Below are 57,100 nucleotides of genomic sequence, written 5' to 3'. Positions count from 1 at the left end.
TGGCTTCGCTGTCCTTCGCGAGAGCAGCACGCACGAAGGCATAGGGGGTGCTGGGGTGCAGATCGCCAGGGCCGAAGCCGGGCATTGGCATGTCTTCCGTCATCGAGTGTTCTCCTCGTTCTTGGTCCAGCCGATGAACTGCTGCCAGGCGTCGGGAGCGAACGGGACGCGGGCGCGCGCCCGGTCCTTCGTGTCCCGGACGAGGACGCCGGCCACGGGCCGTGCCCACTCCACACAGCTCCCGGAATCGGTGTAGGTCGACGTCCGCCAGATCAGGCCGTCTTCGTTCTGCGGCACAGAGTCCCCCTCGCTTCCTCGATCAGCTCCACCGACTCCCGCGGCGGCAGCGCCAGGCCGAGCAGCCGGTCCCATGCGGAAGCGTAGGCGGCCACGTCCACGGGCCGGGCGCTGATCTGTGAAGCCGTCAGGGATTCCGTGAACACGCCCCACCGGCCGGCCACCCGATAGAGGGTGAACGCGCCCAGCAGTCCGGGGTGGTCGTCCATGCCGCGGGGCAGTACGCGCACGGTCAGGGTGGGCTGTAGCGCGTCCAGAGCGAGGATGCGGTCCAACTGGTCGGCGAGGGTGTCTACGCCGCCCACAGGCCGGTACAGGGCAGACTGGTCGATGACAGCGGTGATGCGGCGCGCGCCCGGTCTGCCGACACGGTCGATGCGGGTGGTGCGGGCGGCGGCCCGCTCGTCGACGACCGGCAGCGGCAGGGCTGGCGCACCCGCGTGGATGGCCGCCGCGGCATAGCTGTACGACTGCAGCAAGCCCGGGACGAGCATGGGCTGCCACGCCTGCACCGTGTCCGCTGCGGCCTCGACGGCGGCAAGCCGGTCCACGTGCTCACCCAGCGTCTCGGCGGGCAGGTCGAAGATGGCGGTCACAAGGTCCTCTCAGGAGCGGGGGAGGGAGGCGTGGGAGGGCTCGGCAAGCGGGCCGTATCCGGGTACCGGGGCCACTTGCCGGACTGCCTCCCTTGCCTCCCTACGGGGGTGAATATGCAGGTCAAGCCGAGGGATGCACGCCGGGGAGGCGGTGAGGGAGAACTCCCTCATATGTCGTCGTCTCCCTCGTCATCGCTGTCTTCCGCAAGGCGTTCGAGGATGGCGTCCTGGACGCGGTCGCGGGCGACCACGGACTTGCCGCCGGACTTGTACTGCTCGGCGCCGTAGGGCTCCAGTGCGCGCTTCAGGTCGGCCGGTCCCCACTCCCGGTAGTGGTCCGGGTTGTGCTGGGCGAGCCGGTGCAGCACTTCCTGGGTGAGGACGCGCGGCTCGTCGCCGAGGACGGCGGCGACGTCGGCGAGCGGGTCGGCCGGCTGGAACGTCGGCTCGGCCGCGTGCTCGACACCGTCGCGCAGGCCCATCGCCCGCTCGACGACCGGGGTCACCTCGTCGATGCCCTTCTCCGGTTCCCGGGCCACGTAGTAAGCGCGGATCACCTCGAACGGCTTGTTGGTGAAGCCGACGGTCACGGCCGTGCCGACGTCCTGCCCAGGGATCAGCTCCGTCGCACGGATGCCGGCCTTGTAGCGGCCGGAGCCGAGTAGCCCGTCGTTGGCGACCTGGTCGCCGACCGCGAACGCCACACGGTGCGACGTGTTGCGGGTGACGTCCCGTGGAATGCTGTCCGCGGTCGGCGACACGGTGACCCAGACCAGGGTGATGCCGACCTTGCGGGCCTTCTTCATCACGCGGATGGCCAGCTCAGCGGCCTCTTTGCCGTACTCCTTGTGCATGAACAGTTCGTGGCACTCGTCGAAGACGACGACCCGGGGCCGCATCCGCGGGTCCTTCAGCGCGAGTTCACGCGTCAGCTTGGGCGACTCGCCGCCGAGTTCTTCGAGCAGCTTCCCGCGCTCGGTCACCTCGTTGGTCAGGCTGCGCAGACGATCCAGGGCGGCCTGCAGCTGCTCGTCGTCGTCGCCCTTGACCAGGGTCCGCAGTCGCGGCTTGAGCGGGTCGTAGTCGACGTTCGTCGCCATCACGTACACCTCTGCCTCGACGAGCGGGTCGAGGATCGCACCCAGCAGCAGCGCGACGACGATGGACGTCTTGCCCGAGCCCATGATGCCGCCGACGATCCAGTTCGAGGCCATCAGCTTCCCGATGATGGGTTCGCCGCGCTGCGACACGGCGACCGGGACGCCCCTGAAGTAGTCGGTGACGCCCTCGGTCAGCAGCGGCCACGGGTCGACCTTCCCGGACAGAGAACCCTGGTCGGCGACCCACAGGTCGAGGACGCCCGGCTCGGTGGGCGGTTCGGTCGGCCACACCTCGACGGGTTTGCGCAGCAGGTTGTGGGCCAGCACCTTCTTCTTCCCGTTGACCATCTCCACGGTGACGCCCTGCGGCAGCTGCAGCTTGGCGTGCCAGCCGTTCCCGGACCGCGTCGACGGCTGCACCCACCGCGGCTGCCAGCCTTCCTTGAACGCCTTGTTCAGCGGGGCCAGGCCCAGGTTCTGCAGGGCCTTCAAGATGGCGTTCTCGTCGGGCAGCGCGCCGGACGCCTCCGCGGTGTCGGCGGGCAGTGCCCAGGCGGGGGCGGTGTGCTGGTGTCGGCCGACCGCCCACAGCCCGGTCAGGGCCAGCCAGGGCAGTGCGGCAAGCAGCGGGTCCCAGACGACTCCGGCGATGAACGCGGCCCAGCTGACGAGCTTCAGCACCGCGTCCAGCGGGGCGAGGGCCTGGTGCACGTCGTGGTTGGCCCAGGCGAGCAGGATGCCCAGCATCAGCAGCAGTCCGGTACCGGCGACGGTGGCCGTGAACAGGGCTTTCGGGGCGTGCAGGGCCAGTTGCAGTAGCTCCATGCGCCGCTTCTGCCGGGCCTCGCGGAAGGCGCGGGCGCGCTGCTCCCACTCGCGGACGAGTTCTTCGTTCCCGCCGGCCTCCGCGATCCGCATCATGCGTTCGTGGCGGGCCGCGGTGCGCCCGTCCCACGCCCGGCGGGCGACGATGCGGGTACCGCCCCACATGTAGGAGCCGTGCCGGACGGCGAGCCGGTACGCGGGGTTGGTGCGGGTCTCGACGACGACACGGCGCAGGTGGTCGATGCGGATACGGCGCCGCGGGGCGGCCTGCTTCTCAGGTGATCCCCTGAAAAGGGTGGGAGCTGACTCCGCCCCTTTCTCGGTGGTCGCCTCGGGGGCGAACTTCAGCAGGGACACCTGCGGGTTGACGTGCCCGTTTACCCGCTCGGGGGCTGTCTCGGTCATGCTGGGGATTCCTTCTCTCTGCGGAGGGACAGGTGGCCCGGGGCGGCCGGCGCTTTGGTCGGTGGACGGCCGCCCCGGGGCGTAGCTACTGGCCCTGCTTGCGGCGGCGGGCGCCGTCCTCGATGCGTTCGACGCGCCGCTTCAGGTCGCTGATGTCGACGGTGGGTCCGGCCATGCCGCGCTTGGCCATGCGGGCGACGAGCAGGCCGATGCGGGCCTTCTCTCCGGCGGTGAAGTCGCTGCTGGTGAGGTCGTTGGCGGCCATGGGTCAGGCCTCCGTGGTGTCGTCGGCGTCCTCCGCGTCGCGGGCGAGGCTGGCGGCCCTCTGCAAGGCGGCGTCGGCCATGGTCAGACGCTGGTCACGGTTCATGGTTCCTCCTCGGTAGGGCCGGGCTGTCCGGCCCTACCGCCCGACTGAGTGACGGCAGGTCACTCAGTGGGACGGAAGGGCAGGTCAGCGGTGGAGACCGAGGCGGCAGAGGACGGTGCGGACCTCGGCGGGGCTGGTCTTCATGCCGGCGTTGACGGCGACCCAGACGACGTCTGCCGGGCGGACGCGGCCGTGGTCGCGGAGCATCTGCCGGGCGATGCGGCCGATGCGGGTACGGCGCTCACAGATGGCATGGGAACGAACGCTCATGACGGGACTCCTTGCAGGTCAGGGGGTTACTTGCCGTTGCGGTAGTCGCGCCACATGGCGCGCAGGACGAGCAGGCATGCGGTCGAGCAGGTCGCTCCGATAGCGACGGCGATCGAGGCGATGGCAAAGGCGAAGGCCAGGGCGCAGGCGACGCAGCCGCCGATGATCGCGAGGCCGCCGATGGTCCACCACTTCTTTGCGTCGAACGTTGAGTGGTTGTGGTCGCAGCCGGCGGACTGCTGGGTCTGCGCTTGGGCGGACTTTGCGAGGTCTAGGGCGGCCATGGCCACGGCCAGGACGTCGGTGTTGCTGGAGGCCTCGCGGACCGCAGCCTCCGCCTTGTCGAGTGCGTCGCTCATCGGGTCCGCCTCCCGATCACGGGCAGGTGCGGGCGGGCTACGGCACCGAGGGCGAACGCGAGCAGTGCGGGCCGGCCGACAATCCAGGCGGCGACGGTGCCGGTCAGGTCGAGTGCCTGCGGCACGGCGAGCAGCAGGCCGAGCAGGGCACCGAGGATGACCCACCTCATGACCGCTCACCTCCGACGACTTCACGGCGCAGGTCGGTCGCTTCTCGACGCGACAGGCCGAGGGCATCCTGAAGCGTCTTGATGGTCACCGGCCGGTTCGATGACCTGACCGCCTCCCGGTTCAGCCTGCGGGCCTCACGGCGCAGTTCGGACGGGGTACGGATGATCGTCTCGGTGACCATCTGCCGTGTCGCCTCGGCGGGTACCGCCGTGGTCATCTTGAGGCTTAGGTCGGAGGCTTTCGTCGCACTCCAAAACGTCCCCGACTCCAGTGCGGGCACCGGCGGGATGACCGCCTGGCTGACCGTCCAGCGCGGCGGGTGCGGGTACTTCGGGGCGTCCTTCCACATGGACGTGAGAGGTCCGGCGGCGTGGTCGAGCCGGAAGCGTTCGGCGGGCTCGGGACGGGAAACGATCGGCAGCAGCCGGATGCCGGGCGGGGCGACGAGGGGGAAGGGGTAGTCGTGCCGGACGGGTACGGACGCGGGCGCGTCCTCCGACGCCTGCGGGGTGTCCTGCCACGGCGAGTCGAGGTCGATGGTGGCCAGCGATGCGGCGTGCCGGCGGGCGGCAAGCAGGTCGAGCAGCTTGGTCCGCTGCTCCTCGCTCGCACCGGCCTGCGCCTTGCCGACCGCGACGGACAGCCGGCGGGAGACCCGGGCACGGCCGCGGGCGCCAGGTTCCATGTCGGCGAGCTTGGCGGCCAAGCCCACGGCCTTCACGGTCCACCGGTCGCGGGTGATCTGCTCGGCGGTGCGGTCGCGGGTGGCGAGGCCGAGGTAGGACAGCAGGCGCTCGCGCAGCTCCCGGGCGAGTAGGGCCGGGAGGCTGCTGGAGTCGGCGCCGGGCTTGGCGTGCCGCAGCTCGATGCCCATCGCCAGGTGCCACAGCAGGGCGGCGAGGACAGGGCCGACGACGGCACGGACGGTGCCGCCGACGACGCCGGACTCGGAGTAGGCGGGGATGACCTGCACGCCGGTGATTCCCCAGACCAGCAGGCCCGGGGTGCCGGGCGCTCCCTGGGAGCGCAGGTTCTGCCGGGCCATCAGGGCGCAGGCGAACAGGGCCAGCTCGGCGGCACCGAACATCGCGGCGCGCTCGCCGGCCGATGCCATGCCGAGGTAGTCGGCGGCGAACCGCCAGGACGTGTCGGCGCTGTACGCGGTGCACGCCATCGCGGCGAGCGAGGCGACGACGACGGCGGCCGGGGCGCGACCGGCGGCCTTGCGGCCAGCTCGGGCCAGCAGGACCGCGGCGGCGAGCAGCAGGGCGCAGCCGAGTGCGGTCGGTACGGGGTGGGTCTGGGCCCACTCGGTTGGGGTGTTCACCGCTGTGCTTCCTCTCGGAATCCGGCGTACTGGCCGGGCGGGTGGACGTAGTTGGTCAGGGCACCCTCGGCGGCCACTGCGGCGACGCCGAGGACGGAGATGACGGCGGCCGTCGTGCTGTGGCCCTGCTGCGAGGCGGCACGGGCGAGCATCGAGGCGGTCTGGGTGGCGCGGCGCGCGGAGGCGGGCGAGCCGTCGGCCGTGTTCATGGCGCTGTACAGGGCGTCCCGGGCACGGTCGCGGAGGCTCATTCCCCCACCACCTGGGCGGCCCGCACCACGCGGTGCGAGGCGAGGCACATGCCCTCCCGGTCGCGGCGGTCGACGGCTTCGACCAGAGCGGCCATCAAGGCGGGCACGGAGGGAAGGGGCGGGGTCGACCGGCACGCCGCGCGCAGGGCGGCGTGCTCGGTCGGCCGGGGGATCGGCCAACGGGCGGTCACTGCTCGCCGCCTTCCAGCAGCCGCAGCTGCTCGGCCAGGTCGTGCAGCGGACCCGCCACGAACGCGGTGAGCGCGGCACCGAACTCGGCGAGCTGCGCCGCATCGAACTCGTGCCACTCGTCCAGGGCGACCACCGCGACCGGCGCTGTGCTGGACTGCTCGGCGAACGGCCGCTGGTACAGGAACACGTCCAGCACCTCGACCTCGCCGTGGCAGGCCGTGTCCGCCTTCAGACGGATCGGCTGCCCGCGGTGCTCGATGTCCGCCCGGTAGCCCTCCGTGGGGTGGACGCCCAGGCACCAGGCCGGCTCGTACACCGTCACGTCGCCGTGGTCGATGGTCGTCACGGTCACCGTGCGGGCGGCCAGCAGCCGGGCCACCTCGGGGAAGTGACGGTCCACGAACCGGCGGGCCTTCTCGTCCTCGCTCACGCGGCACCGCCACGGGCGGTGTGCCAGTCGATCAGGGCACGGCGGGTCTGCGACTCCCGCAGCACCTGCGGCACGTCCGGCAGGACCCGCAGCTCCATCGCGCCCGGCTCCCCGTACAGGGCGAGGACCGCCTTACGGCCGATGTCCTCCGTCTCCACCACCGTGATCCCGAACACGCGGATCAGGTACGGCAGGGGCAGCGACGCCAGGTCGGTGCGGGTCAACGACGCCCACGGCGTCAGGTCCCCGCGGTGGTCGGCGGCGTGGTCGGCGGCCTGCGCCTCGGCCAGCTTGTCGGACAGGTCCATCAGCAGCCGCAGGTGGGCCTGAACCTTGCGGATCTCGTTGTCGACTTCGACCGCGCTGGTCAGCGCGATCCCCAGGCCCGTGCTGCCCTCGGGGACCAGCTCGACGTAGGGGCGGGAGTCGTCCGTGGCGAACGGCCACTGCACCAGGCGGGCCTGCAGAACGCTGTGGTCGCGACCCTCCTGCTGGTACTCCAGGGCGACCACGTCGCCGTCGTGTGACAGGTCGCCGGGCTCGACGAGACCGGTCGCCACGTCGCTGGTGTGGTCGGCGGTGCACCAGCCGGGGCAGGTCACCGTGATCGTCCCGCCCGTCTTCAGCGGGTAGGTGATCGTGCGCGGCTCGGCCGCCGGCTGCTTGGGCTCGGTGAACGTGGCGGGGATGGTCGTCTTGGTCATGGCACGGTCTCCGATCAGGCGGCGAGGGCGAAGGCGGCGATGCGGTCGGCGGCGGCCACGAACGCGGCCTTGCGCGGGCGGTACGCGGCGAGCAGCTGGGAGACCTGGGCGAGCGTCCAGTGGTGGACGGTGCGGGTCTGGCGGGCGCGTCCGCCGTTCACGGTGCGGCGGGTCCGGGCCGTGGCCGCGGGGGCGACACCGAGGCGCTTCGCGACGGAGCGGAGGCCGGAGGCGATACCGGCGGCGGTGTCGCGGTCGACGCCGGCCGCGATCGCGACCGTGGCGAAGGAGCGGGGCCGGCGCTTCACCGAGGCGACCAGGCGGGTCGCGGCGGCACGGCGGCGGAGGATCGAGCGGAGCGTGCGGCGCTGAGCGCGGCGCTCCCTGGGCATGGCAGACTTCTGCACAGCGGTTCTCCCTGTTGCTGCAGGTGATCCGTCAGGCCCTCGGTCGGTGTTGCTGCACCTTCCGGGGGCTGCTTTCGTGGCTACAAAGCTAGCCGCTCTTGTTGCTACAAAGCAACCCGCTCGGCGAAGAATCTTGTAGCAACAAGCCGTCGTCCATGTTCTTGCTGGTTGTGGCCACAAGCCAGTACCCTCCGGGCATGACGCCCGAGCCCAGCCACGACGACAAGTACGACGTACCCCGCAGATTCCGAGCCCCTGATGACGAGTGGTTCCCCTTCGGTGACGCCACTCGCGCCGCTCACTCAGAAGCCGGCCGGAGCCCTCGCGCTCAGGTGCTCCGGGAGTTCATGCGCTGGTACATGCGCCGACCGGGCGCCAAGCTGCCCGAGCGACCGCCGGCCGGGCCCTGGTCGCAGCCGACGAAGGACGCTGCGCCGACCGATTGAAGACGCGACGCCCCCCAGCTACTCGGCTGGGGGGCTTTCTGTGCTCTGAACAGCGGGATTCCTTAGGTCGGCTCCTACACGTCGGCGACCGCCGCTTCGCCGACCTCCGGCCACTGGTCAGGCCATGAACGTCCGTCCGGCCACCACAGAACCCCTCGCCCCGCCCCACCCCCGCGCGCAGGTGCACGCCGTCTCCGGAAACCGGCTCGGCGCGGCCCACCCCCGGCAGAAAGGACCGACCGACTTACGGCTCGTCCCCCCGGCGCTCGCGGCATGGGCGACGGCGGCCCTGGCGCTGGGCGCCCCCGCCGGATGGGTGACGGGCTTCACGGCCGTGTGCCTGACCGCTGCCGCCGCGCTCCTGCTCGCCGGCCGGAGGCGGAGACGAGGAAGCCGCACGAGCGCCTGGGCGCGTACGACCGCGGCCGCCGTGCTGCTCGGCGCGTCGGCGGCCGCCGCGTCCGCCGGATTGCACGGGGCGGACGTACGGCGCGGCCCGGTGCCCGCGCTGGCACGGCAGTTCGCCACCGTGACCGCCGAGGTGGAGCTGACCGCGGACCCCCGGCTCACCCGCCCCCGGGTCAGCGGCGACCACATGGCACCCGTCTCGGTGCTGATCCAGGCCGAGGTGCAGCGCGTCGAGGGCCCGGGCACGACGGGCGCCGCGGCGACCCGCACGCCGGTGCTGATCCTGGTCAACACGAACGCGCGCACGGGAGGGAAGGCCGACGCGGAGCGCGGCTCACCCTGGCTGGCCCTGCTGCCGACCACCCGGCTGAGGGTCACGGCACGGCTGTCACCGCCTCTGACGGGCGGTGACGAGATCGCGGCGGTACTGCGGGTCCGGGACCGGGCGGCGCCCGAGGTGATCGGGGAACCGTCCGCGGTCCAGCGACTGGCCGGGCGGCTGAGAACCGGACTGCGCACAGCGACCGACAGGCTTCCGGCGGACGCGCGGGCGCTGCTGCCGGGGCTGGTGGTCGGAGACACCTCGCGGATCACGCCCGAACTGGACGAGGCCTTCGAGGACACGGATCTCGCGCACACCCTGGCGGTCTCCGGGAGCAACCTCACGATCCTGCTGGCCCTGCTCGTCGGCCCGCCCGGCCTGGCCCAGCGGGTCGAGCGCCGCGGCCTGGCCCCGAGACTCGGCATGACGCTGCGGACCACCGCGATGGCGGGCGGCGTGCTCACGTTGGGGTTCGTCGTGGTGTGCCGGCCCGACCCGAGTGTGCTGCGGGCCGCGGCCTGCGGAGCCGTCGCCCTGCTGGCCCTGGCGACCGGCCGCCGCAGATCGCTGCTCCCGGCCCTGGCGACGGCGGTCCTGCTGCTGGTGCTCTACGACCCGTGGCTGGCCCGCAGTTACGGCTTCCTGCTGTCGGTGCTGGCGACCGGAGCGCTGCTCACGCTCGCGCCCCGCTGGAGTGAGGCGCTGCGACGACGCCGGGTGCCCGCCCGCCTGGCCGAGGCACTGGCCGCGGCCGCCGCGGCGCAGGCGGTGTGCGCTCCGGTCATCGTCCTGCTGTCGGCCCGGGTGAGCCTGGTCGCGGTGCCGTGCAACCTGCTGGCGGAGATCGCGGTCGCCCCCGCCACGGTGCTGGGTTTCGCGGCCCTGGTGACGGCGCCGTTCGCCATGCCGGCGGCCAAGGCGCTGGCCTGGTGCGCGGGTTGGCCCACGGGGTGGCTGGCAAAGGTGGCCCGGACCGGGGCGTCGCTGCCCGGCGGGGCGGTGGGCTGGCCGGGCGGCTGGACGGGCGCACTGCTGCTGGCCGTGCTCACGGCGCTCCTCGTCCTGCTGGGCGGACGACTGCTGAGACACCCCTGGCTCTGCGGCGTCTGTGGGGCGCTGCTCCTGCTGGTGGTGCTGCAACCGCCGCCCCTGACCCGGGTGGTGACGGGCTGGCCGCCGCCGGGCTGGCGGTTCGCGATGTGCGACGTGGGCCAGGGTGACGCGACGGTGCTCGCGGCGGGCCGGGGCGCCGGTGTGGTGGTCGACGCGGGCCCCGACCCGGAGCCGGTGGACCGCTGCCTGCGCACCCTGGGCATCACCAGGATCCCGCTCCTGGTGCTGACCCACTTCCACGCGGACCATGTGGCCGGCCTGCCGGGGGTGCTGCGGGGGCGTTCGGTGGGCGCGATCGAGACGACCGGGTTCGAGGAGCCCGCGGACCAGGCGGAGTTCGTCCACAGGGAGGCGACGAGGCACGGCATCCCGCTCGTCACGGCCGTGGCGGGGGAGGAGAGACGGCTCGGCGACCTGACCTGGCGGGTCCTGTGGCCCCCACCGGCCCCGCCCTCACCTCCGGACGGCCCGAACGACGCCAGCGTCGCCCTGCTGGTGCGGTCGGGCGCTCTGCGCCTGCTGCTCCTGGGCGACCTCGAACCCCCGTCCCAGCAGGCCCTGCTGCACTCGCCGGCCGCGGCGAGCCTGACCCACGTGGACGTCCTGAAGGTCGCCCACCACGGCTCGGCGTACCAGGAACCGGACCTGCTCCACCTGACGGCCCCCCGCCTGGCCCTCATCTCCTGCGGACCGGACAACCCCTACGGTCACCCCGCGCCCCGCACGGTCACGGCCCTGCGCGCCCAGGGCGCGGCAGTGCTCCGCACGGACCAGGACGGCCCGATCGCGGTGACGGGAGAGGGGAGGGAACTGCGGGCGGTGGCACCGGGTTGAGCAACGGCCCTCGCGTGGTGGCCCGCTCCACGCTGACCATGCTCGAACACCCGGCCCGCTGGACGAACCCCGCCCCACGGCCCGTGCGTGAGACTGGCCTCATGGAATCCGCTGAGATCGACGCCTATCTTCGCCGTATCGGGGCCGAGCGGCCCGACTCGCCCACCGGTTCCGCGTTGCGGGAGCTGCATGTGCGGCATCTTCGGGCCGTGCCCTTCGAGAACCTGTCGATCCACCTCGGTGAGGAGATCGTGCTGGCGGAGGGGCCGCTGGTGGAGAAGGTGGTGGGGGCGCGGCGGGGCGGGTTCTGCTACGAACTCAACGGCGCCTTCGGCGCGTTGCTCACCGCGCTCGGGTTCGAGGTGACCGTGCTGGCCGCGCGGGTGCACGGGGAGGCGGGGCGGCTCGGGATCCCGTACGACCACATGGCGCTGCGGGTGCGTACGGCCGACGGTGGCGACTGGCTGGCCGACGTGGGGTTCGGGGCGCACAGCCACTTCCCGCTGGCCTTCGGGGAGCGGGGGGAACAGGACGATCCCGGGGGGACGTTCGCCATCGACGAGGTCCAGGGCGTGGGGCGCGCGGACGGGGCCTCCGTCGAGGACCTCGATGTCCTCCGCGACGGTACGCCGCAGTACCGGCTGGAGACGCGGCCCCGGGTGCTGCGGGACTTCGTCGCCGGGGCCTGGTGGCACCGCACCTCTCCCGACTCGCACTTCACGCAGTCCCTGGTGTGTTCCCGGCTCACCGAGGACGGCGGGCGGATCACGCTCAGCGGGCGCACCCTGACCACGACCGGGGCCGACGGGGTCCGCGACGTGCGGCAACTGGCTGCGGACGACGACGTGCTCCCGGTCTACCGGGAGAGCTTCGGCATTCGCCTCGATCGGGTGCCGGCGGTGCGCGAGCGGGATGTCAGCGGGTGATTCGTGGCACACGCCTCCAGCCGTGCCCGTCCCGCGCAGTCCCAGCAGATGCGCTGGATTCCCTCGATGGGACCTGATGCACCCTGTGTTTCCCCGAAAACCTCATAGATGATCGAATGCGTCATTGACGACAGTTGTCCTCACGTGGTGCAGAAGGTGCGTAGATGAGCGGCTGCTTGTGCGGGAGCCGAGCGAAGCGCGTGCGACGGACGGGTCCTCTGGAGGAGGTGCCCACGCCGTCGGACGCCGGGGCGCTGAGCCGCCGGGTGCTCGATCCGGTCGGCCGGCCCGTGCCGCAGGCGGAGTTCACCGTCACCGACACCGCCGGTCGCCAGGTGGTCGGCGGCTGGACGGACCGCCTACGGGTCCTGCGTCGCGACCGTGCCCGAGGGGAGTACCGGCTCGCCGTGTCCGCCGGGGGATGCGCGCCCCACCGGGCCGCCGCCACCGTCGCACGCTCACCGCGCTCGGCGACATGACGCTCCGGTAGGGGCGCCTGCGCCCGTACCGGACAATGACTCGCGTGAGTGATGTGAGACATGTGCTGGTGCTGCCCGACCGCGACGCCGCGGAGGAGGTGGCCGAGGCGCTGGGGGAGCGGTTCGGCATCGACGAGGAGCCCCGGCTCGTACGCGACGCGCTGGCCGGGGAGGACGACGCAGAGGACGCCCAGTGGCTCGTCGTCCTCAGCGACGAGGAGGAACGGCTCGATCCCGGCGAGCTGGACGAGTTCGCGGCCCGGTGGGACGGCTGGTGGGAGGAGCCTTAGCCCACCGCGCGGCCGGGAGCCCGTCGGGCCGGGAGCCCGCACGGCTCGACGTCCCGTAGCCCGTACGGCACCGCCCGCCGCCCGTGCGGCCCGCGGCCCCGTGGCGACCGCGGCCCCCGTTGTCAGTGGCCCGTGGGATGCTGGACGCGATGGCCAGGAAGACTGCGAACGACGACCCTCTCGCCCCGGTGACGCTTGCCGTGGGCCAGGAGGACCTGCTGCTCGACCGTGCCGTGCAGGAGGTGGTGGCCGCCGCCCGCGCCGCCGACGCCGACACGGACGTACGCGACCTCACCTCCGACCAGTTGCAGCCCGGCACCCTCGCCGAGCTGACCAGCCCGTCGCTCTTCGCCGAGCGCAAGGTCGTCGTCGTGCGCAACGCGCAGGACCTCTCGGCCGACACGGTCAAGGACGTCAAGGCGTATCTCGGCGCGCCCGCCGAGGAGATCACCCTCGTGCTGCTGCACGCGGGCGGCGCCAAGGGCAAGGGGCTGCTGGACGCCGCGCGCAAGGCGGGGGCGCGGGAGGTGGCCTGCCCGAAGATGACGAAGCCGGCCGACCGGCTCGCCTTCGTGCGCGGCGAGTTCCGCGCGCTGGGGCGTTCGGCGACGCCCGAGGCCTGCCAGGCGCTGGTCGACGCGATCGGCAGCGATCTGCGCGAGCTGGCGTCGGCGGTGTCGCAGCTGGTCGCCGACGTGGAGGGCACGATCGACGAGGCCGTCGTCGGCCGGTACTACACCGGCCGCGCCGAGGCCTCCAGCTTCACCGTCGCCGACCGGGCCGTCGAGGGACGGGCCGCTGAGGCCCTGGAGGCGCTGCGCTGGTCGCTCGCCACGGGCGTCGCGCCGGTGCTGATCACCAGCGCGCTGGCGCAGGGCGTACGGGCCATCGGGAAGCTCTCCTCCGCGCGCGGCGGCCGGCCCGCCGATCTCGCCCGTGAGCTGGGCATGCCGCCCTGGAAGATCGACCGGGTCCGCCAGCAGATGCGCGGCTGGACGCCGGACGGGGTCGCCGTGGCGCTGCGCGCGGTCGCCGAGGCGGACGCGGGCGTGAAGGGCGGCGGCGACGACCCGGAGTACGCCCTGGAGAAGGCCGTGGTGACCATCGCCCGCGCGGCGCGGTCGCGGGGGCGCGGCTAGCCGGCGCCGGGGTACGCCGTTGCGTGCGGCCCCCGCACCGACCGGGGACGGGCGCCGGCCGACGCCGGGGCGCGCCGCTCCCGCGCACGCCTCCGCACCGCCCGGAGCCCGTCCCCGCACCGCCCGGAGCCCGTCCCCGCACGCCTCCGCAGCGCCCGGAGCCCGGTGGTGCCGGGCGGCGTTCACAGCGGCCGGAGCGGGCGTCAGCCGTCGGCCGGCCGGTGCCGCGGCCGGGACACGGCGTGCGTACAGGCCGAAGGCCCCGGCGGTCTCCCTGGGGAAGGGACGGCTGCCGGGGCCTTCGGTTCACGCTGCTTGGACCCGTGCCCGCGTGGCGAACGCAGGCCGCGCACAGGTCCGGGGTGCCGGTCGGGGGCGGATGAGAGAGGGCCCGCCCGGGTCCGCCCGGCTCAAGTCGGGAAACTCAGCCCTTGAGGGACGAGACCTTCGAAGCAAGCGCCGACTTCTTGTTGGCGGCCTGGTTCTTGTGGATGACGCCCTTCGAGACGGCCTTGTCGAGCTGGCGCGCGGCGGCGCGCTGGTACTCGGTGGCCTTCTCGACGTCACCCGCGGCAGCGGCCTCGCGGGCCTTGCGGATCGCGGTCTTCAGGGAGGACTTGACGGCCTTGTTGCGCAGCCGGGCCTTCTCGTTGGTCTTGATCCGCTTGATCTGGGACTTGATGTTCGCCACGAATGAGCCTTCTCAGGTTCTGGCACGGGGCCGCGACGGTCCCGTAACCGGTGATTTCTTGAGGTGTGCCTCCTGCGGAGAGGGCATGAGACACAGCGCCCCACACTACCAGCGGCCCGTTCCCCGCCCAAAACCGCCCGCCTGCCGCCCGCCGGCGGGCCCCGGGCCGCGCCCAGCCGCCCCTCGGTCACCCGCCGGGACCACGGCCCCCGGCGGCAGCCGCCCCCACCCGAACCGCGCTCCCCGCCGGACATGGGACCATGGAGACTACGTATAGATCCGACCCGAGACCGCAGACGGACAAGCACACGTGTGCGGACGCCTCAAGAATCAGGACCCTGCGTGCCCGCGACCCCTAGCCATGTGCCCGAGCCGAGCCGTACCGACCCGGCGCTGATCCGCAACTTCTGCATCATCGCGCACATCGACCACGGCAAGTCCACGCTCGCCGACCGGATGCTCCAGCTGACCGGGGTGGTCGAGCAGCGGCAGATGCGCGCTCAGTACCTCGACCGCATGGACATCGAGCGCGAGCGCGGCATCACGATCAAGTCCCAGGCGGTGCGACTGCCGTGGGCTCCCACCCACGACAAGAGCAACACGCACATCCTCAACATGATCGACACCCCGGGGCACGTCGACTTCACCTACGAGGTCTCCCGGTCGCTGGCCGCCTGCGAGGGCACCGTCCTCCTGGTCGACGCGGCCCAGGGCATCGAGGCGCAGACCCTCGCCAACCTCTACCTGGCGATGGAGAACGACCTCACGATCATCCCGGTCCTGAACAAGATCGACCTGCCGGCCGCCCAGCCGGAGAAGTTCGCCGAGGAGCTGGCCAACCTCATCGGCTGCGACCCCGCCGAGGTGCTGAAGGTCTCCGCCAAGACCGGCCTCGGCGTCGAGGCGCTGCTCGACCGGGTGGTCGAGAAGATCCCCGCACCGGTCGGCGTCGCCGACGCCCCCGCCCGGGCGATGATCTTCGACTCGGTCTACGACTCCTACCGGGGCGTCGTGACGTACGTCCGGGTGGTCGACGGCCAGCTCAACAAGCGCGAGCGCATCAAGATGATGTCCACCGGCGCCACCCACGAGCTGCTGGAGATCGGCACCAACTCGCCCGAGATGCTGCCGGCCGAGGGCCTCGGCGTCGGCGAGGTGGGCTACCTCATCACCGGCGTGAAGGACGTCCGCCAGTCCAAGGTCGGCGACACCGTCACCAGCCAGGCCAAGGGCGCCACGGAGGCCCTCGGCGGCTACAAGGACCCGAAGCCCATGGTCTTCTCGGGCCTGTACCCGCTGGACGGCTCGGACTACCCGGAGCTGCGCGAGGCGCTGGACAAGCTCCAGCTCAACGACGCCGCGCTGGTCTACGAGCCGGAGACCTCCGCCGCCCTCGGCTTCGGCTTCCGCGTGGGCTTCCTCGGCCTGCTGCACCTGGACGTGATCCGGGAGCGGCTGGAGCGCGAGTTCGGCCTCGACCTGATCGCCACCGCGCCCAACGTGGTCTACCGCGTGATCATGGAGGACGGCGCCGAGATCACGGTCACCAACCCGAGCGAGTTCCCCGAGGGCAAGATCGCCGAGGTGTACGAGCCGGTCGTGCGTGCCACGATCCTCGCGCCCACCGAGTTCATCGGCGCGATCATGGAGCTGTGCCAGACCCGGCGCGGCACCCTGCTCGGCATGGACTACCTCTCCGAGGACCGGGTCGAGATCCGCTACACGCTGCCGCTGGCGGAGATCGTCTTCGACTTCTTCGACCAGCTGAAGTCCAAGACCCGCGGCTACGCCTCCCTGGACTACGAGCCCACCGGCGAGCAGTCCAGCTCCCTGGTCAAGGTCGACATCCTGCTGCACGGCGACAAGGTGGACGCCTTCTCGGCGATCACCCACAAGGACCAGGCGTACGCGTACGGCGTGCGGCTCGTCGCCAAGCTCAAGGAGCTGATCCCGCGGCAGAACTTCGAGGTGCCCGTCCAGGCCGCCATCGGGTCGCGCGTGATCGCCCGCGAGACCATCCGCGCCATCCGCAAGGACGTCCTCGCCAAGTGCTACGGCGGCGACATCTCCCGTAAGCGCAAGCTGCTGGAGAAGCAGAAGGAGGGCAAGAAGCGCATGAAGATGGTGGGTTCCGTGGAAGTTCCGCAGGAGGCCTTCATCGCGGTGCTCTCCAGCGACGACAGCGCGAGTTCGGCCAAGAGCAAGAAGTGACCGCCCGCCCGACGCCGGCGGCGCGGCAAAGCGGGTGAAAAGGGGGCCTGTCGCACGCGAGTGCGGCGGGCCCCCGCGTGTGTGCGGGGCGGTGCTTCGTGGGAAATGACAGGCCACAGCCCCTTACGCGGTGGCCGGTCGCGCTTTACCCTGATGCCTGCTCGCTAGTTACTCGCGAGTTAAACAGTGGCCCGGTCAACCGCCCGGGCCGGCACTCCGAACCACCACCCGAATCCCCCCGCACCACCCGAGAGTCACCCCAGCCGTACTTGAGCCAGCCGCTAGCCAGCCGCGATGCCGCGGGCCCGGAGGATGTCGTGAGCGACGCACAGACCCTGATCGAGAATCGTCCGCCGTCGGTGGCGGCCCTCTTCCTGGAGCGTGTGGCGGCCACACCGGACGCCGAGGCCTACCGCTACCCCGTCCCGTCGGCGGCGGGCGAGGGCCCCGACGACTGGAAGTCGCTGACCTGGGCCGAGGCCGCCGAGCGCGTCCACGCCGTCGCCGCCGGACTGATCGAGCTGGGCGTCCACCCCGAGGAGCGGGTCGCGCTCGCCGCCTCCACGCGCGTGGAGTGGGTCCTCGCCGACCTCGGCATCATGTGCGCGGGCGCCGCCACCACGACGATCTACCCGCAGACCAACGCCGACGAGTCCGCCTTCATCCTCGCCGACTCCGAGAGCAAGGTGCTCATCGCGGAGAACGCCGGCCAGCTGGCCAAGGCGGTCGAGAAGCGCGCCGAGCTGCCCGACCTGCACCACGTCATCGTGATCGACCCCGCGGGCGTGGAGAGCGGCGACTGGGTGCTCACCCTCGCCGAGCTGGAGGCGCGCGGCGCCGCCTACCTGGAGAAGCACCCCGAGCTGATCAAGGAGCGGGTCGGCGCGATCACCAAGGACCAGCTCGCCACCCTGATCTACACCTCCGGCACCACCGGCCGTCCCAAGGGCGTGCGCCTCCCGCACGACAACTGGTCGTACATGGCCAAGGCGATCGCCGCCACCGGCCTGCTCGGCCCGGAGGACGTGCAGTACCTGTGGCTGCCGCTCGCCCACGTCTTCGGCAAGGTCCTGACCTCCGGCCAGATCGAGCTCGGGCACATCACCGCCGTGGACGGCCGCGTCGACAAGATCATCGAGAACCTGCCGGTCGTCCAGCCCACCTACATGGCCGCCGTGCCGCGCATCTTCGAGAAGGTCTACAACGGCGTCGCCGCCAAGGCCCGCGCCGGCGGCAACGCCAAGTACAAGATCTTCCAGTGGGCCGCCGAGGTCGCCCGCGAGTACGCCAAGGTCACCCAGGACAACTTCCAGCGCACCGGCGTCCACTCGGCCCCCTTCGGTCTGGCCGCCAAGCACAAGGTCGCCGACGCCCTCGTCTACTCCAAGATCCGCGAGGCCTTCGGCGGCCGGCTGCGCGCCTGCGTCTCCGGCAGCGCCGCGCTCGCCCCCGAGATCGGCTACTTCTTCGCCGGCGCCGGCATCCACGTCCTGGAGGGCTACGGCCTCACCGAGTCCTCCGCGGCCTCCTTCGTCAACCCCGGCGAGGCCTACCGCACCGGCACCGTCGGCAAGCCGCTGCCCGGCACCGAGGTCCGCATCGCCGACGACGGCGAGATCCTGCTGCGCGGCCCCGGCATCATGCAGGGCTACCACAAGCTGCCCGAGAAGACCGACGAGGTGCTGGAGTCCGACGGCTGGTTCCACACCGGCGACATCGGCGAGCTGTCCCCGGACGGCTACCTGCGCATCACCGACCGCAAGAAGGACCTGATCAAGACGTCCGGCGGCAAGTACATCGCGCCTGCCGAGGTCGAGGGCCAGTTCAAGGCGGTGTGTCCGTACGTCTCCAACATCCTCGTGCACGGCGCCGACCGGAACTTCTGCACCGCCCTGATCGCCCTGGACGAACTCGCGATCGAGGAGTGGGCCAAGGAGAACGGCCTGGAGGGCAAGCCGTACGCCGAGATCGTGGCCGCGCCGCGGACCGTCGAGATGGTCGAGGGCTACGTCAAGCAGCTCAACGAGGGCCTGCAGCGCTGGCAGACGATCAAGAAGTTCCGGCTGCTGCCGCGCGACCTCGACGTCGAGCACGGCGAGATCACGCCGAGTCTGAAACTGAAGCGGCCCGTGGTGGAGCGGGAGTACAAGCATCTGATCGACGAGATGTACGCGGGGACGCGGGAGGCGTGACGCTCCGCCGGGGTGCGGGGGAGCCCGGGCGCGGTTCGGTTCCCGGCCGCGGGTCGTGGTCGGCCGGGCGCGCGGTTCCCCGCGTCCCTCGGCGGCTGCCCGTGGGCGGAGGCGCCCCTTGACCTGGATCCCCTCCGGACGCGTACCCGTACCGGTCCTGTCCGCCTCTGAGTGGTGCTAGCACAGTTCGCGTGAAAAACGGGTCACTTCGGTGACTCCATGCTTATGGGTGCAGTCTGTCTGTCACCCTGTCCGCATCGACCGAACCGAATCGACCCCGATTCGGGCGAATGCTCGGGAGCTGCGGATGGGAGCCATTCCGACGCAACGGGAGACCGTTCCGCGAGCCTCCGGCGTCCCCGCGCCCCCGTGCGCCGGGGCGCACACCGAGGCGCACACGACGCTGCCCGGCGGTCCCCTCGCACCGGGCTCCGCCCGCGCGCTGGCCCGCGCGACGCTCACCGACTGGCGCGGACGCGGTCTGACCGTCGCCGACCGGCTCGCCGACGACGTCCTGGTCGTCGTCAGCGAACTCGTCACCAACGCGGTCGTGCACGCGGGCACCGACGTGGAACTGATCCTGCGGCTGGAGCCGGACACAGGCGCGTGCGTGGTGGAGGTCGCCGACCAGCACCCCTCGCGCGCCCCCCGCGACCACCGCGCCCCCACGCCGTACGAGCCGCCGGAGTACGGGCGAGGGCTGCGGTTGGTCGCCGCCCTCGCCGAGGCCTGGGGCATCACCTACCGGCCCGGTGTCAAGACCGTGTGGGCCCGGCTGCCCGCCGAGGAGGCCGCCACCGGCGACGGGGACGGCGCCTACGACGCCGAGTACGGGCTCGGCGTCGCCGAGATCCTCGCTCCCGAACCGCAGCGCGCCGAACGCGACCGCGAGTGGCTGGGCCGCGGTGCCCTCACCTTCCTCGCCGAGGCCTCCGACCTGCTCGCCGGGCAGCTCGACGAGGATCTGGTCGCCGCCCTCACCGGCCAGCTGATCGTGCCCCGGCTCGCCGACTGGTGCGCGGTGTGGCTGGAGGACGAGTCCACCGCGCGCGGCGGCTGGAGCGACGGCGCCGGGGCCGCCGGGCCGCGGCTCGCCCGGGTCTGGCACAGCAGCGAGAACCGCGTCGACGAACTCCGCCAGGCCCTGGAGAAGGACCCGCCGCACCCCGTCGACGGACTGCACTCCGGCCCCGACCCCTATCCCTGGCCCGGCCACGCGCTCGGCCCGCGCGCCGCGGACGGCTCGGCGCTGGCGTACCGCCTGATCGCCGGCGGGCGCCCGCTCGGCACGCTCGTCATCGGCCGGGCCGGCCCGATCGGCTTCCCCGACGAGATCACCGGGCTGGTCGAGGACCTCAGCCGGCGGGTGGCGCTCGGCATCGGCGCGGCCCGGCAGTACGCCCGCCAGGCCACCATCAGCGCCGTCCTCCAGCGCGGGCTGCTGCCCGGCGCGGTCGCCGAGATCCCCGGCGTGCGCAGCGCCCTCGTCTACGAACCGTGCGACCAGGGCGGCCCCAGCGGCGACTTCTACGACATCTTCCCGGCCGGCGACGGCCGCTGGTGCTTCGCCGTGGGCGACGTCCAGGGCAAGGGGCCCGAGGCCGCCGTGGTCATCGGGCTCGCCCGGCCCTGGCTGCGGCTGCTGGCCCGCGAGGGGTACGGCGTCGCCGACGTGCTGGACCGCCTCAACCAGCTCCTGCTGGACGACGCCACCGAGGCCGCCGACGCCGCCGCCCGCGTCCTGGTCGCCGCCGGCGGGCGGGGCCCCGCGCCCGGCGACGGGCCGCAGACCCGCTTCCTGTCCCTGCTCTACGGCGAGCTGGCCCCCTACGAGGGCGGAGTGCGCTGCACCCTCGCCAGCGCCGGACATCCGCTGCCGCTGGTCCTCGGCCGCGACGGGGACGTGCGCGCCGTCGCCCGCCCGCAGACGCTGCTCGGCGTCATCGAGGACGAGACGTACACCTGCGACGCCTTCGACCTCGCGCCCGGCGACAGCCTGCTGTGCGTCACCGACGGGATCACCGAGCGGCGCTCGGGCTCCCGCCAGTTCGACGACGCCGACGGGCTCGCCACCGTCCTCGCGAGCTGCGCCGGCCTCGACGCGGAACTGATCGCCGAACGCATCCAGCGCCTCGTCCACGAGTTCGGCGAACGCCCCCCGGAGGACGACCTGGCCCTGCTGGTGCTCCAGGCGGAGTGAGAGCACCCACCGGCCGCGGTACGCCGGAGTGTGGTGCGGTGCTGGACAATGGAAGGCATGCCTTCCGCACTTCCCGACGGCGAGCCCGTCCCCGCCGACGGCGCGCTGCCCGCGTCCGCGCTGGCCGGGGCGGCCGACCGGCCCCTCGGGTTCTATCTGCACGTCCCGTACTGCGCCACCCGCTGCGGCTACTGCGACTTCAACACCTACACCGCCACCGAGCTGCGCGGCACCGGCGGCGTCCTCGCCTCCCGCGACAACTACGCCGACACCCTCGCCGACGAGGTCCGCCTCGCCCGCAAGGTCCTCGGCGACGACCCGCGCGAGGTCCGCACGGTCTTCGTCGGCGGCGGTACGCCCACCCTGCTCGCCGCCGGCGACCTGGTACGGATGCTGCACGCGATCCGCGACGAGTTCGGGCTCGCGCCCGACGCGGAGATCACCACCGAGGCGAACCCGGAGACCGTCGACCCCGCGTACCTCGCGGCGCTGCGCGAGGGCGGCTTCAACCGGATCTCCTTCGGCATGCAGAGCGCCCGGCCGCACGTCCTGAGGATCCTCGACCGCACGCACACCCCCGGGCGGCCCGAGGCGTGCGTCGCCGAGGCCCGCGCGGCCGGCTTCGACCACGTCAACCTCGACCTCATCTACGGCACCCCCGGCGAGTCCGACGACGACTGGCGGGCCTCGCTGGACGCGGCCCTCGGGGCCGGCCCCGACCATGTGTCGGCGTACGCGCTGATCGTGGAGGAGGGCACGCAGCTCGCCCGCCGGATCCGGCGCGGGGAGGTGCCCATGACCGACGACGACGTGCACGCCGACCGGTACCTGATCGCCGAGGAGGTGCTGTCGGGGGCCGGGTTCGAGTGGTACGAGGTGTCCAACTGGGCGACCTCGGCGGCGGGGCGGTGCCTGCACAACGAGCTGTACTGGCGGGGCGCCGACTGGTGGGGGGCCGGGCCGGGGGCGCACTCGCACGTGGGCGGGGTGCGGTGGTGGAACGTGAAGCATCCCGGGGCGTACGCGGGAGCGCTGGCGGAGGGGCGCTCGCCGGGTGCGGGGCGGGAGGTGCTGTCCGCCGAGGACCGGAGGGTGGAGCGGATTCTGCTGGAGCTGCGGCTGCGGGAAGGGGTGCCGCTGGCTCTGCTGCGGGAGGAAGGGCTTGCCGCTGCCCGGCGGGCGCTGGGGGAGGGGCTGCTCCAGGAGGAGCCGTACGGGGCCGGGCGGGCCGTGCTCACGCTGCGCGGGCGGCTGCTGGCGGACGCGGTGGTGCGGGACCTGGTGGACTGAGGGGCTCGTCCTCGCCCCGCCGCCCCTTCCCGTTCCCGTCCCCTGGAAGCTGCGCCCCCCGGACCCCCCGCATCGGCCTGAACGGTCTCGTCCCCGATCGCCGCGCGGGCTCGAGTCAGCCCTTCCGGCGACGGGGGAGCGGGGGCCCGGGGGGCAGCGCCCCCGGGGCGGGACGGGAAGGGGCGGCGGGGGCGGAGAACCACCGCCCGGTCATGGGGGACTCACGCCGTCACGAAATCGATCAGCTGCTCGACCCGGCCCAGCAGCTCCGGCTCCAGGTCCTTGTACGAGCGCACCCGGGACAGGATGTGCTGCCACGCCGCCCCCGTGTTGGGCGGCCAGCCCAGGGACCGGCAGACGCCCGTCTTCCAGTCCTGCCCGCGAGGGACCCGCGGCCACGCCGCGATCCCCACCGACGACGGTTTCACGGCCTCCCAGACGTCGATGTACGGGTGGCCGACCACCAGGGCGTGGTCACTGGTCACCGCCTCGGCGATCCGCCACTCCTTGGACCCCGGCACCAGATGGTCCACCAGGACCCCCAGCCGCGCGTCCGGCCCCGGCGCGAACTCCTCGACGATCGACGGGAGGTCGTCCACGCCCTCCAGGTACTCCACGACCACGCCCTCGATGCGCAGGTCGTCGCCCCAGACCTTCTCGACCAGCTCCGCGTCGTGCCGGCCCTCGACGTAGATCCGCCCGGCGCGGGCCACGCGCGCGCGTGCGCCGGGCACGGCGACCGAGCCGGACGCCGTGCGGGTGGGCCGTACCGGGCCGGAGGACGGCTTGACCAGCGTCACCGGGCGGCCCTCCAGCAGGAAGCCGCCGGGCTGCAGCGGGAAGACCCGGTGCTTGCCGAAGCGGTCCTCCAGGGTCACCGTGCCCGCCTCACAGCCGATCACCGCGCCGCAGAAGCCGGTCCCGGGCTCCTCCACGACCAACCCCGGTTCGGCCGCGATCTCCGGCACGGCCCTCGGCTTCTTCCACGGGGGAGTCAGATCGGCTGAGTAGGAACGAGGGCGTGGGCCCGAAGGGCCCTCGTCGGAAAGGCGGTGGCGGGAGACGGGTGGGCGCATTCGAGTGACGATAGGAGAAGTCCGCGGCCGATCAGGGCGACACGCCGAAACGCCGTGCCAGGGCGTCCCGTTGCGCCCGGACGAAGGCGGCGTCCACCACCGCCCCGTGCCCGGGCACGTACACGGCGTGCGGGCCGCCCAGCTCCAGCAGCCGGTCCAGCGCGGCCGGCCACCGGGACGGCACGGCGTCGGGGCCGGCCTGGGGCTCGCCGGACTCCTCGACCAGGTCGCCGCAGAACACCACCGGCCGCTCGCCGGGCACCAGCACGGCGAGGTCGTGCGCGGTGTGGCCGGGACCGGCGTTCGCGAGCAGCGCCTCGCGGCCGTCGCCGAGCGGCACGGCGAGCACGTCCGCGACCTCGCGGCCGGGCCGCACCAGGGCGGCGGCCGCCTCGTCGGCCTCCCGCGGGTCGAGACCGTGGCGCACCGCGTCCCCGCGCAGCTCCGCGCGCTCGCGCTCGTCGTCGTACACGGCGTGCGAGCCCGCCGCGGCGAACACCTCGGCGGCCGGGAAGGCCGCCGCCCCGAGGACGTGGTCGAAGTGCGGGTGCGTCAGCGCGAGAAGTGTCACATCCGTGCCCGCGAGGCGGGCCGCGTCGGCGCGCAGCCGGTCGCCCTCCGCCAGGCTGGAACCGGCGTCCACGAGCAGTGCGGTGCCCGCGCCGGCCACCAGCCCGACCGTGCAGTCCCACCCCGGCAGCCGGACGCGCCCGACCCCGTCGGCCAGCCGCTCCCACCCCAGCTCTTCCCAAGTCATCGTCATGGCCCGACGCTAGCCTTCCCGGGACCGGCCTTGCCCTCGGTGCACCTGGCAGCCGTACACTGGGCCGGGGAGAGCTGGCACTCGTATGCGCCGAGTGCCAGACGGGAGCCGAGGGACGACTCTGGAGGTGTGCGCGATGCTCAGTGAGCGAAGACTTCAGGTGCTGCGTGCCATCGTCCAGGACTACGTCGGCACCGAGGAGCCGGTCGGCTCCAAGGCCCTCACCGAGCGGCACAACCTCGGCGTCTCCCCGGCCACCGTCCGCAACGACATGGCGGCCCTGGAGGACGAGGGGTACATCGCCCAGCCGCACACCAGCGCCGGCCGCATCCCCACCGACAAGGGGTACCGCCTCTTCGTCGACAAGCTGGCCGGGGTCAAGCCGATGACCGCGCCCGAGCGGCGCGCCATCCAGAACTTCCTCGACGGCGCCGTGGACCTGGACGACGTCGTGGCCCGTACGGTGCGGCTGCTCGCGCAGCTCACCCGGCAGGTCGCGGTGGTGCAGTACCCGTCGCTGACGCGTTCGACGGTGCGGCACGTGGAACTGCTGTCGCTCGCGCCCGCGCGGGTGATGCTCGTGCTGATCACGGACACCGGGCGGGTCGAGCAGCGGATGATCGACTGCCCGGCCCCGTTCGGGGAGACCTCGCTCGCCGATCTGCGGGCGCGGCTCAACAGCCGGGTCGCCGGCCGCCGGTTCACGGACGTGCCGCAGCTGGTGGAGGACCTGGCCGACGGCTTCGACCCCGAGGACCGCGGTACGGTCTCGACGGTGCTGTCCACGCTCCTGGAGACCCTCGTGGAGGAGAACGAGGAGCGGCTGATGATCGGCGGCACCGCCAACCTCACCCGCTTCGGACACGACTTCCCCCTCACCATCCGGCCCGTGCTGGAGGCCCTGGAGGAACAGGTCGTCCTGCTGAAGCTGCTCGGTGAGACACAGGATCCGGGCATGACCGTGCGCATCGGTCACGAGAACGCCCATGAAGGACTCAACTCCACGTCCATCGTGTCGGTGGGCTACGGTTCGGGCGGCGAGGCTGTCGCCAAGCTCGGCGTGGTCGGACCGACCCGCATGGACTACCCGGGAACGATGGGAGCGGTACGCGCAGTGGCACGGTACGTCGGACAGATCCTGGCGGAGTCGTAGGTGGCCACGGACTACTACGCCGTTCTCGGCGTGCGCCGCGACGCGTCGCAGGATGAGATCAAGAAGGCGTTCCGGCGGCTCGCGCGCGAGCTGCACCCGGACGTCAATCCCGATCCGAAGACCCAGGAGCGGTTCAAGGAGATCAACGCCGCCTACGAGGTGCTGTCGGACCCGCAGAAGAAGCAGGTCTACGACCTCGGCGGCGACCCGCTCTCGCAGTCCGGCGGCGCCGGCGCGGGCGGCTTCGGCGCGGGCGCGTTCGGCAACTTCTCCGACATCATGGACGCGTTCTTCGGCACGGCGTCGCAGCGCGGTCCGCGCTCGCGGACCCGCCGGGGCCAGGACGCCATGATCCGGCTGGAGATCGAGCTGGACGAGGCGGCCTTCGGCACCACGAAGGACCTCCAGGTCGACACGGCCGTCGTCTGCAACACCTGCAACGGCGAGGGCGCGGCCCCGGGCACCACCGCGCAGACCTGCGACATGTGCCGCGGCCGCGGTGAGGTCTCGCAGGTCACCCGGTCCTTCCTGGGCCAGGTCATGACCTCCCGGCCCTGCCCGCAGTGCCAGGGTTTCGGCACGGTGGTGCCTACCCCGTGCCCCGAGTGCGCGGGCGACGGGCGGATCCGGGCCCGGCGCAGCCTCACGGTGAAGATCCCGGCCGGTGTGGACAACGGCACGCGGATCCAGCTCGCGGGCGAGGGCGAGGTCGGCCCCGGCGGCGGCCCGGCCGGCGATCTGTACGTCGAGATCCACGAGCTGCCGCACCCCACCTTCCAGCGGCGCGGGGACGACCTGCACTGCACGGTCACCATCCCGATGACCGCGGCGGCGCTCGGCACCAAGGTGCCGCTGGAGACCCTGGACGGCCTGGAGGAGGTCGACATCCGGCCGGGCACCCAGTCCGGTCAGTCGATCCCGCTGCACGGGCGGGGCGTCACGCATCTGCGCGGCGGCGGCCGCGGCGACCTCATCGTGCACGTCGAGGTGCAGACCCCGACCAAGCTGGACCCCGAGCAGGAGCGGCTGCTGCGCGAACTCGCCAAGCTCCGCGGCGAGGAACGGCCCCAGGGCCAGTTCCAGCCGGGGCAGCAGGGGTTGTTCTCGCGGTTGAAGGACGCGTTCAACGGCCGCTGAGGCGAGTGGTCCCGGCCGGGGGTCCGGGGGTTGGCCCCCGGGTGGGTGTGGTCAGCCGGGGCAGCAGGGGTTGTTCTCGCGGTTGAAGGACGCGTTCGACGGCCGCTGAGGCGAGTGGTCCCGGCCGGCTTTCGGCGGTTTCTCCCCGGCCCGGGCCGGGGCGTGCCCCGAGTCCCGGAACCCGCTGCCTCTGGCATATGCCGGAGGACGCCCGGATTCGGAGTCGTGCGGACGACGTGACACCATGCGCTCATGTCCTCCGCATTGTCCGCGCTGACCGATCTCTTCCCCCTTCCGATCGTGCAGGCCCCGATGGCGGGCGGCCCCTCCGGCCCGCGGCTCGCCGCGGCGGTGACCGAGGCCGGCGGACTCGGCTTCCTCGCCGCGGGCTACAAGACCGCGGACGGCATGTACCAGGAGATCAAGCAGGTGCGCGGGCTGACCGGCGGCCCCTTCGGTGTGAACGTGTTCATGCCGCAGCCGGACCACGCCGAGTCCGGCGCCGTCGATCTGTACGCCCAGCAGCTGGCCGTCGAGGCCGTCTGGTACCGGACCGAGCTGGGCGAGCCGGACCGCGGCCGCGACGACGGCTACGAGGTCAAGATCGCCGCGCTCGTGGACGACCCGGTGCCGGTGGTCTCCTTCCACTTCGGCGTCCCCACCCGCGAGGTGATCGACTCCCTGCACCGCGTCGGCACCTTCACCCTGGTCACCGCGACCACCGTCGAGGAGGCCCTGGCGGTGGAACGGGCGGGCGCGGACGCGGTGATCGCGCAGGGCATCGAGGCGGGCGGCCACCAGGGCACCCACCGCGACCAGCCGGAGAACGACTGCGCCGGTCTCGGCGTGCTCTCGCTGGTCGCCCAGGTCCGTACGGCGGTGGGCCTGCCGATCGTCGCCGCCGGCGGCATCATGCGCGGCAGCCAGATCGCGGCCGTCCTCGCCGCCGGGGCGAGCGCCGCCCAGCTGGGGACCGCGTTCCTCGCCACCCCCGAGTCCGGCGCGCACGCCCTGCACAAGCAGGCCCTGACCGACCCCCTGCACCCCCACACCGAGCTGACCCGCGCCTTCTCGGGCCGGCCGGCCCGCGGCCTGGTCAACCGCTTCATGCGCGAGCACGGCCCCTACGCGCCCGCCGCCTACCCCGAGGTCCACCACCTCACCGCCCCGCTGCGCAAGGCCGCCGCCGCGGCGGGCGACCCGCAGGGCATGGCGCTGTGGGCCGGACAGGGCCACCGGATGGCCCGCGACCTGCCCGCCGGAGAGCTGGTGGAGGTGCTCGCGGCGGAACTCGAAGCGGCGACGGAGGCCCTGCCGGGCCACCGGGCGGGAGGTGCGCGATGACGGCGCCGGTGTTCGTGGTCGACTCGCTGGAGCGGGCCGACCTCAAGGGCGGGGAGTTCGTCCTCGAAGGCCCCGAGGGCCGGCACGCGGTCTCCGTGAAGCGGCTGCGGCCCGGCGAGGACGTGGTGCTCACCGACGGGCGCGGCCGCTGGGCGGAAGGCGTGGTCAAGGCCGCCGAGGGCAAGGACCGCCTGGTGATCACGGACCTGGAGTCCGTCGTCGAGGAGCCGCCCGAGCAGCCCCGCATCACCGTCGTGCAGGCCCTGCCCAAGGGCGACCGGGGCGAACTCGCCGTGGAGACCATGACCGAGGTCGGCGTCGACGCGATCGTGCCCTGGCAGGCCGCCCGCTGCATCACCCAGTGGAAGGGCGACCGGGGGCTGAAGGCGCTCGGCAAGTGGCGGGCCACCGCGCGCGAGGCCGGCAAGCAGTCCCGCCGGGTCCGCTTCCCGGAGGTCGCGGAGGCGGCGACGACCAGGCAGGTCGCCGCGCTGCTGGCGAAGGCCGACTTCGCCGCCGTGCTGCACTCGGACTTCGAGTACGGCAGCGAGCCCCTGGCCACCGCCGAACTCCCCGCCGAGGGCGAGATCGTGCTGGTCGTCGGCCCCGAAGGAGGAGTGTCCTCCGAGGAGTTGGCGCAGTTCCGGGAGGCGGGCGCGCGGGCGTACGTCCTCGGGCGTAGCGTGCTGCGTACCTCGACCGCGGGGACGGCGGCCGCCGCGCTCCTGCTGGGGCGCACCGGCCGCTGGTCCTGACCCGGCGGTCGCACCCGACGTCTTCAGGGGGTTGACGTGGAACTCGCCCAAGTCCGGCTGCTCGTCAACGACTTCGCCGCCTGCTACCGCTTCTACGCCGATGTGCTCGGCCTCGAACCGCAGTCGGGCGCGGAGCGGGGTCCGTACGAGAAGTTCAGCCCGGCCACCGGTCCGGCGGGGATCGCCCTGCAGGACCGGGCGATGATGGCCCAGGTCCTGGGCGAACTGGGCGAGACGGTCACGGGGCACCGCTCGCTGGTGGTGCTGCGCGTGGACGATCTCGACGCCTACTGCGCCGACGTCACCGCCCGCGGCGCGACCCTGCTGCGCGGTCCCGCGCCCATGACGGACCGGATGCGCGTCGCCCACCTCAAGGACCCCGAGGGCAATGTGGTGGAACTCCAGGAGTGGCTGCTGCCGCGCACCTGAGCGCTGTGCGACTCACGTCCGTCCGGGGGCTGTTGGCGGTGGCTTTCTGAACCGGTGTTCAGCGTGAGGTGATCGGCCGGGCGAGCGGGATGCGGTGCAGGTGCGGCGGGAAGGATGCGCTGCGCCCCCTGTTCGCCGCCGCCGCCGCTGCGTAGGGTGATCAGGTGACTCAGTCCGCATCGTCTGCCTATCTCCGGTTTCCGCATCCGCACGGCGAGTTGGTCGCCTTCACCGCCGAGGACGACGTGTGGCTCGCCCCGCTGGACGGTGGCCGAGCCTGGCGGGTGAGCGCCGACAACGTGCCGGTGAACCACCCCCGTATCTCGCCCGACGGCGCCACCGTCGCCTGGACCTCCACCCGCGACGGCGCACCCGAGGCGCACATCGCCCCGGTGGAGGGCGGCCCCGCCAGACGTCTCACCCACTGGGGGAGCTGGCGCACCCAGGTGCGCGGCTGGACCCCCGACGGGCAGGTTCTCGCGATCAGCACCCAGGGCCAGGCCAGCCTGCGCCGCAGCTGGGCCCGGGCCGTCCCGCTGGACGGCGGCCCGGCCACCATCCTGCCGTACGGGCCGGTCGGCCATGTCGCCCACGGCCCGCACACCGTGCTGCTGTCGGCCACGATGGGCCGTGAGGCGGCCTGGTGGAAGCGGTACCGGGGCGGCACCGCGGGCAAGCTGTGGATCGACCGCGACGGCGACGGCGAGTTCGTCCGGCTGCACGAGGAGCTGGACGGCAACATCGAGTATCCGCTGTGGGTGGGGGACCGCATCGCGTTCCTCTCCGACCACGAGGGCACCGGCGCCCTGTACTCCTCCCTCGCCGACGGCTCCGACCTGCGCCGGCACACACCCCTCGGCGGCTTCTACGCCCGCCACGCCGCCGGCGACGGCACCCGCGTCGTCTACTCCAGCGCGGGCGAACTCTGGTTGCTGGACGACCTCGAGGGCGCTGAGCCGCGCCGCCTGGACATCCGCCTCGGCGGGCCGCGCGTGGACCTCCAGCCGCACCAGGTCAACGCCGCCCGCTGGTTCGGCTCCGCCGCCCCCGACCACACCGCCCGCGGCAGCGCGGTCGCCGTGCGCGGCGCCGTCCACTGGGTCACCCACCGCGCCGGCCCCGCCCGCGCCCTGGCCGCCGAACCGGGCGTACGGGCCCGGCTGCCGCGCACCTTCCGCGCCGACGGCGAGGAGTGGGTGGTGTGGGTGACCGACGCCGAGGGGGACGACGCCCTGGAGTTCGCGCCCGCCACCGGCGTCGCGCCCGGCGCCACCCCGCGCCGGCTCGCCGCCGGGCAGCTCGGCCGGGTGCTGGAGCTGGCCATGGCCCCCGACGGCAGCCGGGCCGCCGTCGCCTCGCACGACGGCCGGCTGCTGCTCGTGGAACGCGGGAGCGGTGAGGTCCGCGAGGTGGACCGCAGCGACAACGGCGACGTCTCCGGGCTCGTCTTCTCGCCCGACTCCGGCTGGCTCGCCTGGTCCCACCCCGGCCCGCGTCCGCTCAGCCAGCTGCGCCTGGCCAACACCACCGACCTGTCGGTCACGGAGGCCACCCCGCTGCGCTTCCAGGACTACGCCCCCGCCTTCACCCTCGACGGCAAGCACCTGGCGTTCCTCTCCCACCGCTCCTTCGACCCCGTCTACGACGAACACGTCTTCGACCTGGCGTTCGTGGAGAGCAGCCGCCCGTACCTGATCACGCTCGCCGCGACCACGCCCTCGCCGTTCGGGCCGCAGCGGCACGGCCGGGCCTTCGAGGTGTCCGACAAGGAGGAGACCCCGGACAGCGAGGGCGCCCCGGCGACCCGCATCGACCTGGACGGCCTCGCCGACCGCATCGTGCCCTTCCCGGTCGAGGCCGCCCGCTACTCCGACCTGCGCGCCGCCCGCGACGGCGTGCTGTGGCTGCGCCACCCGGTGACCGGAGTGCTCGGCGCCGCCCGCGCCACCCCCGACGACCCGGACCCCAAGACCGAGCTGGAGCGCTACGACCTCGCCCAGCAGCGTCTGGAACACCTCGCCGCCGACGCCGACCACTTCGAGGTCAGCGGCGACGGCAAGCGGGTCCTGCTGTGGACCGACGGCAAGCTGAAGGTGGTCCCCAGCGACCGGCGCGCCTCGAACGACGAGGACAGCGACTCGAACATCACCGTCGACCTCGGCCGCGTCCGGCAGACGGTCGACCCGGCCGCCGAGTGGCGGCAGATGTACGAGGAGACCGGCCGCATCATGCGGGACCACTTCTGGCGGCCCGACATGGGCGGCGTCGACTGGGACGGCGTCCTCGACCGCTACCGGCCCGTCCTCGCCCGCCTGGCCACCCACGACGACCTGGTCGACCTGCTGTGGGAGGTGCACGGCGAACTCGGCACCTCGCACGCCTACGTCACCCCCTACGGCGGCTTCGGCGCCGGCCCCCGGCAGGGCCTGCTCGGCGCGGACGTCTCGCGGCACGAGGACGGCAGCTGGCGCGTCGACCGCGTCCTGCCCTCCGAGACCTCCGACCCCGACGCGCGCAGTCCGCTGGCCGCGCCGGGCGTGGCGGTGCGCGCCGGGGACGCGATCCTCGCGGTCGGCGGCCGGCCCGTCGACCCGGTCGCCGGTCCCGCCCCGCTGCTGGTCGGCACGGCCGGCAAACCGGTCGAGCTGACCATCTCGCCGGCCGGCGGGGGAGAGGCGCGGCACGCGGTGGTGGTGCCCCTGGCGGACGAGGAGCCGCTGCGCTACCACGCGTGGGTCGCCGACCGCCGCGCCTACGTCCACGAGAGGTCCGGCGGCCGGCTCGGCTACCTGCACGTGCCGGACATGCAGGCTCCCGGCTGGGCGCAGATCCACCGCGACCTCAGGGTGGAGGTGGCCCGCGAGGGCCTGGTCGTGGACGTCCGGGAGAACCGCGGCGGCCACACGTCCCAGCTGGTGGTGGAGAAGCTGGCCCGGCGGATCGTCGGCTGGGACCTGCCGCGCGGCATGCGCCCGCACAGCTATCCGGAGGACGCCCCCCGGGGCCCGGTGGTGGCGGTCGCCAACGAGTTCTCCGGCTCCGACGGTGACATCGTCAACGCGGCGATCAAGGCGCTGGGCATCGGACCGGTCGTCGGCACCCGCACCTGGGGCGGCGTCATCGGCATCGACAGCCGCTACCGCCTGGTCGACGGCACCCTGATCACGCAGCCGAAGTACGCGTTCTGGCTGGAGGGCCAGGGCTGGGGCGTGGAGAACCACGGTGTGGACCCGGACGTCGAGGTCCTCCAGCGCCCCCAGGACCACGCGGCGGGCCGCGACCCGCAACTGGACGAGGCGATCCGCCTCGCCCTGGAGTCCCTGGAGACGACCCCGGCGAAGACCCCACCGGAGCTGCCGCCGCCGCGGTCGTGACGGCGGGGCGGCGGGCCGGGTACGGGCGGCTCCGGAGCCACCGCCCCTGCGGCCGTGGCGGCGCCCGGAGGCCGCTGCCGACCGCCGCGACCCGCGTGGGCGCGGTCCTGGCCGGGACGGTCGGGGTTCGGACGCCCGGTGGCGTCCGGAGCGAGGCCGCGCGGCGGGTGGGTGCGGCGCCTTCCGCCCCGGCCGCGCCCCTGGCTCCGGCCGCGGAGGGCCGCACCCGGCACCGGCCGCGCCGGCGCCCCTGCCCCTGCCCCGACGGCATCGGGCCGGTGGCGGAACCGAGGACGGGTGGACCGCCGCCGGCCGTACCGGGGTCGTGGCCGGAGTCCGGGCGCGGCCGTAGCCGGCGGTGCCGTGCCCACGTCGGGCGGCGGGAGAGCGTGCGGGTGCTTCGGAACCCCGCCTCGGTACGATGCCCGTACTAGATCCACTCCGGAGGAGGCCACGTGGCAGGGGAAGCGCAAGAGGACTGCCTGTTCTGCAAGATCGTCGCGGGTCAGGTCCCCGCGACGGTCGTCCGGGAGACGGAGACGACCCTCGCCTTCCGTGACATAAACCCCCAGGCGCCCACCCACGTCCTGGTGATCCCGAAGGCGCACTACAAGGACGCCGCCGCCCTCGCCGCCGGCGCCCCGCAACTCGCCGCGGACGTGCTGCGCGAGACGCAGGCCGTCGCCGACGACGAGGAGCTGGACAGCTACCGCACCGTCTTCAACACCGGTTCCGGCGCCGGCCAGACCGTCTGGCACGCGCACGCCCACGTCGTCGGCGGCCGCGGCCTGCAGTGGCCCCCCGGGTAGGCAGCCGTGTCCGTCCGCGAACTCGTCGTCCTCGGCACCGCCAGCCAGGTCCCGACCCGGCACCGCAACCACAACGGCTATCTGCTGCGCTGGGACGGCGAGGGCATCCTGTTCGACCCCGGCGAGGGCACCCAGCGGCAGATGCTGCGCGCCGGGGTCGCCGCCCACGACCTGAACCGGATCTGCGTCACCCACTTCCACGGCGACCATTCCCTCGGCCTCGCCGGGGTGATCCAGCGCATCAACCTCGACCAGGTGCCGCACGAGATCACCGCCCACTACCCGCGCTCGGGCAAACGCTTCTTCGACCGCCTCCGGTACGCCACCGCCTACCGCGAGACGGCCGCCCTCACCGAGGTCCCGGCCGACTCCGACGGCGTCCTCGCGACCACGCCGTCGTACACGCTGGAGGCCCGCCGCCTCTCGCACCCGGTCGAGTCCTACGGTTACCGGCTGACCGAGCCCGACGGCCGCCGGATGCTGCCCGACCGGCTCGCCGCGCACGGCATCGGAGGCCCGGACGTGGGCCGCATCCAGCGTGAGGGCTCACTGAACGGCGTCCCGCTGGAGGCCGTGAGCGAGGTGCGGCGCGGCCAGCGCTTCGCCTTCGTCATGGACACCCGTCTGTGCCCCGGCGTGCACACCCTCGCCGAGGGGTGCGACCTGCTGGTCATCGAGTCGACCTTCCTCGACGAGGACGAGTCACTGGCCGTCGAGCACGGCCACCTCACCGCCGGCCAGGCCGCCCGCGTCGCCCGCGAGGCCGGCGTACGGCACCTCGTCCTCACCCACTTCAGCCAGCGCTACTCCGACCCCGAGGAGTTCGAGCGCCAGGCGCGCGCGGCCGGCTTCGAGGGCGAACTGACCGTGGCGTACGACCTACAGCGCGTACCGGTTCCGAAACGCCGGTGAACAGGCCGTACGATGCTCTGATGCCCCTGCCCAAAGCCGAACTGCACCTCCACGTCGAAGGCACGCTGGAGCCCGAGCTGGCCTTCGAGCTGGCCGCCCGCAACGGTGTCAAGCTGCCCTACGCGGACACCGACGCCCTGCGCGAGGCCTACCGGTTCGAGGACCTCCAGTCCTTCCTGAACCTGTACTACGAGCTGATGGCCGTCCTGCGCACCGAGCGCGACTTCGCGGACCTCGCCGACGCCTATCTCGCACGGGCCGCCGCGCAGGGGGTGCGGCACGCGGAGATCTTCTTCGACCCGCAGGCCCACCTCGCACGCGGCGTGGACCTGGGCACGGTCGTGGAGGGCCTGTGGCGGGCGCTCGGCAGCAGCGAGGAGAAGCACGGCGTCTCCACCCGGCTGATCATGTGCTTCCTGCGCGACGAGTCCGCCGAGTCGGCGCTCGCCACGCTGGACGCCGCGGGGCCGTACCTGGACCGGATCACCGGCGTCGGCCTGGACTCGGCCGAGGTCGGGCACCCGCCGGTGAAGTTCCGCGAGGTGTACGAGGCCGCCGCCGCCCTCGGCCTCCGGCGCGTCGCGCACGCCGGCGAGGAGGGGCCGCCCGCGTACGTCACCGAGGCCCTGGACGTCCTCGGCGTCGAGCGCGTCGACCACGGGCTGCGCTGCATGGAGGACCCCGCGCTGGTGGACCGCCTGGTGCGCGAGCGGATACCGCTGACCCTGTGCCCGCTGTCGAACGTCCGGCTGCGCACCGTCGACACCCTCGCCGACCACCCGCTGCCCGCCATGCTGGACGCCGGTCTGCTGTGCACGGTCAACTCCGACGACCCCGCCTACTTCGGCGGCTACGCCGGCGACAACTTCGACGCCGTCCACCGCACCCTCGGTCTGAGCGAGGACCGGCTGCGCGAACTCGCCCGCAACTCCTTCCTCGCCGCCTTCCTGGAGGACGACGAGGCCCGGCGGGAGCGGTACTTGGCCGAGGTCGCGGCGTACGAGTTCCCGTAGGCCGCCTCTTCTCCCCCGTGTCCCAGGGCGCGTTCGGCTCCGGCCGGGCGCGCCCTGACGCGTCGCCGGGGGCCTGGGCCGTTGACGGGTGCGGTGCGGGTATCTAGGCTCGGTGCGCGCCGTTCTTATACGTGGTGTGTGTTCTCGTACATGAACTGCTCGTCGATCACCGGACCCGAGCCGACCCGTAGGAGCCGCCCCGTGACCCGCGACCTCGCCATCGCCGAGGTACGGCTGACGCCGATCCTGGTCGCCGACCCGCCGCTGCTCAACACCCAGGGCGTCCACCAGCCGTACACCCCCCGCCTGATCGTGGAGGTGGTGACGGCCGACGGGATCACCGGGCTCGGCGAGACCTACGGCGACACCGAGTACCTCGAACTCGCCCGCCCGCTCGCCGACCGGCTCGTCGGCCACCGGGTCAGCGATCTGAACGCCCTGTACACGCTGGACGTCTCCGTGCCGGCTGAGCGGGTGCAGGACGCCGTCGACGTGGGCGGGCTGCGGGGTGTGCGGACCGCCGACAAGCTGCGGCTGTCCGTCGTCTCCGCCTTCGAGGTCGCCTGCCTCGACGCCCTCGGCAAGGCGCTCGGCCTGCCCGTGCACGCGCTGCTCGGCGGCAAGGTCCGCGACGCCGTCGAATACAGCGCCTACCTCTTCTACAAGTGGGCCGCCCACCCCGAGGGCGCCGGCGGCGAGAAGGACGACTGGGGCGCCGCCCTCGACCCGGCGGGCGTGGTCGAACAGGCGCGCAGATTCACCGAGCGGCACGGCTTCACCTCCTTCAAGCTCAAGGGCGGCGTCTTCCCGCCGGATGAGGAGGTGGCCGCCGTCCGGGCGCTGGCCGAGGCGTTCCCCGGACACCCGCTGCGCCTGGACCCCAACGGCGCCTGGTCGGTCGAGACCTCGGTGCGCGTCGCGCGGGAACTCGCGGACGTGCTGGAGTACCTGGAGGACCCCGCGCTCGGCACCCCCGCCATGGCCGAGGTGGCGGCGCGCACCGACGTGCCGCTGGCCACCAACATGTGCGTGACGACCTTCGGCGAGATACCGGAGGCGTTCGCCAAGGGCGCGGTGCAGGTGGTGCTCTCCGACCACCACTACTGGGGCGGCCTGCGCAACACCCAGCACCTGGCGGCCCTCTGCGCCGCCTTCGGCGTCGGCGTGTCCATGCACTCCAACACCCATCTCGGCATCAGCCTGGCCGCGATGACCCACGTGGCGTCCACCGTGCCGAACCTGCACCACGCCTGCGACAGTCACTACCCCTGGCAGTCGGAGGACGTCCTCACCGAGCGCCTGGTCTTCGACGGCGGCCGGGTGGCCGTCGGGGACGCGCCCGGCCTCGGGGTCGCGCTCGACCGGGACGAGCTGGAGCGGCTGCACCGCCGGTGGCTCGATGACGACGGCGCGCTGCGCGACCGCGACGACGCGGCGGCGATGCGGGCCGCCGAGCCGGGGTGGACGACGCCCGCGACGCCGCGCTGGTGACGGCGGTACGACGCCGCTGGTGACAGGCGTACGACGCCGTCGGCGGGCGCCGCCCGACACCCCGTCGGCGGCCGCCGCCCGGCCGGGTCGCGTGGCGTGAGTGCCGACGCGTTGTCAGTCCTCTGGTGCACACTGGCCTGATCCGCACCATGCCAGGGAGCGCACCGTGACCGCGTCCAGCACGTCCGCCGGAGAGGGACCGGAGTACCGGAACGACCAGGAACACCCGCAGGGCCCGCCGCACCCGGAAGCCGCGGTGCCGGAACCCGTGACGCCTTCGGGATCCGCGGTGTCCTCGGGAGCCGTGGCGTCCTCGGAGGGCCGGCCGTCCGCCGGGGGCCGGCCGTCCCCGCAGGACACGCCGTCCGCCGAGGACCCGCCGTCCCCGGCCGACGGGGAGTACCCGAGCGACCGCGAGTACATCGTGGGCGCGCCGCACGCGCCTCTCCGCCCGCAGGTGGACCCGCTGGCCGCCCTGCGCACCACGGACGACCCGCCCTGGGACGTCTACCTCACGGGAACCGTCTTCCTCGACATCATCTTCACCGGCCTCGACTCCGCCCCGGTGCGCGGCACCGAGTCCTGGGCGCGCGGCATGGGGTCGAGCCCCGGCGGCGTCGCCAACATGGCCACCGCCCTGGCCCGCCTCGGCCTGCGCACCTCCCTGGCCGCGGCCTTCGGCGACGACCACTACGGCGAGTACTGCTGGGACGCGCTGGAGCAGGGCGAGGGCATCGACCTCTCCCCGTCCCGCACCGTCCCCGGCTGGCACTCGCCGGTCACCGTCTCCATGGCCTACGAGGGCGAGCGCACGATGGTCTCCCACGGCCACGAACCGCCCCCCGAGGACGTCCTGGTCCAGGAGGTCGCCCCGCAACTCCTGCCTCGCGCCCGGGCCGCCGTCGCCTCCCTGACCCCGGGCCACAGCGCGCCCTGGATCGCCGAGGCCGCCCGCAAGGGCACGCGCGTCTTCGGCGACGTGGGCTGGGACGACACCGGCGCCTGGGACCTGGCCGGCCTCGCCGACCTGGCGCACTGCGAGGCCTTCCTGCCCAACGCGGAGGAGGCGATGCGCTACACGCGCACCGACTGCCCGCGCACCGCCGCCCACGCCCTCACCGAGTACGTGCCGGTCGCGGTCGTCACCCTCGGCGCGGAGGGCGCGTACGCGGTGGACCGGCGCACGGGGGAGAGCGCCGAGGTGCCCGCCATCGCGGTCGAGGCGCTGGACCCCACGGGGGCGGGCGACGTCTTCGTGGCCGGTTTCGTCACCGGCTCCCTGGCCGGCTGGCCGCTGGCCGACCGTCTCGCCTTCGCCGGACTCACCGCCGCGCTGTCCGTGCAGGAGTTCGGCGGCTCGCTCTCCGCGCCCGGCTGGTCGGAGATCGCCGCCTGGTGGCGCCGGGTCCAGTCGGCGCCCGGCCAGGACCCGGCGGCGCTCAGGCGGTACGCCTTCCTGGACGCCCTGCTGCCGGCGGCGAGCGTCGAGCCGTGGCCCCGGCGCAGGGCCGTGCCGACCATCGGTTTCGGCAGGTCGGCGTGACCGCGCGCCGTCCGCGCACGAGGGCGGACTCCCCGCTGCGCATACCCGGTTGACGGGAGTCCCGGACCCGTACCGCCATTGACAGGTGACGTTTCCTGCTCAATCATCGGCAGAATCAAGCACGTTCGTGCACGGGCGCCTTCCGTGTGCGAGCGTGCGCGTGCAACAGCGCGATCGTGCACGGGCTCCCGCACTTCCCGACCCATGACCGACTCCTGACCGACTCCTTTCGTCGAAGGACATGCGTCGTGCGCAGACCATCACGCACATCCGGGGTGCTCCTCGCCGCCGCCCTCGCCCTCCCCGCGGCCCTCGCCGCGACACCGGGAGCGGCGCAGGCGCAGGCCGATACGGCCCCCGCCCCCCACGCCCCCCGGCTCGCCCGGTCCGCCGGCGAACTCACCCTGACCGTCCCGGCCGGCCGCGCCGCTCCCGGCTACCAGCTGCGGGTGACGACCGGTCAACTCGCCCTCACCACACGCCGTTCGGGCGCCACGGTGCTGGCCACGCCCACCGGCGGCACCGGCGCCCTGCGCTTTCGCACCGCGGGCGCCTGGCAGCACGCCACCCGCGTCACCGGCTGGACATGGCAGAACGGCGCCCTGACCCTGACCGCCGCCACCACCGCGCCCGGCGCCACGGTCAAGGCCCGGATCACCCCGCAGGCGGACCGCTACCAGCTCGACTGGCAGGTCGAGGGCGCCGCGCCCGAACGCCTCGGCCTCGCCTACGACCTGAGGTCCGCCGGCCACTGGTACGGCCACGGCGAGGCGCAGACCCCGGACGGCGGCCCGGGCACCGCGCAGCCCTGGCCCCTCGACAGCGGACAGGTCGTCCACCCCGCCTTCGGACCCGCGTCCTACTACATGGTCGACCCGTTCTGGTACACGTCCGCCGCGACCGGCCTGCGCGTGGACACCGGCCAGGTGATGGACGTGGCGATCAACCAGGACAAGGACGGACTCGGCCGCTTCGACATCGAGTCGGCGGACGCCTACAAGGCGACGGTCTTCGTGGAGTCCACCCCGCTGGACGTCTACCGCGACTATGTCGGCACCGTCGGCAAACCCGCCAAGTCCGACGCCACCTACCGGCAGTACGCCGAGCCGGTGTGGAACTCGTGGGCGCAGTTCTACACCCACGTCGACCAGGCGAAGCTCCTCGACTACGCGCAGGACCTGCACGACGCCGGCATCACGGGCCACGCGCTCCAGCTGGACGACAAGTGGGAGTCGAACTACGGGAACATGACCTTCGACGCGAAGGCGTACCCCGACCCCAAGGCCATGTCGGACAAGGTCCACGCCCTCGGCTTCGACTTCGGCCTCTGGGTCACCCTGTGGATCAACCTCGACTCCGACCAGTACCGCTACGCCGCCGACCACGGCTACCTGCTGAAGGACGCGGCCGACACCGCCAAGCCCTGCACGGTCACCTGGTGGAACGGCACGGCCGGCATCGTCGACCTCGGCAACCCGGACGCGAAGGCCTGGTACGAGGGCCGCCTGAGGTCCCTCATGAGCGCCTACGGCGTCGACGGCCTGAAGTTCGACACCCGTTTCTTCGACGAGAAGTGCGCGCCGCACGAGGGCTACAGGCCCACCGACTACCAGCGGCTCGGCGCCGGACTCGCCGACGAGTACGACCTCCAGGGCGTCGGCATCCGGGTCCACTGGGACGCCGCCGCCCACCGGGCCGGGTTCGTCACCCGCCAGGTGGACAAGGGCACCGGCTGGAACTCCCTGCGCGCCTCGGTCACCCAGAACCTGGCGATCTCCACGATCGGCTACCCGTTCGTCGCCACCGACATGATCGGCGGCTCCAGCGGCCAGCCGGCCCCGACGAAGGAGGTCCTGGTCCGCTGGGCGCAGTCGGCCGCGCTGATGCCGCTGATGTACGCCTCCACGTCCCCGGTCGACACCATCGACCCCACGACGGGCGACAAGGTGGTGTACGACGCGGAGACGACCGCCCTCTACCGCGAGGCGATCGCCCGCCACGCCCGCCTCGCCCCCTACCTCTGGGACCAGGTCCAGCACACCCTGAAGACCGGCGACCCGATCATGCGCCCCCTCTTCTTCGACCACCCGCAGGACAAGGCGGCGTACACGATCGAGGACGAGTGGATGCTGGGCCCGGCGGTCCTGGCGGCCCCCCAACTCACCGCCGCGGCCTCCCGCCCGGTCCACCTCCCCCCGGGCAAGTGGTACGACGTGACCAACGGGAGGACCCTCCAGGGCAACAGAACCCTGCCCGCCTACGCCACCCCCCTGGGCACGACCCCGATCTTCGTGAAACTGGGAGCAGAGGGAGCGGACAAGGCCCTACGGGCACTCCGCTGACGGCTGACGGCTGACGGCTGACGGCTGAGGGAAGGGGGAATCCCCCCGCGGTTCGGGGCGGCGGCCCAAGGGGCTTCGCCGCCCACCGAGCCGGGCGGACGACGAAGTCACTGCGGGTGCATCGAGCAGGGGTGCGGGGGACGGTGTCCCCTCGGGGGCCGGGGGCGGACCCCCGACGGTGCTTCGCTCCTCGCCGCATCGGGCGGGTGGGCGAAGACCCGGGGTGCGGGGGAGGGAGTCCCCGCCCGGGGCGGGGACTTGGCCCCTGGCGAGTCGGGCGGGTGGGGAAGGAACCCTCAGAAGCCGAGTCGACGCAGCTGCTTCGGGTCCCGCTGCCAGTCCTTGGCGACCTTCACATGGAGGTCGAGGAAGACCGGCGTGCCCAGCAGCGCCTCGATCTGCTTGCGCGACTTGATCCCGACCTCCTTGAGCCGCTTGCCCTTGGGGCCGATGATGATCCCCTTCTGGCTCGGCCGCTCGATGAAGACGTTCGCGTGGATGTCCAGCAGCGGCTTGTCCGCCGGCCGGTCCTCCCGCGGCAGCATCTCCTCCACGACCACCGCGATGGAGTGCGGCAGTTCGTCCCGCACCCCCTCCAGCGCGGCCTCCCGGATCAGCTCGGCCACCATCACCTGCTCGGGCTCGTCCGTCAGGTCGCCCTCGGGGTACAGGGCCGGCCCCTCCGGCAGCAGCGGGATCAGCAGATCGGCCAGCAGATCCACCTGCTTGCCGGCCGTCGCCGACACCGGCACGATCTCCGCCCAGGTGATCCCCAGCTCCTTGCCGAGCTGGTCGATCGCGATCAGCTGCTCGGCCAGCGTCTTGGAGTCCACCAGGTCCGTCTTGGTGACGATCGCGACCTTCGGGGTCCGCTTGATCCCGGCGAGTTCCTTGGCGATGAACCGGTCGCCCGGCCCGATCTTCTGGTCGGCCGGCAGACAGAAACCGATCACGTCGACCTCCGCCCACGTCGCGCGCACCACGTCGTTCAGCCGCTCGCCGAGCAGCGTGCGCGGCTTGTGCAGTCCGGGCGTGTCCACCAGGATCAGCTGCGCGTCCGGCCGGTGCACGATGCCCCGCACGGTGTGCCGGGTGGTCTGCGGCCGGTTCGAGGTGATCGCGACCTTCTGCCCGACCAGAGCGTTCGTGAGGGTGGACTTGCCCGCGTTGGGGCGTCCCACGAAGCAGGCGAAGCCCGCCCGGTGGACCGTGTCGCCGGGCTGCTCGGATGACTGGGTGCGAACGCTCATGGCGCCCATTGTCCCTGATCGACGAAGCCCCCACGCACGCCCGCCCGGCGACCGGCCCCCGACGACGCCCGGTGAGCCTCCGGTGAGGTCCCGGAAACCCCCGCGCAACACGAAACGTCACGGAAACACACCCGTACGCGACCGGAAACGCGTACCGGTGACCCTCTGACGAGCCCCCACCGCGAGGAGACGCCGCCCGTGGAGTCCGTCACCCTGGCCGCCACCCAAGCCGTACACACCGTGCACGCCGCATCAGCCGTGCACGCCGCATCAGCCGCGCACGCCGCGGCGGCCGCGCACGCCGCACCCGCCGCCCGAGCCGTACACGCCCTCCAGACGGCCGCCGCGGCCCCCCGCATCGACACCGGCGACACCGCCTGGCTGCTCGCCGCCACCGCCCTGGTGCTGCTGATGACCCCGGGCCTCGCCCTCTTCTACGGCGGCATGGTGCGCACCAAGAGCGTCCTCAACATGCTCATGATGAGCTTCGTGTCGATCGCCCTGGTCACCGTCGTCTGGCTGGCCTGCGGCTACTCCCTCGCCTTCGGCGGCGACACGGCGGCCGGCCTGATCGGCGGCCTGGACGAGGCCGGTCTCACCGGCATCGGCCCCGCCTCCGTGCACGGCACCGTCCCCACCCTGCTGTTCGCCACCTTCCAGCTCACCTTCGCGATCGTCACCGCCGCCCTGATCAGCGGCGCGATCGCCGACCGGGCGAAGTTCGCCGCCTGGCTGGTCTTCGTGCCCCTGTGGGCGCTCGTCGTATACGTCCCCGTCGCCCACTGGGTGTGGGGCCCGGGCGGCTGGATCGGCCACGGCCTCGGCGCGCTGGACTTCGCCGGCGGACTGCCCGTGGAGATCACCTCCGGCGCCTCCGGCCTCGCCCTGTGCCTGGTCCTCGGCCCGCGCCTCGGGTTCAAGAAGGACGCCATGCGCCCGCACAACCTGCCCATGGTGATGCTCGGCGCGGGACTGCTCTGGTTCGGCTGGTTCGGGTTCAACGCGGGCTCCGCGATGGGCGCGACCGGCCTGGCCGCCGCGGCCTTCCTCAACACGCTCGCCGCCGGCTGCACCGGCCTGCTCGGCTGGCTGTTCGTGGAACACAAGCGCGACGGCCACCCGACGACCCTGGGCGCGGCCTCCGGCGCGGTCGCCGGCCTGGTCGCCGTCACCCCGTCCTGCGGCACCGTCTCGCTGCTCGGCGCCCTGGTCGTCGGCCTCGCCGCGGGTGTCGTCTGCTCCTACGCCGTCGGCTGGAAGTTCAGGCTGAACTACGACGACTCCCTCGACGTCGTCGGCGTCCACCTGGTCGGCGGCGTCATCGGCACCGTGCTCATCGGCCTGTTCGCCGAGCGCGCGATGACCGGCGGCCCCGAGGGCCTGCTCTACGGCGGCGGACTCGCCCCGCTCGGCCGGCAACTGCTCGCGGTGGCGGCCGTCGGGGCGTACGCCTTCGCCGTGACGTACGGGCTCGGCCGGCTGCTGGACCGGACGATGGGCCTGCGTGCCGGCGAGGAGCAGGAGCACACCGGACTGGACCTTACGGTGCACGCCGAGACGGCCTACGATCACGGAGTCCTGGGGCACGGCGCCCCGGTCGGCGCGTCCCCCGCCCTCTCCTCCGTCCAGAAGGCCAAGACCCAGGCATGAAGCTCATCACCGCGATCATCAAGCCGTACCGCCTCGACGAGGTGAAGACCGCGCTGCAGGAGCTGGGCGTGCACGGGCTGACCGTCACCGAGGCCAGCGGCTACGGGCGCCAGCGCGGCCACACGGAGGTGTACCGCGGCGCCGAGTACCGCGTCGACCTCGTGCCCAAGGTCCGTATCGAGGTGGTCGTCGAGGACGCCGACGCGGACGCCGTCATCGACGCCGTGGTGCGCGCCGCGCAGACCGGGAAGATCGGCGACGGCAAGGTGTGGGCGGTGCCCGTCGAGACGGTCGTACGGGTCCGCACGGGCGAACGCGGCCCGGACGCCCTCTGAGGGACCGCCGACGAGGCTCCGACGCCCTCGGGCGCCGGAGCCTCCCCGCTGCGCCGGCCGCCTACTGCGCCGATTCCGTCAGCCGTACGACCCCGTCCGGCCCCGCCAGCAGCACCGGCGTCCCGGCCCCGCCGAGGTCCCGTACCGCGGCCAGGTCCTCGGGCGCCAGCCCCTCCGCCTCGCTGACCACCGCCGCCGCCTCCAGCGAGGTCGCGCCGGACGCCACCGCCATCGCCACCGCCGTCCGCAGGGCGCTGAGCTGAAGCGAGGCCAGGCGCACCGACCCGGCGGCGTACGTACGGCCGGTCTCGTCGCGTACGGCCGCGCCCTCGGGCACGCCGTTGCGCGCCCGCACCGAGCGGGCCAGGGTGACGATCTTGCGGTCCTCGGGGTCGAGCCCGTTGCTGTCGGTCATGATCCGAGCATACGGAGCCGTGCCGCGCGCCCCACGGCGGGAGCACCCCGCTGGGCCCACTCGGCCCGGCCCGTACCGCCCGGCACCGCTCAGCCCGCCACCGGGTACATCGCCCCGCGCCGCCCCTCCGGCGAGGACAGCCACTCCATCTTGGCCGCGGTGTTCGCCTCGTCCAGCGGGGTGTGCAGCACCACCATCAGATCCGGACGGGCCGGCACCTTCATCGCCGTCGACTCCACGCACAGCAGCCCCACCAGCGGATGCTCCAGCTCCTTGCGGATCTGCCCGTGGTCCTCGATGTCCCGCTCCTCCCACAGCGCGGTGAACTCCTCGCTGGCCTCGGAGACCTGGGACAGCACCGCCTGGAACCCCTCGTCGTCGGGGCGGGCGGCGCACGCGGCCCGGAACTGCGCGACGACCGAGCGCGCGTTGCGCTCCCAGCTCCTGGAGCGCGAGCGGTACAGCGGGTCGGTGAAGAAGTCGACCAGGCAGTTCTGCGTGGTGTCGGCCCGCATGCCCAGCACCACCGCGGCGGCGTCGTTGTACATCACGCAGTTGTAGTAGACGTCCATGATGTGCGCCGGATAGGGCATCCAGGTGTCGATCAGCCGCCGCAGCCCGTCGCACATGTCCCGCTTCTCCGGCGCCACTTCGGGCGTGGGCGGGTTCAGCCCCGCCAGCAGGTACAGATGGCGCCGCTCGGCGTCGCTCAGCCGCAGCACCCGCCCCACCGCGTCCAGGACCTGCGGCGACACCGAGATGTCCCGGCCCTGCTCCAGCCACTGGTACCAGGACACGCCCACCCCGGCGAGGACCGCGACCTCCTCGCGCCGCAGGCCGGGGGTGCGGCGCCGGGCGCCGCCGGCCGGCAGCCCCGCCTCCGCCGGGGTCACCCGGGCCCGCCTGCTCATCAGGAACTCCCGCAGCTCCCGCCGCCGATGACTCTTGAACGCGTCCGCCTCACGCACGTACGGCTCCCCCTCGCCCTGTCTGGTGGTGGCACCACCACCATAAGTGGCGACTCCCCACGGCTGTTCCGCTCGCACGAAGCTCTTTGCCATGGCGATCGACACCACCACCTCATCCGCTCCCGCCCCCGCTCCTCCCGTCCGGGAACCCGAACCGCCCGGCGCCCCACGGCTGTCGACGCGCGACAAGCTCGTCCTGTTCGTCCTGTGCGCGGCGCAGTTCATGGTCGCCCTGGACTTCTCCGTGCTGAACGTGGCGCTGCCCGAGCTGGGCGCCGACCTCGGGATGAGCCGGTCCGCGCTCCAGTGGGCGGTCACCGCGTTCGCGCTGCCCTCCGGCGGCTTCCTGCTGCTGTTCGGCCGCATGGGCGACCTCTACGGCCGTCGCAAGCTGTTCCTGGCCGGCCTCGCCCTGTTCGGCGCGGCCTCGCTGCTGGCCACCCTCGCCTGGGACCCGGCGTCCTTCCTGGCCGGCCGGGCCCTGCAGGGCCTCGGCGCGGCGGCGATCGTGCCGACCGGCATGTCCCTGCTGACCACCACCTTCCCCGAGGGGCCCGCCCGCGACCGCGCCCTCGGTATCTCGGGCACGCTGCTGTCGCTCGGCTTCACCGTCGGCATGGTCGCCGGCGGCATCCTCACCGACGCCCTCGGCTGGCGCTCCACGATGGCGCTGCTCACCGTGTTCGCGCTGATCGTGCTCCCGCTCGCCCCCGGCCTGCTGCCCGAGTCCCGCACCCCGGAGCGCCCCCGGCTGGACGTGCCCGGCGCGGTCACCGTCACCGGCGGCCTGCTGTCGCTGATCTACGCCCTGTCCACCGCCGCCGACCACGGCTTCGGCCGCGCCGACGTCCTCGTCACCCTCATCGCCGGGGTCACCCTGCTCACCGCCTTCGCGGTCGTCGAGTCCCGCAGCCAGGCGCCCCTGGTCTCGCTGCCGATGCTGCGCCGCCGCACGGTGGCCTGGGGCAACCTGGGCGGGCTGGTCACCTTCTCGATGATGTCCACGGTCATCTTCGCGCTGACCCTGTACCTCCAGGAGATCCTGCACCTGTCGGCCTTCCGGACGGGTCTGGTCTTCGGCGTCCAGGGCATCCTGTCGGCCGTCGCCGGCTCCTGCGCGGCGAAGGTCATCGGCCGCTTCGGCGCCCGCCGCACCCTGGTGGCCTCACTGGCCGGACAGGGGCTGCTGATCGCCGCGCTGCTCGGCCTCGACACGCACGGCTGGTCGGTGTGGCTGGCCACCGCCGCCGTCTCGCTGGCCAGCATGTGCCACCTGGGCGCGATCATCTCCTACGGCCTGACCGTCACCTCCGGCGTGCCCGACGAGGAGCAGGGCCTGGCCACCGGCCTGGTCACCTCCACCCAGCAGGTCGGCATCACGGTCGGCATCCCGCTGCTGGGCGTCCTGGCCACCACCTCCGACGACCTGATGGCGGGCGTGCACACCGTCCTCGGCCTGGACGCGCTGATCGTGCTCGCCGCGGCGGCACTGATCGGCCTGGGCCTGCGCACCCGCCGGACTGGGTGAGCACGGGATGCGGGCCTCTCCCGGGTCCGGGGAGCGCGGGGGGCCTCCCGGGCCCGGGGGATCCGCACGCGGAGCCGGAGCCCGAGGCGGCCGCCGCCTCGGGCCTACGGCCGGTCCAGGCGCAGGCGCTCGGCGCGCGGCAGCCCGGCCACCACCAGGTCGTACGAGTCCTCCACCAGCTCCCGGACCAGCCGGTCCGGGAGTCCGCCGTCGGCCGTGACGGTGTTCCAGTGCCGCTTGTTCATGTGCCAGCCGGGCACGATCAGCCCCGGATGCTCGCCCCGCAGCCGCACCGCGTCCTCCGGGTCGCACTTGAGGTTGACGGTCAGGGGCCGCGCGTCCAGGGCCGTGAGCGCGAACAGCTTGCCCCGCACCTTGAAGACGGAGGTCTCCGGGTTGAAGGGGAAGTCCTCGACGGCGGCGTTGAAGGACAGACAGAGGGCGCGCAGCTCCTGCGGGGTCACTCCGGCTTCTTCTCCTCGTCGTCGGCGCCGGCCGCCTCGGCGGGCACCGGCTCCACCAGCACGGTCACGATCTTGTTCCGGCGGCCGGCCGCGGCCTCGGCGGTCAGCCGCAGCGCCCGCTCGTCGGGCAGCTCCACCACGGCGGACGCCCCGGCGATGGGCACCCGGCCGAGCGCCTTGGCGAGCAGGCCGCCGACCGTCTCCACGTCCTCGTCGTCGTACTCCTCCAGGCCGTACAGCTCGCCGAGGTCGGTGATGTCGAGGCGGGCGGTGACGCGGTAGCGGCCCTCGCCGAGGTCCTCCACCGGGGGCAGCTCGCGGTCGTACTCGTCGGTGATCTCGCCGACGATCTCCTCCAGGATGTCCTCGATGGTGACGATGCCGGCCGTGCCGCCGTACTCGTCGATGACGACGGCGACGTGGTTGCGTTCCTTCTGCATCTCGCGCAGCAGGTCGCCGGCGTTCTTGGTGTCGGGCACGAACACGGCCGGGCGCATCGCCGTGGAGACCAGGTCGTTCTCCGCGTCCCGGCTGATGTGGGTGCGGCGGGCCAGGTCCTTGAGGTAGACGATGCCCACGATGTCGTCCTCGCTCTCGCCGGTGACCGGGATGCGCGAGAAGCCCGAGCGCAGGGCGAGCGTGAGGGCCTGCCGGATGGTCTTGTACCGCTCGATGACGACCAGGTCGGTGCGCGGCACCATGACCTCCCGCACCAGGGTGTCGCCCAGCTCGAAGACCGAGTGCACCATCCGGCGCTCCTCGTCCTCGATCAGCGACTCCTGCTCGGCCAGGTCCACCAGCGCCCGCAGCTCCGCCTCCGAGGCGAACGGTCCGCGCCGGAAGCCCTTGCCGGGCGTGAGCGCGTTGCCGATGAGGATCAGCAGCGACGGGATCGGGCCCATGATCCGGGCCAGCGGCACCAGCACGTACGCCGCCACCGTCGCCGTGTTCAGCGGGTGCTGGCGGCCGATGGTGCGCGGGGAGACCCCGACGGCGACGTAGGAGACGAGGACCATGACCGCGATCGCGACCACCAGCGCCTCGGCGGTGCCGTCGAACGCCTCCAGGCACGCGTACGTCACCAGTGACGCGGCGGCCATCTCGCAGGCGACGCGCACCAGCAGCGCCACGTTCAGATAGCGGGTCGGGTCGGCGGCGACCTGGGCCAGTTTGGCGGCGCCCCGGCGGCCGGCCTTGGCCGCCTCCTCGGCCCGGAAGCTCGACATCCGGGCGAGGCCCGCCTCCGCGCAGGCGGCGAGCCACGCCACGACGACCAGGGCGACCGCCCCGACGACGATCTGAGGACTCATCGGCGGCTTACGAGACGGTGGGCGCCGGGGACGGGCCGGTCAGGCCCTTCTCGGCCCGCCAGTCGTCCACGATCGCGGCCTGGAGGCCGAACATCTCGGCCTTCTCGTCCGGCTCCTCGTGGTCGTACCCGAGCAGGTGCAGCACGCCGTGGACGGTGAGCAGCTGGAGCTCCTCGTCCATGGAGTGCCGCGTCGGGGCCTCGGCGCCCTGCTTGGCGGCGACCTCCGGGCACAGCACGATGTCGCCGAGGAGGCCCTGCGGGGGCTCCTCCTCGTCCTTGCCCGGCGGCCGCAGCTCGTCCATCGGGAACGACATGACGTCCGTGGGCCCCGGCAGGTCCATCCACTGGATGTGCAGCTGCTCCATGGCGTCGGCGTCCACGACGATCACCGAGAGTTCGGAGAGCGGGTGGATGCGCATCCGCGCGAGCGCGTAGCGGGCGATGTCGAGGATCGCCTGCTCGTCGACCTCGGTTCCGGACTCGTTGTTGACGTCGATCGACATGGTCGTGCTGGTCTACTTCCCCTTGTGCCCGTGGCCGGCGGCCCTGGGGCGGGTCTTCGCCGCGCCGCCGTTCTCGGTGCCGTGCTTGTTGTCGTACTTCTCGTACGCGTCGACGATACGGCCCACGAGCTTGTGGCGTACGACGTCCTGCGACGACAGGCGGGAGAAGTGCACGTCCTCGACGCCGTCCAGGATGTCCTGCACCTGGCGCAGACCGCTCTTGGTGCCGCCGGGCAGGTCCACCTGCGTGACGTCACCGGTGATCACGATCTTCGAGTCGAAGCCGAGCCGGGTGAGGAACATCTTCATCTGTTCGGGGCTGGTGTTCTGGGCCTCGTCCAGGATGATGAAGGCGTCGTTGAGCGTGCGGCCGCGCATGTACGCCAGTGGGGCGACCTCGATCGTCCCGGCTGCCATCAGGCGCGGGATCGAGTCGGGGTCGATCATGTCGTGCAGCGCGTCGTACAGCGGGCGCAGATAGGGGTCGATCTTCTCGTAGAGCGTGCCCGGCAGGAAGCCGAGGCGCTCGCCGGCCTCGACCGCCGGACGGGTCAGGATGATGCGGTTGACCTGCTTGGACTGCAGGGCCTGCACCGCCTTGGCCATCGCCAGGTAGGTCTTGCCGGTACCGGCCGGGCCGATGCCGAAGACGATCGTGTGCTTGTCGATCGCGTCGACGTAGCGCTTCTGGTTGAGCGTCTTGGGGCGGATGGTGCGGCCGCGCGAGGACAGGATGTTCTGCGTCAGCACCTCGGCCGGGGTCTCCTGGCCGTCGCTCTCCCCGTTCTCGCTCGCCTTGAGCATGGCGATCGAGCGTTCCACTGCGTCCTCCGTCATCGGCTGCCCGGTGCGGAGCACCAGCATCATCTCGTCGAACACGCGCTGGATCAGGGCGACGTCCGCCGTGTCGCCGACCGCGCTGATCTCATTGCCCCGGACATGGATGTCGGCTGCCGGGAAGGCCTTCTCGATCACGCGCAGAAGGGAGTCGCCGGAACCCAGGACGGTCACCATGGGGTGCTGGGCGGGGACGGTGAACTCTGCTCTCGCCTGCCCCTGCGCGGGGGTGTTGGCTGCGGATGTCTGAGTCATGGGCCGGCGCTCGACGCCTGCGATTCCTCCTCGTCACGGCCGCACAGCTGAGGGCGGCCTCGCACTCCCAGGGTACGACGGGCGGGTGACAACGCCGTAAGTGTTTTCGGCTGTCCGGGAGGGCCGCCTCGGAGGCGGATCACCTTGACGCGGGTACCGCAGAGCTTGCGGAGGTCGTCGGCGTCGGAGGTGGGGACCGCCACCGGAGGCGGCCGGCGCGGGGGCCGTCTCGGCGACGGTGGCGTCGACGGCGTACTTGTGGCCGCGCGGACCGGCCTGCTCGAGGAGCACGGCCGCCGCCCGCGCGCGCCGTCGGCGGGCCCTGCGCTCATGCTCCGCCCGCGCCCCGCGCGCGGGTTCACCGCTGGGCGTGCAGCACCTCCTTGAACCACTCGTACGAGGCCTTCGGCGTGCGCTTCCGGGTCGCGTAGTCCACGTGGACCAGGCCGAAGCGGCGGGTGTAGCCCTCGGCCCACTCCCAGTTGTCCAGCAGGGACCACACGAAGTAGCCGCGCACATCCACGCCCGCCGTCAGGGCGCGGTGCAGGGCGCGCAGGTGGCCGTCCAGGTAGGCGATCCGGTGCTGGTCGTCCAGGCCCTCGTAGGCGCAGCCGTTCTCGGTGACGACGACCGGCGGGAGGCGGTCGCCGTAGCGGTCGCGGAAGCCGGTCAGCAGCTCGGTGAGCCCCTCCGGGACGACCGGCCAGCCGAAGTCGGTGACCGGGTACCCCTCGACCTCGCGCAGCGTGAAGGGCAGCCCGGCGGGGACACGGACCCCGCCGATCTCGGTCTCCCCGTTCTGCGGGGCGCCCACACGGGTGGGGGCGTAGTAGTTGATCCCGTACCAGTCCAGCGGCTCGGCGATGATCTCCAGGTCCGCCGCCACGTCGCCCGGCATCAGCTCGCCGAGTCCGGACGGATAGCTCCCGAGGACGAGGGGGTCGGCGAAGAGGCGGTTGAGCAGCACGTCGTAGAAGTCGGCCGCCGTCACGTCCGCCTCCTCCTGTGACGCCGCCCAGGTGGGGCCGTGCGAGTTGGCGATGCCGATGTCGAGGGCCCCGGCCGCGCGCAGCGCCCGCACCGCGAGGCCGTGCGCGAGGAGCTGGTGGTGGGCGACCGGGAGCGCGTCGAACAGCAGCCGCTCGCCGGGGGCGTGCACACCGAGCGCGTGGCCGAGCAGGGTGTGCTCGGCCGGCTCGTTGAGGGTGATCCACTTGGTGACGCGGTCGCCCAGCCGTTCGGCGACCGTCGCCACGTACTCGGCGAACCGCGCCGCCGTGTCCCGCTCCCGCCAGTCCAGCCGGGCCGGCAGGTCCCAGTGGAAGAGGGTGGGAACGGGGCGCACCCCGGCCGCGCACAGGTCGTCCACGAGCCGGTCGTAGAAGGCGAGCCCGCCGGGGGTCAGGACGCGGGGCCAGGAGACGGAGAAGCGGTAGGCGCCCACGCCGAGCCCGGCCAGCAGGGCCACGTCCTCCCGGTGCCGGTGCACGTGGTCGCAGGCGACCGCCGCCGTGGAGCCGTCCCTGATCCGGCCCGGCCCGGCGGCGAAGACGTCCCACACGGACGGTTCGCGCTCGTCGGCCGCGCCCTCGATCTGGTGCGCCGAGGTGGACACGCCCCACAGGAAGCCGTCCGGGAACCGGGGGAGCGGGCTGGGCGGGACGCCTGCGTCAGTGGCCATGCGCGGATCATCCGTACCGTCGGCGGGGGACGTCAACGCTCTTGCCCTCGGTCACGCTCCCTCCTCGAGCACGCGGGAGATCAGCTGGCGCTGGTCCTCGGTGAGCCGGGGATCGGCGGCGCGGATCGTGCGGCCGTCCACGGTGATCTCGTAGCTGAAGCCGTCCGGGACCACCGCGGGCGGTGTGCTGTGGCCCGCGGCCAGCACCTTCTCCGCCAGGGACCGCCACTCCTGGGCGTCGGGCCGCCCGGCGACGTCCACCTCGGCGCGCCGCTCGATGCCCGCGAACCCGCCCGTACGCCGTACCTGAATACGCATGGCCCCGTGTCTAGTACGGATTCACGCCGTCCGCACCCCTACCTGTTCCCACGCCTTCTTCACGCCCTCGAGCTCGTCCCCCGCGCCGTACCTCTCCCGGGCCGCCTTGACCGTGAGCGTCGCGAAGTCCGCGAACTGGGCGTCCGACTTGAGCTTGCCGCCGGTCAGCACGTCGTACCAGATCTGGCCCGCCTTCTCCCAGGCGTGGCCGCCGAGCGCGGTGGCGGCGAGGTAGAAGGCGTGGTTGGGGATGCCGGAGTTGATGTGCACGCCGCCGTTGTCGCTGCCGGTGCGGACGTAGTGGTCCATGGTGGCCGGCTGCGGGTCCTTGCCGAGGACGTCGTCGTCGTAGGCGGTGCCGGGCGCCTTCATGGAGCGCAGCGCCTTGCCGGTGACACGCGGGGCGAGCAGACCCGCGCCGATCAGCCAGTCGGCCTGGGCGGCGGTCTGGCCGAGGGTGTACTGCTTGATCAGCGAGCCGAAGACGTCGGAGACCGACTCGTTGAGCGCGCCGGACTGGCCCTGGTACTCCAGGTTCGCCGTGTGCTGGGTGACGCCGTGCGTCAACTCGTGGCCGATCACGTCCACCGGGATGGTGAAGTCGAGGAAGATCTCGCCGTCGCCGTCGCCGAACACCATCTGCTCACCGTTCCAGAAGGCGTTGTTGTACTTCTCGTCGTAGTGCACGGACGCGTCCAGCGGCAGCCCGCGGCCGTCGATGGAGTCGCGCTTGTAGGCCTTGAGATACAGCTCGAAGGTGGCGCCGAGGCCGGAGTAGGCGCGGTTGGCGCTGGCGTCCTTGCCGGGCTGCTGGCCCTCCGAGCGGACCTTGCGGCCGGGCAGGTCGGTGCCGTGCCCGGCGTCGTAGACCGTGCGGTGCGGCTGGCCGGCCTGCTTGCCGGCGGGCGGGGTCACGGCGACGGCGCCGGTGACGGTGGTCAGATGGCGCCGGGTGCGCTCCATGGCGTCGCGCTGGAGGGTGCGGCGCGCCGGGCCGTGCAGCGCGGGGTCCTCGTTGCGGGCGAGGCGGTCGAGGACGTGCGGCGGGACGATGGTGCAGAAGACGGGCTCGAAGCCCCCGTGAGTCGTCGTCATGCTTCGACCATTGCACTGCGTTACGCCAATGTCACTAGCTGCAACCTTGATTGGTGAAATAACGGGTCAAGACGGTTGCCGGACGGCCGCTCAGGGTAAAGGGCGGTCGCGCGGGGTGACCTGAAGAGGCCCCTGATGGCCGGGGACGTGACGTCGCACACGTTTTGTCCGGTTCGTCCCCCGGGTTTCGCATACTGGACGAGGCCCGCGCGTCCGGCGCGGCTCGGCTAAGGTGCACAGCATCATGCTTTTCGGGCTGCTCCTCCTTAGCTGCCGCGGCGAGGGCCTGTAGTCGAGGCCGACCCCCTCCCCGCGGAGTCTGGCGTTGCGCCGTCGGCCGCCTTTCAGGCACCGCACCCCGCGGACTTCCCGAGGAGCCCACGCCACCATGGTCAACCGCCAGCAGCCCAGCCCCATGCCGGTCCACAAGTACGGCCGCTACGACCAGGTCGACATCCCCGACCGCACCTGGCCCGAGAAGCGCATCACCACCGCCCCCCGCTGGCTGTCCACCGATCTGCGCGACGGCAACCAGGCCCTGATCGACCCCATGTCGCCCGCCCGCAAGCGCGCGATGTTCGACCTGCTGGTCAAGATGGGCTACAAGGAGATCGAGGTCGGCTTCCCGGCCTCCGGCCAGACCGACTTCGACTTCGTGCGCTCCATCATCGAGGAGGAGGGCGCGATCCCGGACGACGTCACGATCTCCGTACTGACCCAGGCCCGCGAGGACCTGATCGAGCGGACCGTGGAGTCCCTGAAGGGCGCCAGGCGGGCCACCGTCCACCTGTACAACGCCACCGCGCCGGTCTTCCGCCGGGTCGTCTTCCGCGGCTCCAAGGACGACATCAAGCAGATCGCCGTCGACGGCACCCGCCTGGTGATGGAGTACGCCGAGAAGCTGCTGGGCCCGGAGACGGAATTCGGCTACCAGTACAGCCCGGAGATCTTCACCGACACCGAGCTGGACTTCGCGCTGGAGGTCTGCGAGGCGGTCATGGACGTCTACCAGCCGGGCCCGGGCCGCGAGATCATCCTCAACCTGCCCGCCACGGTGGAGCGTTCCGCCCCGTCCACGCACGCGGACCGGTTCGAGTGGATGCACCGGAACCTGTCCCGCCGCGAGTACGTCTGCCTGTCCGTCCACCCGCACAACGACCGCGGCACCGCCGTCGCCGCCGCCGAGCTGGCGGTCATGGCCGGCGCCGACCGCGTCGAGGGCTGCCTGTTCGGGCAGGGCGAGCGCACCGGCAACGTCGACCTGGTCACCCTGGGCATGAACCTGTTCTCGCAGGGCGTCGACCCGCAGATCGACTTCTCCGACATCGACGAGATCCGCCGTACGTGGGAGTACTGCAACCAGATGGAGGTCCACCCGCGCCACCCGTACGTGGGCGACCTGGTCTACACGTCCTTCTCCGGCTCCCACCAGGACGCCATCAAGAAGGGCTTCGACGCCATGGAGGCCGACGCCAGGGCCAAGGGCGTCACGGTCGACGACATCGAGTGGGCCGTGCCGTACCTGCCCATCGACCCCAAGGACGTCGGCCGCTCCTACGAGGCCGTCATCCGCGTCAACTCCCAGTCCGGCAAGGGCGGCATCGCCTACGTCCTGAAGAACGACCACAAGCTGGACCTGCCGCGCCGGATGCAGATCGAGTTCTCGAAGATCATCCAGGCCAAGACGGACGCCGAGGGCGGCGAGGTCACGCCCAAGGAGATCTGGTCGGTCTTCCGGGACGAGTACCTGCCCAACCCGGACAACCCCTGGGGTCGCATCCAGGTCAAGAACGGCCAGTCCACCACCGACACCGACGGCGTGGACAGCCTGACCGTCGAGGCCCAGGTGGACGGCGAGGACACCGTCCTGACCGGCTCCGGCAACGGCCCGATCTCCGCGTTCTTCGACGCCCTGCACTCCATCGGCGTGGACGTACGCCTGCTGGACTACCAGGAGCACACGATGAGCGAGGGCGCCTCCGCGCTGGCCGCCTCGTACATCGAATGCGCGATCGAGGACAAGGTCCTGTGGGGCATCGGCATCGATGCGAACACGACACGTGCGTCGCTGAAGGCGGTCGTCTCGGCCGTCAACCGGGCCGCGCGCTGACCGCGCTGACCGGTGCTTTCCGGGCTCCGGCCGCCTCCACGGGCGGTCGGAGCCCGTTTCTCACGGCATCGGTAACCGGCCAGGTCACGGAAAGGTCTCGTCCGGGGTGCTGACTCAGCCTCACCGATGTGGCTAACATCACGCCAGCGCGGCGATGTTGCCGCGAGGTTACGGAGGTGCGACGTGCTGCCAGTACGGGGACGAAACGGCCGTGGCGCCGGGCTTGCCCGCATCCTGGGCACCCGCACCTCGTGGACGCCGGTCGGAGACGGCGAGTTCTTCTGCCCCGGTTGCGGCGGCGACCGCAACTACCAGCGGCTCAGCGGCAAGCGGCGCTTCACCGTCCTCGGGATGCCCGTGCTGCCGCGCGGCGCGGCCGGACCGGTCGTGGAGTGCGCCGCCTGCCGCGGCCACTTCGGCACCGACGCCCTGGACCATCCGACCACCAGCCGCTTCTCCGCGATGCTCCGCGACGCCGTGCACACCGTCGCCCTCGCCGTGCTCTGCGCGGGCGGCGCCGGCTCCCGTACCGCGCTGGAGAGCGCGGCGGCCGCCGCCCGCGCCGCCGGTGTCGCCGACTGCTCCGAGGAGCAGCTGGCGGCCCTGGTGGAGGCGCTGGACGCGGACACCGGCCGGGTCTACGAGGAGCAGGCCTGCACCACCGGCCTGGCCATAGAGCTGCACGAGGCGCTGGACCCGCTGGCCCCGCACCTGGCCGCCGCCGGCCGTGAGTCGATCCTGCTCCAGGCCGCCCGGATCGCCCTCGCGGACGGCCCGTACACCCCGGCCGAACGCGACGCCCTCGCCACCGTCGGGGCGGCTCTGACCATCTGCGCGGACGACGTGAGCCGCCTGCTTGCGGCGGCGGCCCGCACGCCGTCCTGAGCCCCGGCCGGTTCCCCGGGGCGGACCCGCCGGCGCCGGGCGGCCTCAGCGGGCCGGCGTCAGCTCCAGGCGCAGCACCTGGCGGTCCATGCCGGGCCCGAAGTAGTCCCGGCGCAGACCGCCGTCCGGCTCCTCGGGACGGAAGCCCAGCGAGCGGTAGAGCAGGATCGCGGCGCGGTTGGCGGGCTCCACGGTGAGCCGGACCCGCTCGATCCCGCAGCGCCGCAGCCGGGCCAGCACCTCGACCATCAGCTCCCGGCCGAATCCGTTGCGGCGGCGGTCGTGGGTCACGCACAGGCCGAGGATCCAGCTGTCGCGGTCCAGCGCCGTGGTGCCGGCCAGCACGTAGCCGCGCAGCCGCCCCGCGCCGTCGTCCAGGACCAGGAAGTGCTCGCCGTACATGTCGAAGAGCTGGCGCAGCAGGAAGCCGGGATAGGCGACCTCCTGGAAGACCTCCTCGTCGAGACGCTGCAGCTCGGGCAGGTCGGCCTTCCGGGCCGTGCGCAGGACCGGCGGCCGGGGTTCGGGGAACGGCGCCTGCGCCGAGAGCCGCTCGCGGCGGTCCGAAGGGCGTTCCAGGGATCGTTCCATCGGCTCGGCTGTCATTCGCCACCCCCAGTCGGACGTACAGGCGTCAACGCGACGCGCACCGGCGTAACCCGAAGGGAGGAGTCGAGGTTCGGTAGCGGCCGGTGGCTCGTTCTCGCTAGAGTGGGCCGCCCAACTCCTCATATGCAAGGGCGAGTTAGCGTGTGCGCCCAGATGTGCTGACATGCGCCCGGGTGCCCCCTGCACATGGGGAGTGGCGCGTTCCCGGCTTTCTGCGCTCCCCTCGTGGGCCTACCGTGCGGGGAACGGGGATGCCGCTTCATTCGCCGATGTCCATGGCTCGCGAACGGCACACGGACTTGCTCGGAAGACGAACGGAACGCGGCAGGGTGATGATGGATCGCAACGCTGACGCCCCTTGGTCGAAGTTCGATCCAGAGGTGTACGTCGACAACAACTACCGCACACCGCTGGAGGCGGACCTCCAGATCGTGCGGCTCCTGCGCGACCACTTCGGCCGTTGTCTCGCCGACGTCGCCCCGCGGTCGCTGCGCGGTGT

At 72.7% G+C, this 57,100-nt stretch carries 54 protein-coding genes (2 of these 54 running past the window's edge); 27 read left to right on the top strand and 27 right to left on the bottom strand.

The genetic code is table 11. The annotated features are described in order from the left end of the window. From AB0N63_RS07645 to AB0N63_RS07585, 13 genes are all read right to left on the bottom strand, one after another. Positions 1-103, bottom strand: the start of a protein-coding gene (locus AB0N63_RS07645) for a hypothetical protein (protein ID WP_365525477.1). It extends 182 nt beyond the left edge of the window; 103 of the gene's 285 nt are visible here — the first part of the coding sequence; its start codon is at positions 101-103; its stop codon lies off the left edge, out of view. Continuing rightward, complete coding sequence (locus AB0N63_RS07640) at positions 100-297, bottom strand: DUF397 domain-containing protein (protein ID WP_365525475.1); 198 nt, start codon at positions 295-297, stop codon at positions 100-102. The genes AB0N63_RS07645 and AB0N63_RS07640 overlap by 4 nt, the downstream gene beginning before the upstream one ends. After that, positions 273-893, bottom strand: a complete 621-nt coding sequence (locus AB0N63_RS07635; protein WP_365525472.1) for a DUF5753 domain-containing protein — start codon at positions 891-893, stop codon at positions 273-275. The genes AB0N63_RS07640 and AB0N63_RS07635 overlap by 25 nt, the downstream gene beginning before the upstream one ends. A 167-nt stretch (positions 894-1,060) precedes the next feature. Next, the gene (locus tag AB0N63_RS07630; protein WP_365525470.1) at positions 1,061-3,223 is read right to left on the bottom strand and encodes a zonular occludens toxin domain-containing protein; all 2,163 of its coding nucleotides are present in this window, start codon (positions 3,221-3,223) and stop codon (positions 1,061-1,063) included. Positions 3,224-3,308: 85 nt separating this feature from the next. Beyond that, on the bottom strand, positions 3,309-3,488 hold the full coding sequence (locus tag AB0N63_RS07625; protein ID WP_365525468.1) for a DUF6257 family protein: 180 nt from the start codon (positions 3,486-3,488) through the stop codon (positions 3,309-3,311). A gap of 189 nt (positions 3,489-3,677) precedes the next feature. Continuing rightward, entirely contained in the window at positions 3,678-3,863 is a 186-nt protein-coding gene (locus tag AB0N63_RS07620) for a hypothetical protein (RefSeq protein ID WP_365525466.1), read from the bottom strand. A gap of 26 nt (positions 3,864-3,889) precedes the next feature. Next, entirely contained in the window at positions 3,890-4,222 is a 333-nt protein-coding gene (locus AB0N63_RS07615) for a hypothetical protein (protein WP_365525464.1), read from the bottom strand. After that, entirely contained in the window at positions 4,219-4,392 is a 174-nt protein-coding gene (locus tag AB0N63_RS07610) for a hypothetical protein (RefSeq protein ID WP_365525462.1), read from the bottom strand. The genes AB0N63_RS07615 and AB0N63_RS07610 overlap by 4 nt, the downstream gene beginning before the upstream one ends. Beyond that, positions 4,389-5,720, bottom strand: coding sequence for a hypothetical protein (locus tag AB0N63_RS07605; RefSeq protein WP_365525460.1), 1,332 nt, complete (start codon positions 5,718-5,720; stop codon positions 4,389-4,391). Before AB0N63_RS07605 ends, AB0N63_RS07610 begins: the two co-directional genes overlap by 4 nt. Continuing rightward, positions 5,717-5,971: a hypothetical protein gene (locus tag AB0N63_RS07600; RefSeq protein ID WP_365525457.1), complete on the bottom strand. Its 255-nt coding sequence runs from the start codon at positions 5,969-5,971 to the stop codon at positions 5,717-5,719. The genes AB0N63_RS07605 and AB0N63_RS07600 overlap by 4 nt, the downstream gene beginning before the upstream one ends. A 187-nt stretch (positions 5,972-6,158) precedes the next feature. Further along, entirely contained in the window at positions 6,159-6,593 is a 435-nt protein-coding gene (locus AB0N63_RS07595) for a hypothetical protein (protein WP_365525454.1), read from the bottom strand. Then, on the bottom strand, positions 6,590-7,297 hold the full coding sequence (locus AB0N63_RS07590; protein ID WP_365525452.1) for a hypothetical protein: 708 nt from the start codon (positions 7,295-7,297) through the stop codon (positions 6,590-6,592). Before AB0N63_RS07590 ends, AB0N63_RS07595 begins: the two co-directional genes overlap by 4 nt. A gap of 14 nt (positions 7,298-7,311) precedes the next feature. After that, complete coding sequence (locus AB0N63_RS07585; protein ID WP_365525449.1) at positions 7,312-7,689, bottom strand: hypothetical protein; 378 nt, start codon at positions 7,687-7,689, stop codon at positions 7,312-7,314. Between the two features lie 585 nt (positions 7,690-8,274). On the opposite strand from AB0N63_RS07585, the gene AB0N63_RS07580 reads away from it, so the two are divergent. The 5 genes from AB0N63_RS07580 (at position 8,275) to holA (ending at position 13,661) form a co-directional block, all read left to right on the top strand. Continuing rightward, complete coding sequence (locus tag AB0N63_RS07580; protein ID WP_365525446.1) at positions 8,275-10,827, top strand: ComEC/Rec2 family competence protein; 2,553 nt, start codon at positions 8,275-8,277, stop codon at positions 10,825-10,827. A gap of 101 nt (positions 10,828-10,928) precedes the next feature. Then, positions 10,929-11,753 carry an arylamine N-acetyltransferase gene (locus AB0N63_RS07575; RefSeq protein WP_365525444.1) on the top strand — a complete coding sequence of 275 codons (825 nt, stop codon included), beginning with the start codon at positions 10,929-10,931 and terminating at the stop codon, positions 11,751-11,753. A 227-nt stretch (positions 11,754-11,980) separates the two neighbouring features. After that, positions 11,981-12,232, top strand: a complete 252-nt coding sequence (locus AB0N63_RS07570) for a hypothetical protein (RefSeq protein WP_365525441.1) — start codon at positions 11,981-11,983, stop codon at positions 12,230-12,232. A 44-nt stretch (positions 12,233-12,276) separates the two neighbouring features. Next, on the top strand, positions 12,277-12,522 hold the full coding sequence (locus tag AB0N63_RS07565; protein WP_365525439.1) for a hypothetical protein: 246 nt from the start codon (positions 12,277-12,279) through the stop codon (positions 12,520-12,522). A gap of 149 nt (positions 12,523-12,671) precedes the next feature. Next, positions 12,672-13,661, top strand: coding sequence for a DNA polymerase III subunit delta (holA, locus tag AB0N63_RS07560; protein ID WP_365525436.1), 990 nt, complete (start codon positions 12,672-12,674; stop codon positions 13,659-13,661). A 424-nt stretch (positions 13,662-14,085) separates the two neighbouring features. Here holA and rpsT read toward each other — a convergent pair whose 3' ends face one another. Continuing rightward, positions 14,086-14,352 carry a 30S ribosomal protein S20 gene (gene rpsT, locus AB0N63_RS07555; protein ID WP_161299463.1) on the bottom strand — a complete coding sequence of 89 codons (267 nt, stop codon included), beginning with the start codon at positions 14,350-14,352 and terminating at the stop codon, positions 14,086-14,088. Positions 14,353-14,694: 342 nt separating this feature from the next. On the opposite strand from rpsT, the gene lepA reads away from it, so the two are divergent. From lepA to hemW, 4 genes are all read left to right on the top strand, one after another. Continuing rightward, the gene (gene lepA, locus AB0N63_RS07550; protein ID WP_365525433.1) at positions 14,695-16,563 is read left to right on the top strand and encodes a translation elongation factor 4; all 1,869 of its coding nucleotides are present in this window, start codon (positions 14,695-14,697) and stop codon (positions 16,561-16,563) included. 317 nt (positions 16,564-16,880) lie between these two features. Further along, the gene (locus tag AB0N63_RS07545) at positions 16,881-18,755 is read left to right on the top strand and encodes an AMP-dependent synthetase/ligase (RefSeq protein WP_365525431.1); all 1,875 of its coding nucleotides are present in this window, start codon (positions 16,881-16,883) and stop codon (positions 18,753-18,755) included. A gap of 307 nt (positions 18,756-19,062) precedes the next feature. Beyond that, a complete protein-coding gene (locus tag AB0N63_RS07540) occupies positions 19,063-20,955 on the top strand; it encodes a SpoIIE family protein phosphatase (protein ID WP_365525429.1) in 1,893 nt (630 codons plus the stop codon). 57 nt (positions 20,956-21,012) lie between these two features. After that, positions 21,013-22,245 (top strand): radical SAM family heme chaperone HemW, encoded by a 1,233-nt coding sequence (hemW, locus tag AB0N63_RS07535; RefSeq protein ID WP_365525427.1) that lies wholly within the window; start codon positions 21,013-21,015, stop codon positions 22,243-22,245. A 221-nt stretch (positions 22,246-22,466) separates the two neighbouring features. Here hemW and AB0N63_RS07530 read toward each other — a convergent pair whose 3' ends face one another. Together AB0N63_RS07530 and AB0N63_RS07525 are read right to left on the bottom strand one after the other, a co-directional pair. Beyond that, the gene (locus tag AB0N63_RS07530) at positions 22,467-23,321 is read right to left on the bottom strand and encodes a DUF3097 domain-containing protein (protein WP_365525426.1); all 855 of its coding nucleotides are present in this window, start codon (positions 23,319-23,321) and stop codon (positions 22,467-22,469) included. Between the two features lie 31 nt (positions 23,322-23,352). Then, positions 23,353-24,084, bottom strand: coding sequence for an MBL fold metallo-hydrolase (locus tag AB0N63_RS07525; RefSeq protein ID WP_365525423.1), 732 nt, complete (start codon positions 24,082-24,084; stop codon positions 23,353-23,355). 136 nt (positions 24,085-24,220) lie between these two features. Here AB0N63_RS07525 and hrcA point away from each other — a divergent pair, with 136 nt between their 5' ends. The 12 genes from hrcA (at position 24,221) to AB0N63_RS07465 (ending at position 40,386) form a co-directional block, all read left to right on the top strand. After that, positions 24,221-25,237: a heat-inducible transcriptional repressor HrcA gene (gene hrcA / locus AB0N63_RS07520; RefSeq protein ID WP_009188544.1), complete on the top strand. Its 1,017-nt coding sequence runs from the start codon at positions 24,221-24,223 to the stop codon at positions 25,235-25,237. Continuing rightward, on the top strand, positions 25,238-26,374 hold the full coding sequence (gene dnaJ, locus AB0N63_RS07515) for a molecular chaperone DnaJ (RefSeq protein ID WP_365525422.1): 1,137 nt from the start codon (positions 25,238-25,240) through the stop codon (positions 26,372-26,374). It begins immediately after the preceding gene. 252 nt (positions 26,375-26,626) lie between these two features. Continuing rightward, positions 26,627-27,718 (top strand): nitronate monooxygenase, encoded by a 1,092-nt coding sequence (locus tag AB0N63_RS07510; protein ID WP_365525419.1) that lies wholly within the window; start codon positions 26,627-26,629, stop codon positions 27,716-27,718. Beyond that, the gene (locus AB0N63_RS07505) at positions 27,715-28,473 is read left to right on the top strand and encodes a 16S rRNA (uracil(1498)-N(3))-methyltransferase (RefSeq protein WP_365525416.1); all 759 of its coding nucleotides are present in this window, start codon (positions 27,715-27,717) and stop codon (positions 28,471-28,473) included. Before AB0N63_RS07510 ends, AB0N63_RS07505 begins: the two co-directional genes overlap by 4 nt. Positions 28,474-28,509: 36 nt before the next feature. Next, the gene (locus AB0N63_RS07500; RefSeq protein WP_365525413.1) at positions 28,510-28,902 is read left to right on the top strand and encodes a VOC family protein; all 393 of its coding nucleotides are present in this window, start codon (positions 28,510-28,512) and stop codon (positions 28,900-28,902) included. Between the two features lie 164 nt (positions 28,903-29,066). Beyond that, positions 29,067-32,276, top strand: coding sequence for a S41 family peptidase (locus tag AB0N63_RS07495; protein WP_365525410.1), 3,210 nt, complete (start codon positions 29,067-29,069; stop codon positions 32,274-32,276). A gap of 455 nt (positions 32,277-32,731) precedes the next feature. Beyond that, positions 32,732-33,085 carry a histidine triad nucleotide-binding protein gene (locus AB0N63_RS07490; protein WP_365525408.1) on the top strand — a complete coding sequence of 118 codons (354 nt, stop codon included), beginning with the start codon at positions 32,732-32,734 and terminating at the stop codon, positions 33,083-33,085. Positions 33,086-33,091: 6 nt separating this feature from the next. Then, positions 33,092-33,997, top strand: a complete 906-nt coding sequence (locus AB0N63_RS07485; RefSeq protein ID WP_365525406.1) for a ribonuclease Z — start codon at positions 33,092-33,094, stop codon at positions 33,995-33,997. A gap of 20 nt (positions 33,998-34,017) precedes the next feature. Beyond that, complete coding sequence (locus AB0N63_RS07480) at positions 34,018-35,010, top strand: adenosine deaminase (RefSeq protein ID WP_365525404.1); 993 nt, start codon at positions 34,018-34,020, stop codon at positions 35,008-35,010. Between the two features lie 201 nt (positions 35,011-35,211). Next, on the top strand, positions 35,212-36,501 hold the full coding sequence (locus AB0N63_RS07475) for a glucarate dehydratase family protein (RefSeq protein ID WP_365525401.1): 1,290 nt from the start codon (positions 35,212-35,214) through the stop codon (positions 36,499-36,501). A 424-nt stretch (positions 36,502-36,925) separates the two neighbouring features. Continuing rightward, positions 36,926-38,044, top strand: coding sequence for a PfkB family carbohydrate kinase (locus AB0N63_RS07470; RefSeq protein WP_365525684.1), 1,119 nt, complete (start codon positions 36,926-36,928; stop codon positions 38,042-38,044). A 248-nt stretch (positions 38,045-38,292) separates the two neighbouring features. Next, positions 38,293-40,386, top strand: coding sequence for a glycoside hydrolase family 31 protein (locus AB0N63_RS07465; RefSeq protein WP_365525398.1), 2,094 nt, complete (start codon positions 38,293-38,295; stop codon positions 40,384-40,386). 296 nt (positions 40,387-40,682) lie between these two features. Here the strand turns inward: AB0N63_RS07465 and era are convergent, their stop codons facing one another. Further along, the gene (gene era, locus AB0N63_RS07460; RefSeq protein WP_365525395.1) at positions 40,683-41,636 is read right to left on the bottom strand and encodes a GTPase Era; all 954 of its coding nucleotides are present in this window, start codon (positions 41,634-41,636) and stop codon (positions 40,683-40,685) included. A 357-nt stretch (positions 41,637-41,993) separates the two neighbouring features. Between era and AB0N63_RS07455 the strand changes: the two genes are divergently transcribed. Both AB0N63_RS07455 and AB0N63_RS07450 read left to right on the top strand, forming a co-directional pair. Continuing rightward, entirely contained in the window at positions 41,994-43,286 is a 1,293-nt protein-coding gene (locus AB0N63_RS07455; RefSeq protein WP_365525681.1) for an ammonium transporter, read from the top strand. Further along, positions 43,283-43,621, top strand: a complete 339-nt coding sequence (locus AB0N63_RS07450; protein WP_019982297.1) for a P-II family nitrogen regulator — start codon at positions 43,283-43,285, stop codon at positions 43,619-43,621. Before AB0N63_RS07455 ends, AB0N63_RS07450 begins: the two co-directional genes overlap by 4 nt. Positions 43,622-43,682: 61 nt before the next feature. On the opposite strand, the gene AB0N63_RS07445 is transcribed toward AB0N63_RS07450, so the two are convergent. After that, positions 43,683-44,036 carry a cytidine deaminase gene (locus AB0N63_RS07445; protein WP_365525392.1) on the bottom strand — a complete coding sequence of 118 codons (354 nt, stop codon included), beginning with the start codon at positions 44,034-44,036 and terminating at the stop codon, positions 43,683-43,685. 89 nt (positions 44,037-44,125) lie between these two features. Then, positions 44,126-44,947: a helix-turn-helix transcriptional regulator gene (locus tag AB0N63_RS07440; protein WP_365525678.1), complete on the bottom strand. Its 822-nt coding sequence runs from the start codon at positions 44,945-44,947 to the stop codon at positions 44,126-44,128. Between the two features lie 148 nt (positions 44,948-45,095). Between AB0N63_RS07440 and AB0N63_RS07435 the strand changes: the two genes are divergently transcribed. Beyond that, entirely contained in the window at positions 45,096-46,532 is a 1,437-nt protein-coding gene (locus tag AB0N63_RS07435; protein ID WP_365525389.1) for an MFS transporter, read from the top strand. Between the two features lie 104 nt (positions 46,533-46,636). Here AB0N63_RS07435 and AB0N63_RS07430 read toward each other — a convergent pair whose 3' ends face one another. The 7 genes from AB0N63_RS07430 to AB0N63_RS07400 form a co-directional block, all read right to left on the bottom strand. Then, complete coding sequence (locus AB0N63_RS07430) at positions 46,637-46,996, bottom strand: MmcQ/YjbR family DNA-binding protein (RefSeq protein ID WP_019982294.1); 360 nt, start codon at positions 46,994-46,996, stop codon at positions 46,637-46,639. Further along, on the bottom strand, positions 46,993-48,306 hold the full coding sequence (locus AB0N63_RS07425; RefSeq protein ID WP_365525386.1) for a hemolysin family protein: 1,314 nt from the start codon (positions 48,304-48,306) through the stop codon (positions 46,993-46,995). The genes AB0N63_RS07430 and AB0N63_RS07425 overlap by 4 nt, the downstream gene beginning before the upstream one ends. A gap of 7 nt (positions 48,307-48,313) precedes the next feature. Then, positions 48,314-48,811 (bottom strand): rRNA maturation RNase YbeY, encoded by a 498-nt coding sequence (gene ybeY / locus AB0N63_RS07420; RefSeq protein WP_365525383.1) that lies wholly within the window; start codon positions 48,809-48,811, stop codon positions 48,314-48,316. A 12-nt stretch (positions 48,812-48,823) separates the two neighbouring features. Next, entirely contained in the window at positions 48,824-49,903 is a 1,080-nt protein-coding gene (locus tag AB0N63_RS07415; RefSeq protein WP_365525380.1) for a PhoH family protein, read from the bottom strand. Positions 49,904-50,261: 358 nt separating this feature from the next. After that, positions 50,262-51,584 carry a GH1 family beta-glucosidase gene (locus AB0N63_RS07410; protein WP_365525377.1) on the bottom strand — a complete coding sequence of 441 codons (1,323 nt, stop codon included), beginning with the start codon at positions 51,582-51,584 and terminating at the stop codon, positions 50,262-50,264. A gap of 51 nt (positions 51,585-51,635) precedes the next feature. Continuing rightward, positions 51,636-51,902 carry a protealysin inhibitor emfourin gene (locus AB0N63_RS07405; RefSeq protein ID WP_365525374.1) on the bottom strand — a complete coding sequence of 89 codons (267 nt, stop codon included), beginning with the start codon at positions 51,900-51,902 and terminating at the stop codon, positions 51,636-51,638. A 21-nt stretch (positions 51,903-51,923) separates the two neighbouring features. Continuing rightward, positions 51,924-52,997, bottom strand: a complete 1,074-nt coding sequence (locus AB0N63_RS07400; protein ID WP_365525371.1) for a M4 family metallopeptidase — start codon at positions 52,995-52,997, stop codon at positions 51,924-51,926. A 388-nt stretch (positions 52,998-53,385) separates the two neighbouring features. Here AB0N63_RS07400 and leuA point away from each other — a divergent pair, with 388 nt between their 5' ends. After that, the gene (gene leuA, locus AB0N63_RS07395; protein WP_365525368.1) at positions 53,386-55,107 is read left to right on the top strand and encodes a 2-isopropylmalate synthase; all 1,722 of its coding nucleotides are present in this window, start codon (positions 53,386-53,388) and stop codon (positions 55,105-55,107) included. Between the two features lie 183 nt (positions 55,108-55,290). After that, entirely contained in the window at positions 55,291-55,992 is a 702-nt protein-coding gene (locus tag AB0N63_RS07390) for a TerB family tellurite resistance protein (protein WP_365525365.1), read from the top strand. 45 nt (positions 55,993-56,037) lie between these two features. Here AB0N63_RS07390 and AB0N63_RS07385 read toward each other — a convergent pair whose 3' ends face one another. After that, positions 56,038-56,598, bottom strand: coding sequence for a GNAT family N-acetyltransferase (locus AB0N63_RS07385; protein WP_365525363.1), 561 nt, complete (start codon positions 56,596-56,598; stop codon positions 56,038-56,040). 335 nt (positions 56,599-56,933) lie between these two features. Here AB0N63_RS07385 and AB0N63_RS07380 point away from each other — a divergent pair, with 335 nt between their 5' ends. Next, positions 56,934-57,100: the 5' end (the start) of an SCO2525 family SAM-dependent methyltransferase gene (locus AB0N63_RS07380; RefSeq protein WP_365525361.1), read on the top strand. It continues 586 nt past the right edge of the window; only the first 167 of its 753 coding nucleotides appear in the window; it begins with the start codon at positions 56,934-56,936; the stop codon falls past the right edge of the window.

It is taken from the genome of Streptomyces sp. NPDC093260, assembly GCF_040683715.1.
GTDB classification, from domain to species: domain Bacteria; phylum Actinomycetota; class Actinomycetes; order Streptomycetales; family Streptomycetaceae; genus Streptomyces; species Streptomyces sennicomposti.
Note: the sequence above shows the minus strand (reverse complement) of the source record. Positions and strands in the feature narration are given on the sequence as shown.

Bases quoted from the DNA above. Each gene is read 5' to 3' on its own strand.
- AB0N63_RS07630 (WP_365525470.1), bottom strand. From the start codon at position 3,223: ATGACCGAGACAGCCCCCGAGCGGGTAAACGGGCACGTCAACCCGCAG.
- AB0N63_RS07590 (WP_365525452.1), bottom strand. From the start codon at position 7,297: ATGACCAAGACGACCATCCCCGCCACGTTCACCGAGCCCAAGCAGCCG.
- AB0N63_RS07410 (WP_365525377.1), bottom strand. From the start codon at position 51,584: ATGGCCACTGACGCAGGCGTCCCGCCCAGCCCGCTCCCCCGGTTCCCG.
- AB0N63_RS07510 (WP_365525419.1), top strand. From the start codon at position 26,627: ATGTCCTCCGCATTGTCCGCGCTGACCGATCTCTTCCCCCTTCCGATC.
- AB0N63_RS07580 (WP_365525446.1), top strand. From the start codon at position 8,275: ATGAACGTCCGTCCGGCCACCACAGAACCCCTCGCCCCGCCCCACCCC.
- AB0N63_RS07480 (WP_365525404.1), top strand. From the start codon at position 34,018: ATGCCCCTGCCCAAAGCCGAACTGCACCTCCACGTCGAAGGCACGCTG.
- AB0N63_RS07615 (WP_365525464.1), bottom strand. From the start codon at position 4,222: ATGAGCGACGCACTCGACAAGGCGGAGGCTGCGGTCCGCGAGGCCTCC.
- hemW (WP_365525427.1), top strand. From the start codon at position 21,013: ATGCCTTCCGCACTTCCCGACGGCGAGCCCGTCCCCGCCGACGGCGCG.
- AB0N63_RS07400 (WP_365525371.1), bottom strand. From the start codon at position 52,997: ATGACGACGACTCACGGGGGCTTCGAGCCCGTCTTCTGCACCATCGTC.
- AB0N63_RS07530 (WP_365525426.1), bottom strand. From the start codon at position 23,321: ATGCGCCCACCCGTCTCCCGCCACCGCCTTTCCGACGAGGGCCCTTCG.
- ybeY (WP_365525383.1), bottom strand. From the start codon at position 48,811: ATGTCGATCGACGTCAACAACGAGTCCGGAACCGAGGTCGACGAGCAG.
- AB0N63_RS07620 (WP_365525466.1), bottom strand. From the start codon at position 3,863: ATGAGCGTTCGTTCCCATGCCATCTGTGAGCGCCGTACCCGCATCGGC.
- AB0N63_RS07540 (WP_365525429.1), top strand. From the start codon at position 19,063: ATGGGAGCCATTCCGACGCAACGGGAGACCGTTCCGCGAGCCTCCGGC.
- AB0N63_RS07575 (WP_365525444.1), top strand. From the start codon at position 10,929: ATGGAATCCGCTGAGATCGACGCCTATCTTCGCCGTATCGGGGCCGAG.
- AB0N63_RS07625 (WP_365525468.1), bottom strand. From the start codon at position 3,488: ATGGCCGCCAACGACCTCACCAGCAGCGACTTCACCGCCGGAGAGAAG.
- AB0N63_RS07525 (WP_365525423.1), bottom strand. From the start codon at position 24,084: ATGACGATGACTTGGGAAGAGCTGGGGTGGGAGCGGCTGGCCGACGGG.
- AB0N63_RS07450 (WP_019982297.1), top strand. From the start codon at position 43,283: ATGAAGCTCATCACCGCGATCATCAAGCCGTACCGCCTCGACGAGGTG.
- hrcA (WP_009188544.1), top strand. From the start codon at position 24,221: ATGCTCAGTGAGCGAAGACTTCAGGTGCTGCGTGCCATCGTCCAGGAC.
- AB0N63_RS07445 (WP_365525392.1), bottom strand. From the start codon at position 44,036: ATGACCGACAGCAACGGGCTCGACCCCGAGGACCGCAAGATCGTCACC.
- AB0N63_RS07585 (WP_365525449.1), bottom strand. From the start codon at position 7,689: ATGCCCAGGGAGCGCCGCGCTCAGCGCCGCACGCTCCGCTCGATCCTC.
- AB0N63_RS07405 (WP_365525374.1), bottom strand. From the start codon at position 51,902: ATGCGTATTCAGGTACGGCGTACGGGCGGGTTCGCGGGCATCGAGCGG.
- AB0N63_RS07415 (WP_365525380.1), bottom strand. From the start codon at position 49,903: ATGACTCAGACATCCGCAGCCAACACCCCCGCGCAGGGGCAGGCGAGA.
- AB0N63_RS07440 (WP_365525678.1), bottom strand. From the start codon at position 44,947: ATGAGCAGGCGGGCCCGGGTGACCCCGGCGGAGGCGGGGCTGCCGGCC.
- holA (WP_365525436.1), top strand. From the start codon at position 12,672: ATGGCCAGGAAGACTGCGAACGACGACCCTCTCGCCCCGGTGACGCTT.
- leuA (WP_365525368.1), top strand. From the start codon at position 53,386: ATGGTCAACCGCCAGCAGCCCAGCCCCATGCCGGTCCACAAGTACGGC.
- AB0N63_RS07435 (WP_365525389.1), top strand. From the start codon at position 45,096: ATGGCGATCGACACCACCACCTCATCCGCTCCCGCCCCCGCTCCTCCC.
- era (WP_365525395.1), bottom strand. From the start codon at position 41,636: ATGAGCGTTCGCACCCAGTCATCCGAGCAGCCCGGCGACACGGTCCAC.
- AB0N63_RS07505 (WP_365525416.1), top strand. From the start codon at position 27,715: ATGACGGCGCCGGTGTTCGTGGTCGACTCGCTGGAGCGGGCCGACCTC.
- AB0N63_RS07425 (WP_365525386.1), bottom strand. From the start codon at position 48,306: ATGAGTCCTCAGATCGTCGTCGGGGCGGTCGCCCTGGTCGTCGTGGCG.
- AB0N63_RS07385 (WP_365525363.1), bottom strand. From the start codon at position 56,598: ATGACAGCCGAGCCGATGGAACGATCCCTGGAACGCCCTTCGGACCGC.
- AB0N63_RS07600 (WP_365525457.1), bottom strand. From the start codon at position 5,971: ATGAGCCTCCGCGACCGTGCCCGGGACGCCCTGTACAGCGCCATGAAC.
- AB0N63_RS07610 (WP_365525462.1), bottom strand. From the start codon at position 4,392: ATGAGGTGGGTCATCCTCGGTGCCCTGCTCGGCCTGCTGCTCGCCGTG.